This is a genomic window from Streptomyces sp. NPDC057565 (genome assembly GCF_042801455.1).
GTDB classification, from domain to species: domain Bacteria; phylum Actinomycetota; class Actinomycetes; order Streptomycetales; family Streptomycetaceae; genus Streptomyces; species Streptomyces yanii.
Map to the genome: position 1 here is coordinate 1 of NZ_JBHVFU010000013.1, position 55,165 is coordinate 55,165.

The window sequence follows — 55,165 nt, forward strand, 5'->3', positions numbered from 1 at the left end:
GCCTGATCATCCCGCACCGCCGTGAACGTGACCAGGCCGAACTACCGGCCTGGAAAGAGGAACACAACGCCTCCCACCGCAAGATCCGCACCCGCGTTGAGCACGCCTTCACACGCATGAAGACGTGGAAGATCCTCCGCGACTGCCGCCTGAAGGACGAAGGCGTTCAACATCGCTCTGCCCCACGCAGACGTAGAGCATGTGACCATCGGCTCGTTCACCGTGCGTGTCACGGGAGTTGAGGGACAACTGCACTCCGGAGTACTCGGTGTCTCGTCAAGGTTGCGAAGGCGTGGCGGGCCAGGCTCCGAGATACCAGTGCAATGCGGCCGGGACGGTGCCTACTACGGCAGCGAACACTAACCCACGCCCCTAGCAAGGTGGGCGTGCGCCGGCAACCGACGTCGCCGGGCACACGCCTCGGTGGTTCAGCGGAATGTGGCTGCTAGCGCCCTGAGTGCCTCCACCAACTTCGTACTCGCCTTCCCCTTTCGTGCCGCATTGTCGAGCTGCGAAGTGACCGCACGGTTCGGCGCGGGCGATTGGGCAAGGCGCTCTGCCTGCGCGATGTGCTGCCGAACCTGTTCCGCGGCGGAGCTCGCGAGCTCCCCGACGGTCTCGGCGCGATCGACGTGCCAGGAGACGTTGGCGAACCCAACACCTACGGGCTCGAAGGCGATCGTGTAGGTCTGCCCCTTGGTCGTGTCAAACGAGATCTCGTTCGCGCCGTTGGCTTTTATGACCACGAGGTTGCCGTCCGCGTCCTTTACCGTAGTCTGCACGATGCCCAGGTAGTCACCGACGAACGTGCCGCCGTTGCGAGCCATCACCCGGAACTCCGTGGCGGCGCCATTTGCCCACTTCATGTCCAAGACGAAGTTTCCGCGCGCGACGAGGCCGTCGACGCTCCCGTCCTTCCACGCAATGGGGAGTGCCGGGAGGAACTGGGTGTAGCCGAGCTGGCTTTGCACTAGCATCTCGGTCATCCCTGCGGTCAGCCCGAAGTTGCCATCGATCTGGAACGGCGGGTGGGAGTCCAGCAGATTGTCCATCAGGCCGTTCCGGTTCCCGGCGAGCATCGCGCGCACCATGGAGTAGGTGTCCTCGGCGAGGCCGGTCCTGGCGTACATGTTGATCTTCATAGCCTTGGACCAACCCGTGCCGTTGAGGCTGCGCTGCTCGAGCGACTTGATGGCAGCATCCATCCACTCGGGCGTGTCCTTGCTGATCAGCGTGCCGGGGAAGAGCCCGACGAGCTGCGATGTGTGGCGGTGCACAGAGCCTTGGTTGGCGCTGCCACCAGCACCGAAGTTCCAGATGCCCACCTCGGGGAGATCGCCAGCCTGGGCCTTGCCGAGGGTGGTCTCCTCGAACCACTCCTTCACCTGACCCTGCTGCCCGATCAGGATCGGGTTGAGCTGCGACTGCTTGTCCTGCCACACCGCGCGCAGGTCCGCGTCGACCCCGAGTTTTTCGGAGGCCTCGATCGCCATGCGGTAGAGCTCCCACACCAGGGACTGGTCGTATGCGGTTCCGACGGCTGTCGGGCCCTGCTCGGCTGAGACGCTCGGCGCCACGGTAAGTCGCTTCTGGTACGGGCTGTACCAGAGGTACTCGTTCCAGAACGCGGCCATCTCCTTGAGCATGGGGTACGCGGTGTCGCGCAGGAAGGTCTCGTCGCCGGTGAAGAGGTAGTAGTCGTAGAGGTTCTGCATCACCCACGACGATCCGCCGATGTTCCAGCCGTACTCCTGCGAACCGATCGGCGCGGTGTGCCCGAACGGGTTCACCTGGGTGTTGATGAGAAATCCCTTGCCGGTCCCGAGCGGCGCGTGTGCGAAGTCCTCGGTCTCCACCGCTGCGGACCGCTCAGCCGTCAGTCGACCCGGAACCACGAGCGACTCGACGAACTCGTTGAACGGCACCTGGGTCTCGGCAAGGTTGCTGATCATCGTCGGCCAGTAGTTCATCTGGACGTTGACGTTGAAGTGGTAGTCCGCTCCCCAGAAGGCGCTCGCGCTGCCGATCATCCACAGACCGCAGAGGTTTGTGGGAAGGTCGCCGATCCGCGAGCCGGCGATGCTGAGGTAGCGACCGAACTGGTACGCCATCTGGTCGACTGCGAGATCGTAGGATCCTGCGCGGTAGTTCCTCATGAGCTGATCGGTGGGGATGTCGGGTATGGTCGCGCCTACGTCGAATTGCACGCGCGAGAAGAGCTCCTGGTAGTCGGCCAGGTGCCTATCGAGCAGGGCGCCGTATCCGCTGGCGATGGCGGAGTCCACGCGTTGCGTGAGTTTGCCGTGCGGGTCCTCGCCTCGGTACGTCGGGTAATCGTTCTTGTAGTTCGTGCCCGTCGAGTAGACGAGCGTGACGGTGTCGGCGGCGGTGACCGTCAGCGTGCGGCCATCGCCGCTCGAGACAGCTCCGCCCTCGTTCTGCAGCTTGAGCTGCATCTCGGCCCGCATCTGGTTGTCGCTCACCTGGCCGGCGAGGGTGATCCGCTTCTCGTTCGGATCCGCGGTGGCAGTGGTGGTCAGTCCGCTCGCCGCCGTCGTCGACATCGTGAAAGTGAGCTTGCCCGGCTCGGAGGCACTTAGGCGCACCACGGCGACCTGGTCAGGATGGCTCACGAAGTACTCACGCTGGTAGTGCACGCCGCCGTGGTCGAAGTTCACAGTCGAGACGGCGGTGCTCATGTCCAGGTCGCGAACGTAGTTCGATGCCGATGCGTCGGTGATGCCGGTGGCGCTGAAGTCCAGGTAGAGGTCACCGAAGTCCTGGTACATGCCCATTCCACCTGTGTCGCCGAACATCAGGCTGGTGAGTTGCGGGTTGGCGCCGCCGGCGCCGGTGGGCGGGAGGCCGAAGACGTTGGTGGCCTTGTTGTCGAGAGCGAGGCGGTAGTTGTTCAGTTGCTGAGGCGTGATCGCCGTCGCCTTGTTGCCACCGAGGTAGGTGCGCCCATTAGCAGGCCCGCCTCTCCACAGGGTCTTCTCATTGAAGTGGAGGCGGTCTCGCCCGGGGTTGCCGAATGCCATCAGGCCAGTCGTGCCGTTGCCCTGCACCAGCGCCTGGTTCTCCCAGTCAGACACCGGGGTGGTGTACCACATACGCAGGGGCTTGCCCTTGGAGTCTGCAAGTTGCGCGGTGACCGCCGTCTGGTTGAGGGGCGCCCCAAGAGCGCCGGGTGCCGTGATGGCGGAGGCCTGGCCCGCAGGGATGCCGCCAGTCAGCTGAGTGATCACAGGTGCAAGGGCGAAGGCACTGCCGAACTTGAGGATCCTTCGTCGCTGCGGTTGGAATTCATTCATCACGGTGAGATCTCCCGACTCATTCATCGGCTCTTTCACGGAGGGAGGGATAGCCGCGTCGCCGCGTATCGAGGGCGCGATCATCTTGACCGAAGGATAGATCGGATGTCTAGGGGTGTGCGTGGTGTTGTCAACTTGTCAGGTAGGGGCGCGCAGAGAATCAGAGCGTGGTGGTGAACCGGACCGTGTTCGGTGGGTGGGGCAGGTGGGGGACGCCTCGAACGATCTTGCTGGCCGGTTGGTGTGCATGGAAGAACGGACCTCTTGGCAGAGACGAGGTTGTCGACCAGCTCTGCATGGAGGCCCGTTGGCGCTGTCATGCCTGTAGGAGTGGGCCCGGTCAACCTCGGCGGTGCCGTGGAGCTTGGCCAGCGCGATGGCCTCGGTCATCTTCGGCCTCACCCGCCTGCCCCCCAGCGCGAACGACCCGCTCCGCGCCTTCCTGACCCACACGCAGCAGACCAGCACAAAAGACCCACCGGCGCCAGTAGCAAGCGCAGCTGCCTATAGACGCACCACCACGCACACGGGAAGGTCAAGATCATTCCCACACAACTACAAGACCACAGGCCAAACACCCGAACAACCAAACCGAACACACCACCAGGCCACGCCAGCCACACCCCGAAAACGACCGCTCTCCAGCTCCGAATCCCAACCAAAAGACGGGACACCAGACCAGAGCAGCCAAACCCCCTGAAGATCACTGCTCCGTCACAGCGGCGTGCCGAAGGCCTGCCGGTCCAGTCATCGACCGGCGCGCTGTCGGACGAACGGCGCGAGCAGCCCGAGGAAATCGACGCATCCTGGTGCCCGAGCTGGCCGGTCACGTGGCAACGGTGCTTCCACCTGACCCGTATCCACCTGGACACGGGCGAGACGCTGCCTACCAAGGCAGGCGCCATCCTGCGCCAGGGCGACGATCTCGGGCGATGGGTGACATCGGTGAGGCTCGCGTGGGACAAACTCACCACGGTGCAGCAGTGGATGTGCGAACACATCCTCGGCATCACACCCGCCAGCAAGGACGAGAAACCGAAACCACGCACCAGCCAGGCCGACAAGTGGGCAATGCACCTCGCCGCCGCGACCCAGTTCTACGAACGTGAAGGCCACCTTCGCATCCCCCGCAAACACACCGAAACCATCGTGACCGGCGGCGACGGCAAGGACCAGAAACAGCAGGAGCACTGGGAGCTCAGGCTCGGTGCCTGGATCGGCAACCAACGCAGCAGAGCCGCAACCCTGACCCCGGAACGGATCGAGCAACTCTCCCAGATCGGCATGCGCTGGGCCCAAGGGGCCCCTTCCGTGAAGTGCGCCTTGCACTGTTCGTCTTTCCGGCAGGATCGTGAGCGTTGTTGGTAATCCTGACGGGGGGCACGGCATGACCGACAAAGCCGTATGAATGCTACTTCTGTGCTTTGTCGTGGGAGGTGTCGCAGGCAAGATCGCCAGACGAACAAACCGCTCGCGGTCTTCTTTCTCGCCTCCGCGGCAGTGGGCATCTACGGCTGGTACTTCGAAAGCGAAGATAAAGGGGATAAGCGCCCGGCATTGACCATACTTGGCGAAATCGCTGCGGTCGTCGGGACGGCACTCGCCGTCATCGAGCCCATCAGGTGAGCCACTGGGCGCGCCCCTTCGTCAGACGATGCGTCGTCCGGCGACCCATTCAATACCCTAACGGCCGGACGGGCGCCGGTAAGACGTATCGGGCGCGCTCCTCCGGCTCCTCAAAGCGATTCTGGGGCGAGGAGCCGCCGCAGTGCCGTTGGTGTGTGGCCGAGGTAGTGGCGCATGGTCCGGGTGAGGTGGGCTTGGTCGGAGAAGCCCAGGTCGGCGGCGAGGGTGGCGAGGCTTTCCTCGCCGGCGTCCAGACGGTCGAGGGCGCGGCCGACTCGGACCCGGTTGCGGTAGCGGGTCAGGGAGACTCCCAGCTCGCGGGTGAAGGCGCGGCTCAGACGGTAGGGCGAGACGCCGAGGAGCTCTGCGAGCGGCAGCAGTCCCTCGGAGGCGGGGTGGGCCTCGCCGATCGCCTGCCGGGCCGCGGCGACGAGCGGCCCCTCGTCCCGGCCGGGGCGCACGCCGGTCGGGGCGGCTCCGTCGACGGCCTGTCCGACGGTGGCGGAGAGCAGTCCGAGGAGTTCCTCGGTCACCGCGTGGTCCACGTCGCCGGTGTGGGCGGACGCGAGGACGCGGCGGTGGGCCAGGTCGAGGCGGGCGTCCACGTACACGCTCTGCCGAGCCGGGCGGGCGTCCTCACCGGCCACGGCCCGCCACAGCGTGGGCGTCAGGCTGATCGAGGTGCACTCGTCGCCCCCGGCAGCCGGGTGCGCGAAACGCTCCTCCTCACCCGGCACGCCGAGATAGGCCGTCGTCGGGTCGACCTCGGCCGGGGCGCCGGCCACCTGCCTGCGGAACCGGCCGCGCCGCACGAGCACCACCCGGTAGTCCTCGCGCACCTCCGTCTGTGACCAGCGGGTGTGGTCGTCCCGGCAGCTGGCCGTGGTGATGCGGAAGTCGGGCCGGGTGGCGAGGACGGTGGTGGTGAGCACTCTTGAACGCTACGTCGGGGGTCTGACATCGGCCCTGCCGCAAGGATCTTCAAGACCGGGATGGGGCGTGGCAAGCAAGCTGAGCGGCGTCGCACGTCATCCCGTACCGCGCTCAAGGAGTCGCCGTCATGTCCGTTCTCGCGCAGATCAGCACCGTAGTCATCGATTGTGGTGACCCGGTTCGGCTCGCCGAGTTCTACAGCAAGGTCACCGGCTGGGAGATCACCCACAGCGGCGAGGACTTTGCCTCCCTGGCCGGCGGGGAGCAGCCCGGCCTGGCGTTCGTACGCATCGAGGGCTACCGGGCGCCGGGCTGGCCCGCCGATGCCAAGCACGCCCACCTCGACTTCACGGTCTCCGACCTGGAGGAGGCGGCCGGCCGGATCCTCGCCCTCGGAGCGTCGAGGCCCGCGTTCCAGCCCGGCAAGGACCAGTGGGTCGTCCTTACCGATCCCGAGGGGCATCCGTTCTGCCTCACCACCGGTGCCTGACACATCCCCCGACAGGAGTAAGGACACATGGCTCACATCCACAAGGAATTCCTGATCGACAACTCCCCGGAAAACGTCTGGGAGGCCCTGCGTGAGGTCGGAGCCGTGCACCAGCGCCTGGTGCCGGGCTTCGTCACGGACACCCGCATGGAGGCGGACACCAGGATCGTGACCTTCGCGAACGGTGTGGTCGTGCACGAGCTGATCGTCGACATCGATGATGCGGCCCGCCGGGTGGCCTACGCGGTGGTCGGCGGCTCGATGGCGCCGAAGCACCATCACGCCTCGATGCAGGTCCTCGCCGACACCGAGGGGCGCAGCCGTTTCGTCTGGACGATCGACATGACGCCCGATGAACTCGCCGTCCCTATCGACGAGATGGCCGAGCAGGGCGCGCGCATCATGCGGGAGACGCTGAAGGCCACCCCGGTCCCGACGGACAGGTAGGGCCCTCGCACCGGGGGCCGGACCGAGGGGTTCTCGGTCCGGCCCCCGGATGGGAGGCCGACAAGCAGCTCCACAGCACCTACCGGTCCGGCAAGGCCGACAGCCCCGGCTACACGCAGGAGCAGGCCGCCGAAGTGCGCCGGTTCCAGGCGGAGCTGCTCCGGCTGAGCACCGTGGTGGCGACGCACCCGTACTGGGCGACCCTCGACAGTGGTGTGGTGGCGGCGCGGATGGCGCTCAAGCACGCCCACGAAACTGCCGGGGACGAGGCGGCGTAGCCGTGTCCGACCCCGGGTCGATATCCCGCCTCGACAAGCTCCGGGCTCTTCAGGACTGGCTGGACTGGCAGTTGCGTCAGACTCGGGGCCGGATCCAGCAGCTCGAAGCCCAAGAACGCCAGGACCAAGAACGGCAGGGCCAGCAGCGGCGGGCGCCGCAGCGGCAGCACGGCAGAGAACAGGGGAAGGCGCCGGCCGGGAAACGGGAGAGCGGGAAAGGGCGCCCGCGTGCCTTCCCGGACTGGGGCATCACCGACGTCGGTGTCGGCACTCTGCGGTCCGAGGTCCACCGTGGGGACTGTTTCGCCGCCGGAGAGCAGCTGCGGGCCATCAGCCGGGAGCAGGCCCTCGCCGCCCTCGCTGACGGAATTCAGGCCTGCGAGGTGTGCCGGCCGGACACCGCACTTGGCGCGCCATGATCAGCGCCTGGTCGCAGCATAAAGGCATGGAACTCCCGATCAACGTGGCGCTGGCCCGTGCCATTGCGGTGCTGCCGCAGGGGCCGGGCTGGTGATACGAGCCGAAATTATGGACAGGGTTCGGATTTGTCCGTTGTCCAGCAGGGTGTGGCGAGGACGTCTTGGGGTTTCAGGGCTCGGTACGTGGGTGACCGAACAGGCCGCGCCTGCGTGAGGATCCGGGTGACATCGAGGACCAGGGTGGCGGCAGGTGTTCTAGAGCCCGGCGCCAGGCCGGTGCGTGGCCGGTGGTGGGTGGATCCGGAATGGTGAGAGCGAGCGGAGCGGTCATGGGCATGTGTCGTCGGTTTTGACGACGGCCAGGCTGATCTGGGTAGTGATGCTGTACTGACCGAGTGCTGGTTGCTGGAAGCACACCGTCCCTGTGGTGGCGATCCAGGGGGTGCGGTCGCGGTGCAGGGCGTCCTGTGTGGTGATGCGGTTGAACCCGGCTGCTTGAGCTCGGGTTTGTACGTTGTGAAAGGTCAGGTGCCGTAAGTCGGGTAGCTCGCTGGTCTGTTGCTTGGTGTAGTTCGACAGCCAGACCAGGGCGACGATTGCGGCGAGGATGAGGACTGGGCCTTTGCGCATGAGGTTCTCCCGACGGCGGTGCGCTGGCTGTGTAATGCGAGGCGCCCGCACCGTGGATGGGTGCGGGCGCCTGATGCGGCCTGGTCAGCGGTGGGCGCTGTAGGCGGGGTCCTTTGCCGCCGGCTTGCCCGTGGGCTGGGCGGGGCGGGCGAGTTTCTCGCCTTCGATGTCGACGTGCGGGAGGATCTTGTCGATCCACTTCGGCAGGGCCCAGGCGCGTCGGTCGAGGAGGACCAGGACTGCGGGGACGATCGTCATGCGGACGACGAAGGCGTCGAAGAGGACCGCGATGGCGAGTCCGAAGCCGAGCGCCTTGATCATGGCTTCGTTGGCGCCGATGAAGCCGGCGAAGACGAACGTCATGATCAGTGCGGCGACGGTGACGACCCGGCCGCTGTGTTTGAAACCATCGGTGATGGCCTGGCGGGGTTCGGCTCCGTGGACGTAGGCCTCGCGGATGCGGCTGACGAGGAAAACCTGGTAGTCCATGGCGAGACCGAAGACGATGCCGACGGTGAGGATCGGCATCAGGCTCATGATCGGTCCGGTGACTTGGAGCCCGAAGAGGTCCTTGAGCCAGCCCCACTGGAATACGGCGACAAGCGCGCCGAAGGAGGCGAGGACCGACAGCAGGAAGCCGAGGGCGGCCTTGAGCGGGACCAGGATGGAGCGGAAGACGAGGACGAGGATGAGGAACGCCAGGCCGACGACGAGCGCAAGGTAAGGGAAGATCGCGCTGGTGAACTTGGCGGAGACGTCGATGTTCAGGGCGGTGGTGCCGGTCACCAGAGCTTCGGCGCCGCCGGTGTTGTCCGGGTTGTGGGTGACTTCACGGATGTCGTGGACGAGGTTCTTGGTGCTGTCGCCGGCCGGGGCGCTCGTGGGGATGACGGTGAGGATGGCCGTGTCGCCGTCCGGGTTGAAGGCGGCCGGGGTGACGGTCGCGACGCCCTCCATGCCCTTGATCTGATCGCCCAGCTCACCGGCCGCGGTCTTGGCCGTGGCCGGATTGTCGTCGCTCACGACGAGGGTGAGAGGGCCGTTGAAGCCGGGACCGAAGGAGTCGGCCAGCATGTCGTAGGCCTTGCGCTGGGTGGTGGAGGCCGGCTGCGATCCGTCGTCGGGCAGCCCGAGTTCCAGCTTGGTGGCGGGCAGGGCCACAACCACCAGCCCGAGTACAGCGACGAGGAGAACCTTCAGCGGACGGCGCAGGATGAAGGCCGCCCACCGCTCGCTCAATGGCCGCTTGACGTGCGTCTCCTGCACGGCAGGTGACGTCTGCTGCTTGCGCGCGGCACGGCCGCGGGCACGCTCGGGCGCGAAGCCGAGCAGGGCCGGAACCAGGGTGATCGCGACCAGGACGGCGATGGTCACTGCACCGGCCGCGGCCAGGCCCATGGCCGTGAGGAGCGGCAGATTAACGACGGCGAGGCCGGCCAGCGCGATGACGACGGTCAGGCCGGCGAAGACCACGGCGGAGCCTGCGGTGCCGTTGGCACGGGCCGCTGCCTCCCGTGCGTCGTAACCGTCGGCGCGCTCCGAGCGGTAGCGGGAGACGATGAACAGCGCGTAGTCGATGCCGACCGCGATGCCGAGCATGGAGGCCAGCGCGGAGGTGCTGCTGCTGAGGTCGAGGGTGGCGGCCAGGGCGGTGACGGCGCTGGTGGTGATGCCGACGCCGATCAGAGCGGTCAGCAGCGGCATGCCGGCCGCGGCCAGCGACCCGAAGGTGATGACCAGGATGAGGGCGGCCAGGACGAAGCCGATGGCCTCGCTGGACATGCTGGCCTCGGCAGGAGCGAGCGCACTGCCGGACGCCTCCACGGTCAGGCCCTGGTCCCGGCCCTCGTCGAGGGCCTGATCGAGGCGGTCGTGGTCGGTGCCGGTCAGGTCACCGGGCTTGGCCTTGTAGGTGACCTGGGCGTAGCCGGTGGACTGGTCGGCACTGATCGTCTTGGCCTGGAAGGGGTCGGTGACCTGGGCGATCTGCGACGACGAACCCTGCACGTCCTTCAGCAGCTGGGCGACTTCGGCCTGGTGGGAGCTGCTGGTGAGTTTCTCTCCGTCCGGTGCCTGGATGACGATGCGGGCGCTGGCACCTTCGGCATTGGCCGCGGGGAACTTCTTGCCGAGCAGGTCGAACGCCTTCTGCGCCTCGGTGCCGGGCAGGGTGATGCTCGAGTTGGCGTTGCCGCTGCTGCCCGCCGCCGCAGCGCCCACGGCGCCGAGCAGGACGACCCAGAGCAGCAGGACCAGCCGGCGGCGCTTGAAGGCGCCGCGGCCGACCCGGTGCAGGAACGTGGCCATGAGAAAGAGACTCCGAACGTGAGAAGGAGAGATGAGCAGAGGAAGAACCCCAACACCGGCCGGTGATGGGGCGGGGACCATCGGGCCGCTCGCCCAGGTCCCCGCCCTGCGCGCCGGGCGCCGTCCCCACAGGCCGCGGCGCGCGCTCCGGCCGCCGAGTCCGTGTCGAGGGCCGAAGACGTTGGACGGGCGCCGGGCCTCGGCGGCCGGGCCCAGCGCCGTGCTTCTATCCTCAGCCCCCGCCCTGGCCTGCGACGTCAGCCTCAAGCAGGGTCTGTGACACGTCCTGTCGGCCGATCGGCCGACAGCCTTCGGCCAGCTCGGGTTCCTACGCTGACAGGTGTGGACTCAACACTTCCGTTTTCGCCGGGGACGCGGCGCCTCATCTCCGTGGCCGCGCTCGTCGTACTGACCCTGACCTGGTTCGCCGACTTCGCGGTGCTCTTCATGCAGCACCCGTCAGATGCGACAGCCTCGGGCACGGCCGTCACCAGCTGGATCCCCGTGTTCATCACCGGACCACTGGCCGCCCTGGCACTCCCGGACAACCGCTGGATGCCCTCCCTCACCCAGCGCGCCGTGCTGGTGGCAGCCATGTCCATCGCCCTCAGCTGCGTCTGCCTCTTCGCCCCGCAGTACTGGCCCGGCTGGGGATTCCTGGAGACCCTGGCCCTACTGCTCCTGGTCATCCGGGTGCTCGCCCAGATCCAGCCCGCCAGCACAGCGGCCTGGACCATCGCCCCGCTCATCGTGGCGATCTTGCTGCTGCCGCTGCGCGACCGCACCAAGGACACCTTCGTCGCAGGCACCTACGTCCTGACCATGGTGCTCGCCGTCTGCGTGATCCTCGGCTCCGCCCTGCGTGCGCAGGAGGCCCGCCGACAACGCGCCGTGCACGACGTACGCCAAGCCGAGCGGCTCGCGCTCGCCCGCGACCTGCACGACCTGGTCGCCCACCACATGACCGGCATCATCGTGCAGGCCAACGCGGCCCGCACCATCCACGCCACCGCTCCCGAGAAGGTCGAACCGATCCTGGAATCGATCGCCCAGGCCGGCACCGAAACCCTCGAGTCCATGCGCCGTCTCGTCCGGGTCCTGCGTGAGGACAACCACGCCGCCCTACGGCCGGGCGACCTCCTGGCCGAACTCGGCGAACTGACCGCCGACTTCACCCGCCACAACCCCGACAGCCCACCCATCCGCCTGGAGGTCAGCGCGGCCGCCCGCAGCACACGCTTCAGCCCCGAGGTCGAGACCTCCGTCTACCGGGTGGTACAGGAAGCCCTCACCAACATCCACCGTCACGCACCCGGACAACGCGCGACGGTCCGCATGGACGCCGACCCCGACTGGCTTCACGTCACCGTCACCAACACCACCGCCCAGCACCAGCCCGCCAACCCCGCCGGAGGACGCGGCGGCCTTGGCCTCATCGGCCTGCAAGAACGCATCGAGGCGCTCGACGGAACCTTCCAGGCAGGCCCCGCCGGCCCCGGCCTGTGGCACGTCACCGCACGGCTGCCTCGCCCCCCGGCCCATGCCGTCAGCTGAACGGCGTCCACGGGCCGCCCGCGGTCACGGCCGGGACGTGACCAGACCGCACTCCCAGGCCCACGCCGCCACCTCGACCCGGTTACGGACCCCCAGCTTGGTCTGGATCCGGCCCAGGTACGTCTTCACCGACGACAGCGACAGAAACAGCTCTTCGCAGATCTCCTGATTGGTGCGCCCGATCGCCACCAGCCGCACGATCTCCACCTCACGGCCGCTGAGCCCCGCCGCATCCACCTCGGCCCGCCCGCCGTCCCCCGCCGGCCCGTGGCCGAACTGACGCAGGAGGCGAACCGTCACCGCGGGCGACACCAGCGCGTCTCCCCGTGAGGCGGCTCGCACCGCCTCCACGAGCAGCGCGGGCGTAGCGTCCTTGAGCAGGAAGCCGCACGCACCAAAGCGCAGTGCATCGCGTACGTAGTCGTCCTGGTCGAACGTCGTGATCACCACGATGTTCAGTCGTGATTCGGCTTGCTCCGCGGCGAGCGTGCGGGTGACCTCCAGACCGTCCATGCGCGGCATTCGCACATCGACCAGCACCACATGCGGGCGCAGCCGCCGTGCCAGATCAATGCACTCGACACCGTCACCGGCCACGCCCACCACCCGGATTCCCGGCTGGGCATCCAGAATCATCTCGAACCCGGCGCGCACCAGCTCCTGGTCGTCCGCGATCACTACGTCGATCAAGCTCTCAGCCACAGCCGGTTCCTATCACAGACCTCCGCTACCACCGGTGGACGGGATCCGGGGCGAGCCCTCTCTCAAATACGGTCTGCCACGTCCTGATGCCTGGTGCGCGGAGGGCCGTGCAAACAGGTGTGGTGCATGGAGGAGTCGGGGGGTGGCTAGAGCGGCAGGCCGAGCAAGATCGGGCCGAGGCCGGACGGTAGATGGCGCACGGCCAGTGCTACGGCTTCGTGCGGCGTGGTGAACACGCCGAGGTTCGGAGTGATGAAGCCGTTTCCCACCCCGTACGTGCCGTCGCCGCCCGCGGTCAGGCACGGGCTGCCGAGAGTCAGGCGCGGGCGGGTGGTGATCGAGAAGCGCAGCGCCCAGTGGCTCGTGAACGGGTAGAGGGCGCGCAGGGCCGGCTCTGCGTACGCCGCCTCGATCAGGGCTTGGTACTGCTCCTGCCAGGAGTACTCCAGTTCACGTGCCTGCTGGAGCATGCTCTGCCACTCGGATTCCACCAGACGCACGGGATCGAGATCGGGCACCTCGAAGCGGCCGGTCAGGTGCACGAACGGTGCCGCCCGGCGGATGTCTCCGAGAGACTCTCCGTCGTGCCAGGCCCGGGCCGCCCTGGCGACCTGGGCCAGGTCGTCCGTCTCACCGTTGATGAGGCATGAGCCCTGGAACGGCTCCTCGCCGCGGATCGACCACCGCCGCTCGTGTTCCCATGCGCTGATCTGCAGCGGCTCGCGGTGCGGCAGGGTGCTCGCAACGCTCTCGTGGAGCAGCGAACCGGAGCCGGGCGACTCGACGGGAACGGAGTCGAGGCAGCCTTCCGCCGCGAGCCGGAGCGCTACGGCGAGACTGCCGCAGGCCGCAACGTCGGGATATAGGACGGCAGGGTCAGGAGATATGGACACAGCTCCTGATTGTGCCCGACCCGCGAATCCGGGCGGGAAGCAGCCGCTGGCCAACTATCGATCGACATGGCCATGTATCGATCGACATCACATTACTGCTGATGTCGTCTCTCCGACGTCGTACGGAGCACCTACCCAGAGCAGCACGACTTCCCCTGCAGCTGGCACGGATCACTGCAGTTGTCCGCAACTCTGCGTAAGTTGATCGCTCTCTGATGGCGGCTCGCCAACTATCGCGAACTGTGACTGAGCACGACACCTGGCCTGGTTGGACAACTTCAATGCACAGCACCAGCCCGCTCGCCCGGCGCGAGGTGGTTCACCACCGCGCGCGCAGCACGCCATCGCCGTCGGGCAGGGCGGCGCAGAACAGCGGGTGGCGTTCGTCGACATAGAGGGACAGGGCGCGGGCTGCCCGTGCGCCGGCCACGTGGACGGAGAGCTCCTGGTAGTGAGTGTCGTCGACGATCGCGTGGCTGATCCTGCCGTCCTGGGTCTCCCAGACGAATTCCACGGGTCCGTCCTCGGGCAGTGCGGCAAGGACGGCGCCGACGTCGGGGGTCAGGTCGGGCCAGACGGTCAGCAGGGCGCGCGGGATGAGTCCGGCGCGGACCGCGTCGAGGTTCTCCGCCGTGAGGCGGTGCCAGCGGGAGGCACCGCGTACGTGTTCTTCCTCTAGGAGCGCGGTCTGTCGCGAGGCCAGCGTCGTGCGCACGCGCGCCCAGAAGTCCTCGTCGGCCGGCTCCGTCATTTCCGCCTCGTCGAACTCCGCCGCGTAGGGCGAGGCCGTCAGCGGTTCCGGGAAGAGGCCGAGTTCCCGCGTCCGGGCGACGGCGTCGGGACAGGGTCGGTCGCTGCCCACGTACACGTACTGGTCCCACCCGACATGCACGGTGAACACGTCCCCCGTCTCCAGCCGGCACCAGGCGCCCTCGTCGCGGAGCATGGCCCGGACAAGCTCCAGAGCCACCGGAAGGGAGACCTCGGCCCCGTCGTGGTAGCCGGTCAGGTCGGGCGGGAAGAGCCCGTCCAGGCCGTGTCCCTCAGCCGGCGGTTCCACGCCGAAGTGGGCGAGGCCGGTGACCGCGGGCTCGCGGATCTCCAACCGGTCGATGCCCGAAGCCTCCGCGAACGCGGCGATCGCCGCCAGGTAGGCGGATTCGACTGGCCCGTGGTCGCTGACCGTGTCCTCGGCGCCGGTGTAGTGACCGTGCTCGTCGCGGTCGGCCGGGTCGTACTTGGTGATCCGGTGAACGAAGGCCGGCGGCACGCTGCTCACTGCTCGTCGTCGCCGGAGTGGAGCACGGCCGCCGCGATCTCCCGCACGCGGTCCAGGGTGATACCCGTGCGCTGTTCAACGGCGAGGGGGTGGTCGGTGGGCTCCAGCTCGACGAAGGGGCGTTCACTGACCGGGCGGGTGTGGACGTGCGTCTTCAGATAGAGGGTCGTGGTCGGGTAGACCGGCAGGTCGGTGGTGAGCCAGCCGAAGTACGGCTTCTCGGCCTCGCGGCCGGGGGTCTCCCACAGATCGGCGGCCCGGGAGAAGTTCTCTCGGCTGAGCGAGACCCAGACGCCCCAGGAGAACACCTCGTCGCTGCCGATGACTGGTATCTCGATCAGGCCCTTGACGAAGTAGTGCTGCCCGCGGACCACGCACTGGTCCGCGGAAAGCAGGCAGTCATCGGCACCAGCAAGGGACGGATCCCACACGGCCGGGGCTTCGGCCGTGTAGTTCATGGGCAGCTCAGAGTGCTGGGCGCCGCAGCACGTGCAGGTGAATCCGAGATCACTGGGCATGGTGCTGGAGCCTAGTGACGGGCTCCGGTACCACCTCGGGCGGGGGCCCCTCCCGTCCGCTGCCTGGCGGGCCATTTACTGAGGCGGAGCCGCCCCGGTGATCCCAGACCCTAACGGCCGACAGTGCTCCAGTCAGCGGGGGCTGGCGGCACCGAGCGGCCTGCGGCATGCTCGCGAAGGCGCCGGGTCAGTTCCGGCAGGTCGGAGGCCGGAAAGCTCACCTGGAGCAGCTGCAGGCGGAACCGTGACGGGATGTCCTCCTTGAACATCGCCGCGTCCATTGGCTTGATCGTCACGTCCCATGCGTCCGGGGCCGCCCAGTGCGTCATCCTCACGTAGAACGCGTCCCGCGGGCCGGCGTTCGCCACGGCGGAGAGGAAGGCGAGTCCGCTGTCGACCGGGAAGTCGATGAGCATCCATCCACGCCGGGATTCCACCCACTCCGCCATGTGCGGCAGCTTCTCTGGCCAGTCCGCGTTGCTCTCTGCAAGATCCTGACAGCAGGTGAAGGTGTCGAACCCGCACTCCCAGATCGCCTGGATCGTGGGTGCGAGCTGTTCGTCAATCTGGGCGTGGCGGCCACCCACCCGGACGAGAACGGCGGGGTGCGTGCCTTCGTAAGACGTCATCGCAGGAGCATAGAAGCGGGGTACGACAGAGAGGCAGGGGGAAGCCTTTCAGGCCACTGAGAGGCGCTCACCCGGGCCAGTCAGACGGTCACCGGCCAACCAACGCGCTTACTGTAATGGCCCTCCAGCAATACATCCAGCGGGAAGGGAAGCCCGTCGTCGCAAGACAGCACGTCGAAGAACTCCCCGACGGCACGACGGTGCGACTCGGCATCTTCCTCAGCAACCAGAAAACCCGACACGGCGAGCTCGACACCGAACAGCTCCGCGCACTCGCCAGGTTGGGAGTGGAGTGGGCGGTGTAGCAGCGCAGCAGGGCGGTGAAGCCGGACACGTCATACCGACCGGCAACCAACTGACCTGCATCATCACCAAAAGCATCAGCCCCAGACCGGCATACATGTCACCACTCGAATCGCCAACCACAACAAGCCGAACAGAACAAACCCCATACCTGACGCACTGACATCACACTGCCGAACCACCACCGGCAAAACCCCGCAGATCATCAGGGCGAGTGGTGGGTTGAGGTAACCGTGCAGGCGAGGCCTTCCAGGAAGTCCACAGGTACGGAGCCAGAGTTGGATGTACTCATCGACGAGTGCTGCTCCGCCCGGATCTAGCTCGCACTTGTTCCCCTTGAGAAACTGCTGGCCGAGGTGCCGCTGCCGCGCACTGAGCGAGAGCCTTTCGCAGCCAGCGTTACCGGTGTTCTCAGCCGCACTGACAGTCCGAACCAGTAAAAATGGTCCTGGACCACTCCCCTGAGAAACCGAGGTGACCGTGCCCCTGACGTGCCCGATCGACCGAGAACTGACGGGGAACCACGGTGATCGACGGACAGCGCACATGAGTACGGCCCCGATCGATTGAATCCGCCTCACCTGGTCAGGGGCCGTTCATCTGCGGTGGGTGTGGGATTTGAACCCACGGTGACATCGCTGCCACGACGGTTTTCAGAATCGCTGAGCCTGAATCGGCCATCGAGACTCCACCAACCCATGCCTGCGGCCGTCGGGTGCCAGGACATCCTCGCTATACGACCACTGATGGCCTATGTTGAACGTGTTCAAATGCTGCGGGGTGCGAGTCGCACAAAGGAGTGCTGATGACCATGACCCACGCGACGGCCGGCCCTGGCATGCGCCGGGTGCTGGCTCGGATGGGGCGGTGCGTCCTGTCGTACGTCCTGCTGGACATGGCCGTCTGGATCGTCATCGCGCTGGTGGTCCCGGACTCGTCCTTCCTCGGTAGCATGCGGGTCGGCCTGCTGATGCTGGCCTTCACCGGCATTCCCACCGTGCTCCTGGCAATCGTGGCCGGACTGGCCCATCAGCACATGGAGGTCACCCTCTTCCGGTGCCTGCTGGCCTTCCCCATGGTGCTCTTTGCGTTTCCGCTCATCGGGGCGGCCACGGCCGAGCCGCTGGTGCTCCAGGTGATGGCCCAGGTGGCCTTCGCCGTGTGGCTGATGCCTGCGCCGCTCGTCCCGGAGAACTGGGTGGGCTTGCCCGAGTAACGGGGCGCGCAACCAACAAGACATCTTCAGAAGCGTTGAGTCGTGGTGCCCTGCGTGCCCGATCAGACAATAAGTGGCGGGGGCAACGTGGTTGATCAGAACTGGGACGACGACACCGACTATCACCAGGCCGTGGGGCGGGCGTGGGCCATGGTGGCGGTCGCCTCGTGTTGCTCGTTGGTGGTTGTCGGGCTCGTTGTCCTCGCCGTCTTCGGCGTGGGCATCTTCGTGGCTCTCGCGAACGCTCTCAGCGGATAGCCCGCTGCGGTACAGCAGCGAAGTAAAGCAATCACAGCAACCGCCCCCAGTCGGCCGCATGCCTCTAGGCCCGAGTGTGACCGGCTGATGGTGTGTCAGGGAGTGCTGGGGCCGGGTGGCAGTTTCGAGTCAGGCCGCGGTGGGCATGGCGGCGGCACTGGTACAGCAGCGTGGTCTTGTTCGCGTCCTGGGTGGTGTCGACCTGGTCCAGGGCGGTGTAGTGGGTGGTCGTGGTGCCCGAGTCCGGGTCGGTGGCCGTGACCTGCCGGCCGAACAGGTCGTAGGTGTAGGACCACTGGGCGTTGTCCGAGCCGGTGACCAACGAGGGTTTGCCGTCCGGGGTGTATTGGGTGCTGACGTGGGTGCAGGTGGCGCCCAGGGTTGCGCCGTAGTCGAGGTCGTCGGGCTGGGTGAAGGCGTAGGTGCGCGTCTCGGTGGTGCGGCCCAGCGCGTCGGTCAGGGTGCGGGTGGCGGTGCCGCCGGTCACCGCGGTGGTGGCCGTGGAGTCGCCGGTGTAGCTGGTGGTCGTGGACCACTTCTGGACGCCGAAGACCAGCAGGCGGCCTTCTTCGGCGTGCTCAGCACACACGCGGGGTAGCTGACCAGGCCCAGCCGGGTGGACCAGTTGCCGCCCGCCGCGGAGGTGAACGAGCTGTAGTCAACGCTCATTTGCGCGCTGCCGGCCTGGGAGGCGGTGGCGGTGGCGGTGGCGATCAGCAGCACACCGGTGATCCCGGCCTTGCGCGCCGCGTCCTGGCCCAGAATGTGGACTGTCGCCGTGCCCGTGGCGGCGGGCTTCGCGGTGTGGGAGGTCTTGCCCGGCTTTGCCGGCGCCACCCGCGCGACAGCGTCAGCGGCGGCCTTGCCAGTGAGGGCTTGCGAGATCTCCGAGGGCCAGATGCGTCCACACCCCGGGCACGGCCGGATCCTTGGACACCACCCGCTGATACGACCACGTCCCCGACTTCGGGGCATCCGTATCCACCGCCCTGAAGGACCACTTGCCCAACGACTGCTCGTATCCCAGCAGGAACGGGCTGCGGTTGACACCGTTCTGCCCCAGCACGGTGGCGTTACGGGTCGTTGGGTCCATCCGCACCCAGGCAGCCAGCGTGCAGGAGGGCCGGGACGGCCCCGATGCCTTGCGATCGACGGAATGTCGCAGAGCCCGGGCAGGCCGGGAATCCACCGGGACCGGCACCCCGTCACGGAGCGGGCGGGGACCTCCAGGGCGCCTCCCGTTCCAGCTGTGCCGCCAGGGCGAGCAGCACACCCTCGCCGCCGAGGGGTGCGGCGAACTGGACGCCGAGCGGCAGCCCCTCGCCGTCGTGGCCGAAGGGGACGGACATGGCCGGCATCCCGGTCACGTTGTACACGCTGGTGAAGGCGGAATGGACGGACGCGTGCCGGTAGATCGATTCCGGGTGCGTGGTGTCGAGGGTGCCGAGCAGCGGGGTGGGCTGTGCGAGGGCCGGGCTGAGCAGGACGTCGAACCGGTCGAACGCCGCGCCGACCTCCCAGCCGATCTCCTGCGCGCGGCGCAGTGCCCGGCTGACGTCGGCGGCGGGCAGGGCGCGGTAGGTGTCGTAGAGGACTCGGGTGAACGGCTCGATGTCGTCGCCGGCCAGGGGCCTGGAGAGCTGGGCGAGCCGGGCGTCGATCTGGGCGACGAGGTCGGCGCCCATCAGGGCTCCGGAGGTGCGGCCGACGTCGCCGGGGCGGTATCGGGCGGTGGCCTCGACGACGTCGTGGCCGAGCCGTTCGCACAGCAGGGCGGCGGCGCGTGCGGCTCCGGCACAGTCGGGGTGGACGTCGGGGCCGTCCGGGAGTGCGGTGATCAGGCCGATACGCAGTCGCCCGGGGTCGCGGCGGGCCAGTTCGGCGAAGGGGGCGGCCGGGGCGGGGGCGGCATACGCGTCCCCGGGCATGGGGCCGGCGACGACGTCGAGGAGCAGGGCGCTGTCCCGGACGGTCGTGGTGACGGCGTGGTGTCCTGAGACCAGGCCCGACAGAGTGGTGGGGCGGGGCGCGGGCGAGACGCGTCCGCGGCTGGGCTTGAGGCCGAACAGTCCGCAGGCGGCGGCCGGGATGCGGATCGAGCCGCCGCCGTCGCTGGCGTGCGCGACCGGGACCATTCCGGCCGCCACCGCGGCAGCCGAGCCGCCGCTGGAGCCGCCCGGTGAGTGGGCGGTGTTCCAGGGATTGCGGGTGGGGCCGAAGAGGACCGGTTCTGTGGAGGCGTTGAGGCCCAGTTCAGGGGTGTTGGTAGTGCCGAGGACGACGGCCCCGGCGCGCCGGTAGCGGGCCACCAGTTCACTGTCGTGGTCGGCGGTCGCGTCGGTGAAGAGACGGCAGCCGCCCGTCGCCGGCAGCCCTTCCACCTCGGTGCCGAGATCCTTGACCAGCATGGGCACGCCATGCAGCGGGCCGTCCGGCAGACCGGCCGCCACCTCGGCGAGCGCGGCCTCGAACCGGGTGTGGATCACCGCGTTGAGGCGTGGGTTGTGTTTCTCGATGCGCGCGATCGCCTGCTCGGTGACGGTACGGGCGTCGGTCTCGCCGTTCCTCACCGCTGCGGCCGTGGCGACGGCGTCCGGGCCCCTCACGCCACGTACCCGGCAGGCTTGCCCCACGTCTCACGGCGGGTGGTGCCACGGTCGACCAAGACGCAGCGGGTCCCGGTGAAGTTGGTCGGCATGCACTTGTTGCAGTGGATGCACAGGGACGGGGTGGTGGCGTCCTTGCGCAGGCGGTTGACCAGATCGGGCTCGCGCAGCAGGGACCGGGCCATGGCCACGTACTCGAAGCCCTCACGCATCGCGAGGTCCATGACCGGCTTGCCGGTGATGCCGCCGAGCAGGATCATCGGCAGCTTCACGGCGGCCCGGATCTGCCGGGCATCCTCCAGGAGGTAGGCATCCCGGTAGGGGTAGCTGCGCAGGAACCGCTTGCCGACCAGCTTCACCCCGAGCTTGATCGGCTGCGGCATGATCGCGGAGAAGTCGTCGAGCGGGGCGTCGCCCTTGAAGAGGTACATCGGGTTGAGCAGGGAGCTGCCGGCGGTCATCTCCAGGGCATCGACGGTGCCGTCCTGTTCGAGCCACTGCGTGACGGGGATGGACTCGTCGAGCCAGAAGCCGCCCGGGACCCCGTCGTCCATGTTCATCTTGGCGATGACGGCGATCCGACCGCCGACCGCGTCGTGGACGGCCCGCATGATCTCCCGGGCGAACCTGGCCCGGTTCTCCAGGCTGCCGCCGTACGCGTCGGTGCGGTGGTTGACCTTGGGGCTGAGGAAGGAACTGGCCAGGTAGTTGTGGCCGAGGTGGACCTCGACGGCGTCGAAGCCCGCGTCGATCGCGCGGCGTGCGGCCTCGGCGTGGGCCTCGGTGATGCGCTTGATGTCGGCGACGGAAGCCTCCTGCGCCCAGCTGATGGTGGTGGCGTGGAAGTGCTTGGACGGGGAGAGTGCCGGGGCGCCGTTGCCCTTGGGGTTGGCGACGGGTCCGCCGTGGCCGATCTGCGCGGAGACCGCGGCTCCCTCGGCGTGCACGGCGTCGGTGAGTACGCGGAGTCCAGGCATCGCCTCGTCGGTCCAGTGGATCTGGTGCCGGTCGGTCCGCCCTTCCTTCGAGACGGCGCAGTAGGCGACGGTCGTCATGCCGACGCCGCCACGCGCGTAGGCGACGTGGAAGTCGACGAGATCCTTGGTCACCAGGGACTTGTGGCTGAGCCCTTCGTAGGTCGCCGCCTTGATGATGCGGTTGCGGAGCTTGAGCGGGCCCAGCTGGGCGGGAGCCAGGACATCGGGCGTCTCGGTGGTGGTCACGAGTGGTTCCTCCTCGGTTGTACGTGGTGACAGGCGACCCGGTGGCCGGGCCGGATGTCCCTGAGCGGTGGCTCCTCCTCGGAGCACCGATCGGTGGCCAGCGGGCAGCGGGTGCGGAAGCGGCAGCCCGACGGCGGGTTCAGGGGCGACGGGAGTTCGGCAGCCGCGCCGACGGCGGCCGGTTCCTCGACGGCGCCGGGGCCGCGCTGGGCCTCGGGGAGCGAGGCGAGCAGCAGCCGCGTGTAGGGGTGGACGGCTTCGTCCTGCATCCCGTCGGATGGCAGTACCTCGCAGACCTTGCCGAGGTACATCACCATGACGCGGTCGCTGATGTTCTTCACCACGGACACGTCGTGGGCGATGAAGACCATGCTCAGTCCGCGCCGCTGCGTCGCCGTCTCAAGGAGGTTGAGGATCTGCGCCTGCACGGATACGTCGAGGCTGGAGACGGGTTCGTCACAGATCAGCACCTCGGGGTCCAGGAGCAGGGCGCGGGCGATGCAGACCCGCTGGCACTGGCCGCCGGAGAGTTCGTGCGGCCTGCGGTCGCGTACGGTCGCCGGGTCGAGGCCGACGTCGCGCAGGGCGGCGTCGATCCGGGTGTCCTTGTCGCGGGAGTCGTCGCCGCTCCCCCAGATCGACAGGCCCTCCCACACCAGGTCCTTGACCTTGCGGCGCGGGTTCAGGGCGGAGACCGGGTCCTGCATGATGATCTGCATCCGGGCGCGGGCCCGGCGCAGTTCCCCGGGGGCGAGGCCGGTGAGGGTCACCTCGCCGAGGCGTACGGTGCCCGAGTCCGGGGGCGGCAGCTGGATCAGGGAGCGGCCGACGGTGGACTTGCCGCAGCCGGACTCACCGAGAATGCCCAGGGTTTCGCCCGCCGCGACGTCCAGGCCGACACCGGAGACGGCGTGTACCTTGCGGCCGCCGCCGGCCGGGAACTCCACGACGAGATTCTCCGCGCTCAGCGCGGGCGACTGCGGGTCCCGTGCGGTGGCGGTGGTGCGGGTGGTCGTCATACGGCGGCCTCCTCGACGGCGCCCAGGGGGTGGTGGCAGGCGACGAGGCCGCCCGCGTCGCGGTCACCGGCGTATCCGGTGAGCGGGGGCGAGTCGGTGCCGCAGCGATCGGTGGCCGCGCCGCAGCGCGGGGCGAACCGGCAGCCGGGGGGCGGGTGGAGCAGGTTGGGTGGGCGGCCCTCGATGGTGGGGAGCAGGGTGTGCGGGGGCAGGTCGAGGCGCGGGATGGAGGAGATCAGGGCGCTGCTGTACGGGTGCCGGGGGCGTTCGAACACGGCCGCGGTGGGCGCGTACTCGACAAGGCGGCCCGCGTACATCACCGCGACCCGGTCCGTGCGGCCGGCAACGGTGGCGAGGTCGTGGCTGATCAGGATGGTCGCCATCCGCAGGTCCCGGGCCAGCGACTGGAGGAGGTCCAGGATCTGCTTCTGCACGGTCACGTCGAGCGCGGTGGTCGGTTCGTCGGCGATGAGCAGGCGCGGGCCGCAGGCCAGGGCCATGGCGATGACGACGCGCTGGCGCATGCCGCCGGAGAGTTCGTGCGGGTACTGGGCGGCCCGCCGGGCGGGTTCGGGGATGCCGACCTGCCGGAGCAGGTCGACGGCCCTTTCCCGGGCCTCGGCGCGGCTCAGGCCGAGGTGGGCGCGGACGCTCTCGGACAGGTGCGTTCCGACCTTCTTCACCGGGTTCAGCGAAGTCATCGGGTCCTGGAAGACCATGGCGACCTCGGTGCCCCACAGGGATCGGCGGCCCGACGGGGTGAGTGCGTGGACGTCCTTGCCACCGAGCAGGACGGTGCCGGAGACGGTGGTGCCGGGGCCGTCGGTGATCAGACCCATGAGGGTGCGTCCGAGCACCGACTTGCCCGAGCCGGACTCGCCGACGATGCCGAGGGTCTCGCCCTCGGACAGCGACAGGCTGACACCGTCGACGGCCTGCACGGGCCCGTGTGGTGTGTGGAAGGCGGTACGAACGCCGGTGGCGGTCAGCAGCTCGGGCTCTTCGGGGCCGGCGGCCGCTCCCGGGTCGTCGGTCAGCGGTATGGTGGTCACAGTTTCACGCTCCGGGAGTCCCATCGCCCGCGAGCCTTCTCGCCGACGATGTTGAAGGCGAAGACGGTGAGGAAGAGGAACGCACCGGGTACGAGCACGATGTGCGGGTGGTCCTCGAAGACCCGCCCCTCCCCCTCCGCGATCATGTTTCCCCAGGTGGGTTCGGGTGGCTGGATGCCGAGTCCGAGGAAGCTGAGCGAGGCCTCGGCAACGATGAGGACCGAGATCATCACGACCGCCAGGGACAGCAGCGGCAGCAGGACGTTGGGCAGCAGTTCGCGCAGCAGGATCCGGGAGCGGGTGGCGCCCATGGCGCGGGCCGCGACGACGAACTCCCGGTTGGCGTAGGCCATCGTGGTGGCGCGGGCGAGCCGCACCATGCCCGGGATGGTGAGCAGGGCCAGTGAGAGGGCGACGTTGCGCAGATGCGGCTCCAGCACCGTGGCGAGCGCGATGAGCAGGATCAGCGGGGGCACCGCGAGCAGCGAGTTGGTGGCGATGCCCACCGCACGGTCGACGCCCTTGCGGAAGTAGCCGGCCACCATGCCGATCGCACCGCCGACGACGGTGCCTACGGCGACCGCGGACAGCGAGATGATCAGCGAGGACCGGGCGCCGTAGAGGGACCGGGCGAGCAGGTCGAGGCCGAAGGCGTTCGTGCCGAGGGGGTTGTCCCCGGTGAACGTCGGGGTGGCGAAGACCGGTTCGAGGACGGTGCTCGCAACGTCGCGGTCCTCTCCGATCGGCAGCCACGGGGCGAGGAGGATCGCGAGGCCGAGCAGGATGAGCCAGCCCGTGCCGAACCAGAACACCAGGTCGAAGCCGGGTCCTGCCCAGCGCTTGCCGAGCCGGGAGGCTCCGGCGAACGTCAGGCCGAGGCCGAGTAGGGCGAGGGCCGCCTTGGCGGGCGTCACGAGTTGGGGTGTCGTCGCGCCGAACCCCAGCACGACGAGGCCGACGACGGTGAGGGTCACGGCGGTGAGCAGGGGCGGCGGGATGGCGGTCCGCGTGCGCGGAACGATGTCAGGCATGGACACGTCGCGTCCTCGGGTCGAGGTAGCCGTAGGAGAAGTCGATGGCGGCGTTGATCACCACGTAGATCACGGCGATGGTGAGCACGGCGCCCTGAACCATCGGGTAGTCGCCCTGGCCTGCGGCGTTGACGACGAGGGTTCCCATGCCGGGCAGCCCGAAGAGGTACTCGACGACGACGGTGCTGCCGATGAGCCGGCCGAGGCTGAGGCCCAGCAGGGTGACCAGGGAGAACGAGGAGGGGCGCAGGGCGTCGGTGAACAGGATGCGCAGCGGGTTCATGCCCTTGGCACGGGCGGCGAGAATGTAGTCCTCCCGCAGGGTCACGATCAGGTCGCCGCGAAGTACCCGGGTGAACATGGCCAGTTCGGCGAGTGCCACGGTCAGCGCCGGCAGGAAGGCATGGTGCAGGTTGCCCAGCAGGTCACCGTCGCCGAGCCGGATCCATTCGGAACGCGGGAACCAGCCCGCCGAGTTGACCAGGAGCAGGATCAGCAGGAGCCCGGCCAGGAAGCTGGGCACGGACAGCACCCCGAAGGTGCCGGCGCCGATGATCCGGTCGGCGGCCGAATTCTCCCGGTACGCCGACCACATGGCCAGCGGTACGGCGATCAGCAGGGCGATGAGCAGCCCCAGGGCGGCGATCTCGAAGCTGACGGGCAGCGCGGACAGCACCCGGTCGGTGACATCGCTCTGCGGCGGTACGACGGACTGGCCGAAGTCCCCGGTGAGGACACCGCCCAGCCAGTCGAGGTAGCGGGTGACCAGCGACTGGTCGAGGCCGAGTTCCGTGCGGAGCTCGGCGTACTCGGCCGGCGACCGGCCGGCGCCCAGGATGTCGACGGCGGGGTCGCCGGGCAGCAGGACCACCAGGGAGAAGACCCCCATGCTCGCGATGAGGAGCACGCCCACCAGTTCCAGGACCTTGAGGGCCGGTCGGCGCAGCGCAGCGGGACTCATGGGTTCCTCCAGTTCTGCCCGGTGGCGGCACACGGGTCTACGGGATGCGCATCGCGGTGCGGTGAAGCTACTGGCGGGCGGGCCGGCCGGCCCAGGGCGGTGACCCGGTGAGCGGGAGCCCGCCGGGTACCGCGGCGGGCGGCCGGCCCTCGGGACGTCACTTGCTGATCCACGCCTCATCGAAGAGGGTCATGTACTCGTCGGTGGGCACGACACCGTGCACGTTCTTGGCCCAGGCGGTGAAGGCCGCGCTCGCACCCAGGTTCACCAGGGGGACGTCCTCGTTGAAGAGGGTCTGCACCTCGTCGAGGATCTTCTGGGTCCCGGCGTCGCTGTCCGCGGCCTGGAGCCGGACCAGCAGGGCGTCCATCTTCGGGTTGGCGTACCCGCCGGGGTTGCCGTAGCTCGTGGAGTTCAGGACGCTCTGGAGGCGGTGGTACGGGTCGCTCTCGGAGATGCTTGCCGCACCTCGGCTGATGTCGAAGTCGTGCTCCACGTACGTCTTCGACGTCCGGTCGGCGATCGAGGAAACCATGTCGAGTCTCACGGTGAAGCCGACCCGTTCCAGCATCGCCTTGGTGACAACGCCCTTGGCCCTGGCGACGGGGTCGGTGCCGTCCATGTAGGTGACCGTGCCGTCGTAGCCGTCCTTCTTGGCCTCGGCGAGCAGCTTCTTCGCCTGGTCGAGGTCGACGCCGAGGGGCTTCACCTCGGAGTGCAGGCGCGATTCCGGCGGGAAGATCTCCTTGCCGGGCAGGCCCTTGCCGTTGTAGGCGCGTTCGGTTTCGAGCTCCGGGTCGAGGGCCAGGGCCATCGCCTTGCGGACGCGCAGGTCGGCGCCGGGCCGGCCCTTGCGGGTGTTGATGACGACCATGTTGCCGAGACCGGTGAGGGTCAGTTCCCCGGGGTGGCCCGCCTTCACGGCTTCGTCGACGACGTCGGGGCTGCGCATGTACGTCAAATCGGCGGTGCCGTCTTCGAGCGACTCCAGTTTGGTGCGGTCGGACTGCGGCCAGGTGAAGCGGAGCGCGTCGAGGTGGGGCCTGCCCTTGAAGTAGCTCTTGTTGGCCTTGAGGACCATCTCCTCCTGGGGGGCGTACTTGTCCAGGACGAAGGGGCCCGCCCCGATGGGCTTGAACGTCTTCCCGGCGTACGCGGCGGGGGCGACGATCATGCCGGGTGCCTGGGCGAGCATCGCGGGGAACGTCGCCCAGGGGTTTCGGAGAGTGAAGACGACGGTGGAGTCGTCGGTGGCCTCGGCCTTCGCCAGGTTCGGGGCGAGCAGAGCGGTGTCGGCGCCCTTGTTCTTCTGGTACCAGGCGATGGAAGCGGTCACGGCGTCCGCGTCGAGCGCGGTGCCGTCGGAGAACTTCACCCCGTCGCGGAGCTTCAGCGTCCAGGTCTTCAGGTCGTCGCTGCTGTGCAGTGACTCGGCGAGCTGGGGTTCGTACTTCTTGGCTGCGGTGTCGTACCGCATCAGTACGTCGTAGACGGCGGCGAGCGCGGAGCCGCCGGAGGCTCCGGTGGCATAGGTGACGGCGGGGCTGAGGCTGCGCGCCTCGGCGTAGTCGGCGATGCGCAGGGTGCCGCCGTCGACCGGCGTACCGCCGTCGGGCTGTTCGCCGACCAGGCCGAAGGTGTAGCGGCCGCGTTCGGTCTTCTGCGTCTTTGCGCCATCGGTCTTGTCGGCGTCGGACGATACGCACGCGGAGGTGAGCATCGCCGCGACGGCCAGGGTGGCGGCGAGGCGGACTCGCGGCCGTGGTGCTCGCTTCATTTCTTCCTCCAGAAGCCCGGGCCGGTCGGGCCGGTGCCGGAAGGCGGGAAAGACGGGTGCCGGAAGGCAGGTGACACCCGGGCAGGAGGCCCGGGGCCGGAGCAGGTGGGGGGACGCTACGGCCGACGAAATCCGGCCGACGTGACGCATCCCACTCACCGGGAGCCGTGTGCCGCCTTGTCCGCACGCCTGTCGTCACCGTTGTCGCCGGGTCACCGCCGTGAAACGGTGTCCCAGTGACCGGAATCAGCCATGAGAAGAGGGACCGGCACTGCTGACACTGACCTCGACCGCGATCCCAGTGGAGTTCGAGACGCACCAGGAGTCACCTGATGTCCAGCGATACGGATCACCGCTCGGCCGCTCCCGCCGGAGCGGCGGAGATCATCGGCCGGCTCATCGGCCCGGGCGGCCGTTTCGAGCTGTCCGAAGCCGAAGTGCTGGGGGCCCGGCTGCCGGTGTTCACCCACCGGCAGCGGGCCCTGCACGAGGTGCTGCACACGTCCGTCGCCCATGCCGACCGTGACTACATCGTCACCGCGGACCGGCGGATCACCTTCGCCGAGCACGCCGCCCAGGTCGCCTCGCTGGCACAGGTGCTGCGGGAGGAGTACGGCATCGCCCAGGGCGACCGGGTGGCCATCGCCGCCGCCAACTCCCCCGAGTGGATCCAGACCTTCTGGGCCACCGTGTCGATCGGCGCGGCGGCGGTCGGATTCAACGCCTGGTGGTCGGCGCGGGAGATGGCGCAGGGCATCGACAACGCGGAGCCTTCGCTGGTGGTGGCCGATGCCAGGCAGGCGGCGAAGCTGGCCGGCTGCGCGGTACCGGTGCTGTCCGTGGAGGACGACATCACCCGCTTCGTCGCGGCCCACCCCGAGGCGCCGCTGCCGTCCGCGGACGTCGCCGAGGACGACCCGGCCGTCATCCTCTACACCTCGGGCACCTCGGGCCGCCCGAAGGGGGCGGTGCACACGCATCGCAACCTGCTGGCCGTGATCGAGTACCACCGTCTCAACGACGCGCTGCTCCAGGAGTTCGGCGACCCGCTGCCCCCGCTGGATCGCGTCTACCTGCTGACGCTGCCGCTGTTCCACATCGCGAGCCTGCACAACCTGGCCGTGCCGCGGCTCGCCACCGGCAGCCGGATCGCCCTGCACCAGGGCGCGTTCGACGTGGACGCCGTCCTGGGCATGGTCGAGCGCGAACGGGTCACCAACTGGGGCGCGGTGCCGACCATGGCCCACCGGATGCTCGAACACGGCGGGGCCCACCGGTACGACACGTCCTCGCTGACGGCGTTCGCGCTGGCCTCCGCCCCGTCCTCGACCGCGTTCAAGGAGCGGCTGCGGCAGAACCTGCCGTTCGCGAAGGACTCGCTGGTGGACAGCTACGGGCTGACCGAGACCTGTACGGCTGTGGCCGCGGCGAGCCCGCAGGAGCTGGCGGCCGCGCCCGGCACGCTCGGGCGGCCCGTCACCGGCGTACGGCTGGAGATACGGGACCCCGCCGGCGAGGTGCTCGGCGAGGGCGAAGAGGGCGAGGTCTGGGTCCGCAGCCAGTTCAACATGCTGGGGTACTGGCGCGATCCGGATGCCACCGCCGGTGCCGTCGACGCGGACCGCTGGCTGCGCACCGGTGATCTGGGGCAGTTGCGCGAGGGCCGGCTGTATCTCAGCAGCCGTCGTTCGGACCTGATCATTCGCGGCGGCGAGAACGTCTATCCGGCCGAGATCGAGACGGTGCTCGTGGAGCACCCGGACGTCCGTGAGTGCCTGGTGCTGGGGGTGCCGCATCCCGACCTCGGCCAGGAGGTCGCCGCGGTCGTGGTGCTCGCGGCGGGCTCGACGGTCACCGAGGAGGAGCTGCGGGAGTACGCGGCGGCCGAACTGGCGTACTTCAAGGTGCCCAAGCAGTGGCGGCTGACCACCGAGGCGCTGCCGCGCAACGCGACCGGCAAGGTGATCCGGACCAAGGTGCGCGTCTGACACCCGTTCCCCCGGCGCACGAGCGAAGGTGCCCCGGCCGCATGACGCGACCGGGGCACCTCTTGCGACGGCTCAAAAGTCGGCGGGCCCGCGCAGGGTCGCCTCGGCCCCTCCGTCGACGTACACCACCTGCCCGGTGATGTGGCTGTTTCCCTCGGAGGCCAGGAACAGCACGGCCCGTGCGACGTCCTCGGGCTCCAGATAACCGTTGAGCGGCATGGGGACCGCCGCGTCCATGACCTTCTTCATCTCCGGGTCGTCGAAGAGCCCCGCGCTCATCGGGGTGAGGACGATGCCGGGCGCGACGACGTTCACGGGGATCCCGGCGTCGGCCCAGCCCTCGGAGACCGCGGTGCGCCGCGCCCACTGCGCGAGCGCTGCCTTGGACGAGGGGTACAGCTGCCGGGCGCGGCCGTCGGCCACGGCGCGTTCGGCATGTTCCAGGGCCGTGGCTTCGTCGCCTGCCAGACAGGCGGCGACGACCTCCGGGTCGTGGGGCTGCGTACCGGAGATCGAACCGATGGCCACGACCCGTGACCGCTCGGCCGCGGCGAGGGCCGGGCGCAGCGCCGTCACGAACTCGGTGGTGCCGAAGTAGTTGACGGTCACCATCGCGGTTCCCGGTACGGAGGTTCCGGCGCAGGTGACGACCGCGTCCACGACTCCGCCGGCCGCCTCGGTGGCCGCAGCCGCGGCTGCGGCACGACCGCCCGGTGTGGACAGGTCGGCCTCCACCTCGCCTCCGTGGAGGTCCACGCCGATCACTCGGTCTCCCTGGGCTCGGAACAAGGCGGTGAGGGCGGCACCGATCCCGGAACCGGATCCGGTGACGACGACGTTGCGCGGCATGAGTACTCCTCGGGTGGGTCGGTGCTGCTGGCGCGTGAGGGCCGGTCCCGTCGGCTCGGCACCCCTGCGCGGAGCAGCCGGCCACGGGAAGCGGCCCTCGTGGGCACCGTAGAAGCTTCGGCCCGAGCCCGCGCCCGCCATCCCACTGACCGGACGGCGGGCGCGGGCTCGACCGGGACCGCGGGTGCGGCAGGGCCTCAGGCGCGTCGCTCGGCCAGGACCGGGCCGAGGAGGAGACGGCAGGCCAGCCGGATGCCGTCCTGCGCCGCCTCTGCCGAGGAGCGCTCGTACAGGACGGTGGTGAGCAGGCCGTACCAGGCCTGCTCCAGGATGCGGACCACTCGCCGGTCCTGGCCGCAGGGGGTGGACACCCCTGCCATGCGCAGGATCAGGTCCACGATGATCTCGTCCGTGCGGCGGGCCTGACTGCCGTCGCCGACGTGGGAGACGTTGGTGGACTGGAGCATCGCCAGGGCCAGCAGCGGCTGTTCGAGGAGCTGCCGGCTCGCCTCGGTGAGCAGTTCGCTCACCGCTTCCACCGGCCCTGCGCCCGGCGGGGGCAGCGGAGTGCCGGCATCGAGGCGGCACACCTGGTCGTGCAGGACGGCGGCGAACAGGTGGGTCTTGGACGGGAAGTAGCGGTACAGGGTGGCGATCGCGACACCGGACCGCCGGGCCACGTCCTGCATCTGCATGCCTTCGAGACCGTGTACGGCTCCGAGGTGCGCCGCGGCCCGCAGCATGCGGGCGTAGCGCCGGCGCTGCTTGGGTGAGCTGGGGTGCGCGGGAGTTCTCTCGCAGTTCGTTCGGGGCACGGTGCTGACGTCCTTCCGCCGGCCGCCGATGTTCTCGCGCGCCGCACGGGCCCGGTGGGCGTCGTTCCGTTGAGTGGGACCCGGCCGGAAGCCGTGGTCCGGGGCGCTTCCCGCCCACCGGGACGCGGCCTGCGCGAGCCGGGGCGGGGGATTTGGATGGCCGCTTCACGTTCCGTCCCATCCCGTTCTGCCCCAGAGAGGTGCCCCCATGCGGCTCGGCATCAACAGTCCCGTCGTCACGGCCGTCCCCGGCGTCCATTCCCCGTGGGAGCGCACTGCCGGCATCGAGGAGCTGGGGGCGGTCGCCGAGGCGGCTGACCGGCTCGGCTTCGATCATCTGTCCTGTTCGGAACATGTGGCGGTGCCCGCGGAGATCGCCGGGCAGCGCGGCGGCACCTACTGGGACCCGCTGTCCACCTTCGGCTACCTGGCGGCCCGGACCCACCGGATCCGGTTCGTCACCCAGGTCCTGGTGCTCGGTTACCACCATCCGCTGGAGATCGCGAAGCGCTACGGCACGCTGGACCTCATCTCGGGCGGGCGGGTCGTCCTGGGCCTCGGGGTGGGCAGTCTGGAGGAGGAGTTCCAGTTGCTCGGCGCTGCTTTCGAGGGCCGGGGCGCGATCGCCGACGACGCCCTCGGGGCCCTGCGGGCGTCCCTGTCCCGCCGCGAACCCGCGTACCACGGTGAGCACTTCGACTACGAGGGGCTCGTGGTGGAGCCGCACGCCGTGCAGGACCGGGTGCCGTTGTGGATCGGTGGCCGCACCCCGCGTTCGCTGCGCCGGGCGGTGGCGTACGGGGACGGCTGGGTGCCGTTCGGGCTGCCGCTCGACCGGCTGAGCGAGATGGTCGGCGCGGCCTCGCTGCCGGAGGGCTTCGAGGTGGTGCTGAGTGCGGGCCGCCCGCTCGACCCGTCGGGCGATCCGGACGCCGCGTCCGAGGCGTTGCGGAAGGTGTCCGAGGCCGGAGCCACACTGGTCAGCGTGTCGCTGAACGCCACAGGGGCGAGCCATTACGTCGACCAGCTGGAGGCACTCGCCGCGATCGCGGGCCTGACGAAGAGTGTGGAGGCACGGGCATGAGGGACCGGCTCGCCGCGATCGAGGCGCGGCTCAGGATGCTGGAGGACGAGCGCGACATCGCGCGCACGATGGCCTCGTACGGGCCGCTGGTGGACGGAGGCGACGCGGACAGCGTCGCCGCGCTCTGGGCGCCGGACGGGGTGTACGACATCGACGAGATCTTCCTCGCGGGCCGGGAGCGGGTTCGTGAGATGGTCCGCTCCCCCGCACACCAGGGCTGGATCCGCCAGGGGTGCGCACATGTCGTGGGCCCGCCGCACATCACGGTGAACGGCGACGAGGCCGTGGCGGTGTGCCACTCGCTGATGGTGGTGCACGAGTCGGGCCGGTACGTGGTGCGCCGGGCGACGGCCAACCACTGGCGGCTACGCCGCTTGCCGTCGGGGTGGGAGGTCGTGACCCGGACCAATCGCATCCTGGACGGCCGCACGGAGTCCCCCGCGCTGCTGGTGGCCGGGGTGCGGGGCGAGCCCGCCGGCGCCTGAATTCCCCTGCCCGCACGGAGTGGTGACGACACATCACCACCCCGTGTCGCGGCATGTCAGGAGGCGCCGTACACCGGCTGCGACGTCTCTGCAGCGGCCAGCAGACCGGTCACCGCCTCTCCGGCCTCGGCCGGGGTCCAGCGGGCGCCCTTGTCGGCGGTGGGGCCCGGCCGCCAGCCCTCCATCACGGTGATCCGTCCGGCCTCGGTCTCGAAGACCTGGCCGCTCACCCCGGCGGATGCGGCGGAGCCCAGCCAGACGACGAGCGGCGACACGTTCTCCGGGGCCATCGCGTCGAAGGCCCCCTCCCCGGGGGCCGCCATCGTCTCGGCGAACGTCGCCTCGGTCATCCGGGTCCGGGCGGCCGGGGCGATCGCGTTGACCTGAATTCCGTAGCGGCCCATCTCGGCGGCGGCCACCAGGGTCAGGCCGACGATGCCCGCCTTGGCGGCTGCGTAGTTGCCCTGGCCGACGCTGCCCAGCAGCCCGGCCCCGGAACTGGTGTTGACGACCCGGGCCGCCGGTGTCCGGCCGGCCTTCGACTCGGCACGCCAGTACGCCGCCGCGTGCTTGAGCGGCAGGAAGTGCCCCTTGAGGTGGACGCGCATCACCGCGTCCCAGTCGTCCTCGTCCAGGTTGACCAGCATCCGGTCGCGGAGGAATCCGGCGTTGTTGACGAGCGTGTCGAGCCGGCCGAAGGAGTCGAGTGCGGTGGCGACGAGAGAGGCCGCGCCCTCGGAGGTGGCGATGTCACCGTTGTGGGCGACAGCCTCGCCCCCGGCCGCGCGGATCTCCATGACGACCTGCTGGGCGGGCCCGGTGCCCGAGCCGGAGCCGTCGAGCCCCACTCCCAGGTCATTGACGACGACCTTCGCGCCTTCGGCGGCGAGGGCCAGGGCATGGGCGCGGCCGAGTCCACGGCCGGCGCCGGTGACGACGGCGACGCGTCCGGCACACAGAGCGGTCGGTGAGGTCATGACGAGGGTCCTTTCGGTGGGCGACAGGCATTGAGCGATGTGCGATAGGCGAGGCACGGGAACAGGGCGCCGGTACCGCTGAGTGGCATGACACCCTCCCGCGGCGTCCGTATCGCTGCTACCTTTTGGGCCTAACAAACGTTTGGTGGAAAGGTAGCTGATCTGCTCATGGGTGTCTCCACCTCCGTCCCACGCGAGGGCGTCGCCGTCGTCACCGTGGACTTCCCTCCGGTCAACGCCCTGCCCGTACAGGGCTGGTACGACCTGGCCACGGCGGTACGCGCCGCCGGGGTCGACCCGGACATCCGCTGCGTGGTGCTCGCCGCCGAGGGGCGCGGCTTCAACGCGGGCGTGGACATCAAGGAGATGCAGCGCGCCGACGGACCCGAAGCGCTGATCGGCGCCAACCGGGGCTGCTTCGAGGCGTTCGCGGCGGTCTACGAGTGCGAGGTCCCGGTGGTCGCCGCCGTGCACGGCTTCTGCCTGGGCGGCGGGATCGGCCTGGTGGGCAACGCGGACGTGATCGTTGCGGCCGACGACGCGTCCTTCGGCCTGCCGGAGCTCGACCGCGGCGCGCTCGGCGCGGCCACGCACCTGGCCCGGCTGGTCCCGCAGCACCTGATGCGGTCCCTGTACTACACCTCACGCACCGTGTCGGCCGAGGAACTGCACCGGCACGGCTCGGTGTTCAGTGTCGTGCCGCGCGAGCAGCTCGCGGGGGCCGCCCTGGAGCTCGCCGGAGAGATCGCCGCCAAGAACGGCTATCTGATCCGGCTGGCCAAGGCCGCCATCAACGGCATCGACCCCGTCGACGTACGCCGCAGCTACCGCTTCGAGCAGGGCTTCACTTTCGAGGCCAACCTCAGTGGCATCGCCGACCGTGTGCGCGACACCTTCGGCACGGACAAGGAGCAGCAGACGTGACACAGGACAAGACGATGACGGCCGACGACGTCGTCGGCCGACTGGAGAGCGGCATGACGGTCGGCATCGGCGGCTGGGGCTCGCGCCGCAAGCCGATGGCCCTGGTCCGGGCGTTGCTGCGCTCGGACATCACCGACCTGACCGTGGTGTCGTACGGCGGCCCCGACGTGGGCCTGCTGGCGGCGGCGGGGAAGATCCGCAAGCTGGTCGCCGCCTTCGGGACGCTCGACTCGATACCGCTGGAGCCGCACTTCACGGCGGCCCGGCAGCGCGGTGCCTTCGAGATGGTCGAGATGGACGAGGCGATGATGATGTGGGGCCTGACGGCGGGCGCGCAGCGGCTGCCGTTCATGCCGGTGCGCGCCGGTCTGGGCTCCGACCTGATGAAGGTCAACCCCGCTCTGCGTACGGTCACTTCACCCTACGAGGACGGGGAGAAGCTGGTCGCGGCTCCGGCATTGCGGCTGGATGCGGCACTGGTCCATCTCAACCGCTCCGACGTGCAGGGCAACGGCCAGTACCTGGGCCCCGACCCGTACTTCGACGACCTGTTCTGCGAGGCCGCCGACCAGGCCTACGTCTCCTGCGAGCGAATCGTAGAAACGGCGGACCTGCTGAAGGAGCACGGGCCGCAGACGCTGCTGGTCAAGCGGATGTTCGTGGACGGCGTCGTCGAGACGCCGAACGGCGCGCACTTCACTTCCTGCGTCCCCGACCACGACCGGGACGAGGCCTTCCAGCGCGCCTACGTCCGGGCCGCCCGCGACCCCGAGGCCTGGCCCGCCTTCGTCGAACGGTTCCTGTCCGGGGACGAAGCCGCCTACCAGGCCACCGTCACCGCGTTCCACCAGGAGGAAGCATGAGCGGCACCGAGAGCACCGGCATCCCGACGGCGAGCCGCGCCGAGTACTGCGTGGTGGCCTGCGCGGAGGCCTGGCGTGGCGCGGGCGAGATCCTCGCCAGCCCCATGGGCACCGTCCCGGTCATCGGCGCACGCCTGGCGCGGCTGACCTTCTCCCCCGAACTGCTGCTGACCGACGGGGAGGCGCTGCTCATGGGCGACACCCCCGCGGTGGGGGCGAGGCCGGGGAGCATCGAGGGCTGGCTGCCGTTCCGCCAGCACCTGACACTCACCGCCACCGGCCGCCGGCACGTGATGATGGGCGCCAGTCAGATCGACCGGCACGGCAACCAGAACATCTCCTGCATCGGTGACTGGGCCAGGCCCACGCGCCAGCTGCTCGGAGTGCGGGGCGCCCCGGTCAACACCCTCAACAACCCGACGAGTTACTGGGTACCCAAGCACTCGGCACGGGTGTTCGTCGAGCACGTCGACATGGTCAGCGGAGTCGGTTACGACCGGGCGGAGGCGGCCGGCCCCTCCGCGACCCGCTACCACCGCATCCCCGAAGTCGTCAGCAATCTGGGTGTGTTCGACTTCGAGACCCCCGACCGCACGATGCGGCTGCGTTCCCTGCACCCCGGCGTGAGCCTCGAAGGGGTCATCGGGGCCACCGGGTTCGCCCTCACCGTCCCCGACGAGGTGCCGTTCACCCGGGAGCCGACGGAGGCCGAGCTCCGACTGATCCGCGAGGTCATCGACCCCAAGGGGCTCCGCGAGCGCGAGGTCCCGGCATGACCGGGCCCGTACCGTTTCCGACCGCGCTCACCGAGCTGACCGGAGTGCGGTACCCGATCGTGCAGACGGGGATGGGATGGGTCGCCGGCCCCCGGCTGGTGTCGGCCTCCGCCAACGCGGGGGCGCTCGGCATCCTGGCCTCCGCGACGATGACCGTCGAGCAGCTCCGCGCAGCGGTCCGCGAGGTCAAGTCCCGTACGGACGCGCCGTTCGGCGTCAACCTGCGGGCGGACGCGGGCGATGCGGGCGAACGGGTACGGATCATCATCGACGAGGGCGTACGGGTGGCGTCCTTCGCGCTCGCCCCCTCCAAGAACCTGATCGCCCGGCTCAAGGACGCCGGCGTCGTCGTCATCCCCTCCATCGGCGCCCGCCGGCACGCGGAGAAGGTCGCCGCGTGGGGAGCCGACGCGGTCATGGTCCAGGGCGGCGAGGGCGGCGGCCACACGGGCGATGTGGCCACCACCGTGCTGCTCCCCCAGGTGGTGGACGCCGTCGGTATCCCGGTGATCGCGGCGGGCGGCTTCCACGACGGCCGCGGTCTCGTCGCCGCACTCGCCTACGGGGCGGCCGGCATCGGCATGGGCACCCGCTTCCTGCTCACCTCCGACAGCACCGTCCCCGACGCGGTGAAGGCGAAGTACCTGGCCGCCACCGTCAAGGACGTCACGGTCACCACACAGGTGGACGGCCTGCCGCACCGCATGCTGCGTACCGCCATGGTCGACTCGCTGGAGCGCTCCGGCCGCGCCACCTCTCTGCTGCGGGCTGTGCGGCACGCCTCGGCTTTCCGGAAGGAGTCCGGTGCGAGTTGGCCCCAGCTGGTCCGCGACGGACTGGCAATGAAACACGGCAAGGAACTGACCTGGAGTCAGGTGCTACTGGCCGCCAACACACCGATGCTGCTGAAGGCCTCGCTGGTCGAGGGGCGCACGGACATCGGGGTGATGGCCTCGGGGCAGGTGGCGGGTCTGATCGAGGATCTGCCGTCCTGCTCGGAACTGGTCGAGCGGATCATGGACGAGGCACGGACGGCACTCAAGACCCTGCCGGGGGCGGGCTGACCCGGGGGCACGCACAGGCGAACGCCCCCTGGGCTTCAGGCCCAGGGGGCGAACGGCGGCCGGGCGGGTGCGGGGCCGAGGGTGGTGGTGCCCGGTTCGGCGCGGTGCCCGAGGCCGGTCCGGTAGGCGTTCAGTGCCGCTTCCGTCCGGCCCTCGCTGCGCGGCAGGTCTCCGAGCAGCCGGCAGATGTCGGCGAGGTCTCCGGGGGCTCCCGTCTGTTCGAGCAGGGAGAGCGCGGTGGCGTAGTGCAGTTCGGCCTCCTCCGCGCCACCTGCCTCCTCGGCGATCAGCCCGAAAAGCCGGTGGGCGCCGCCGGCGTGCAACGCACCGCGGCCCGGCTTGAGTCCGGCGAGCAGGCTTTCCAACAGCTCCGCGGCCTCCGTCGACTTCCCGCGATTCTATTAAAGATCAGACGCCTGATGCCTAGGGAGCAGGTCTTGGTCCCGGTGGCCCGCCCTGTTACGGGCCACCGGGTGACGGTCTCCTGACCCGGCGTCTCAGAGCCGTTCGATGATCGTCACGTTGGCCTGGCCGCCGCCCTCGCACATGGTCTGGAGGCCGTAGCGGCCGCCAGTGCGCTCCAGTTCGTGCAGCAGGGTGGTCATCAGCTTGGCGCCGGTGGCGCCGAGCGGGTGGCCGAGCGCGATGGCGCCGCCGTTGACGTTGACCTTGTCCGGGTCGGCGCCGGTCTCCTTCAGCCAGGCGAGGACGACCGGGGCGAACGCCTCGTTGATCTCGACCAGGTCCATGTCTCCGATGGACATCCCGGCCTTCTTCAGCGCGTACGCCGTCGCCGGCATGGGGGCGGACAGCATCCGGATCGGATCCTCGCCGCGCACGGAGAGGTGGTGGATGCGGGCGCGGGGAGTGAGGCCGTGATCGGCGACGGCCCGTTCGGAGGCGATGAGCAGGGCCGAGGCACCGTCGGAGACCTGCGAGGAGACACCGGCGGTCAGCCGGCCGCCCTCGACGACGGGCTTGAGGCCGGCCATCTTCTCCAGCGAGGTATCGCGGCGCGGGCCCTCGTCCACGGCGACGTCGCCGTAGGCGACGGTCTCACGGGTGAACCGGCCCTCGTCGATGGCGCGCAGGGCCCGCTGGTGGGAGCGGAGCGCGAAGTGCTCCATGTCCTCGCGGGTGATGCCCCACTTCTCCGCGATGAGTTCGGCACCGTGGAACTGGTTGACGGGGGCGTCGCCGTAGCGGGCGCGCCAGCCCTCGGAGCCGGCGTACGGGCCGTCGGTCAGCCCCAGGGGTTCGGCGGCCTGGCGGCTGGCGTAGGCGATGGGAATCATCGACATGTTCTGCGTGCCGCCCGCGACGACCAGGTCCTGGGTGCCGGACATGACGCCCTGGGCGGCGAAGTGGACGGCCTGCTGGGAGGAGCCGCACTGCCGGTCGACGGTGGTGCCGGGCACCTCCTCGGGGAGGCCCGCGGCGAGCCAGGCGGTGCGGGCGATGTCCCCGGCCTGCGGGCCGACGGTGTCCAGGCAGCCGAAGACGACGTCCTCCACCGCGGCCGGGTCGATCCCGCTGCGCTCGACCAGCGCCTTGATGACATGGGCCCCGAGGTCGGCGGGGTGCACGGCGGACAGTCCGCCTCTGCGCCGGCCGACCGGGGTGCGTACCGCTTCGACGATGTAGGCCTCGGCCATGACTGCTCCTCGGTAAGGGATGTGATGATTAGTCAGTTGTGCGTGGTGATGCCCGCGAGGACCATCGACAGGTACTGGCGGGCGATCTCCTCCGGGCTATGGGTGCCGCCGGGGCGGTACCAGGAGGCGGCCACCCAGACGGTGTCGCGGACGAAGCGGTAGACCAGCCGGACGTCCAGGTCGCTGCGGAAGGCCTGCTCGGCCACGCCGCGCTCCAGCGTGCGCAGCCAGGCGTTCTCGAACTTCAGCTGGGAGTCGGCGAGATAGGCGAAGCGTGGCTGGGCGGAGAGGTGCCTGGACTCCCGCTGGTAGATGGCCACCGCCGGTCCGTGCCGGTCTATCTGCCGGAAGGACTGGGTGACGAGGGCCCCGATGGCCTCCCGCGGGCCCAGTCCGGCGGCCAGGACCGTGTCGTAGCCCGTCCAGAGTTCGCCGAGGAAGGCCGAGAGGATCTCGTCGAGCATCGACTCCTTGGAGTCGAAGTGGTAGTAGAGGCTGCCCGCGAGCATCCCCGCCTCGTCCGCGATGCGGCGGACGGTGGTGGCGTTGTAGCCCTGGGCGGCGAACACCTCGGCTGCGGTCGCCAGAAGCTCGGCACGCCGTTCGGCATTGGCGGGTCCGGTGATCGCCTTCACGCCCTCTGGCTGCTGACGGAGACGGTCTCCCCCGTCATGTACGAGGAGTAGTCGCCGGCCAGGAAGACGATGACGTTGGCGATCTCCCAGGGCTCGGCGTACCGGCCGAAGGCCTCGCGTTCGGTGAGCTCGGCCAGGAGTTCCGGGGTGGTGACCTTGACCAGGTGCGGGTGCATGGCCAGGCTCGGGGCGACCGCGTTGACGCGTACGCCGAAGTCGGCCGCCTCCAGGGCGGCACACCGGGTGAGGGCCATGACACCGGCCTTGGCTGCGGCGTAGTGGGCCTGGCCGCGCTGGGCGCGCCAGCCGATGACGGAGGCGTTGTTGACGACGACTCCGCCGGTGCCACGGTCCTTGAAGTGGCGCAGGGCGGTGCGGGTGCAGCGGAAGGTGCCGTTCAGGGTGACGTCCAGGACGTTGGACCACTGGTCGTCGCTCATGTCGACGAGGTCCGCGGTGCCGCCGAGGCCTGCGTTGTTGACGACGATGTCCAGGCCGCCGTGGCGTTCGACGGCGAGTGCGAACAGGGCGTCGACCTGCTGCTGGTCGGTGACGTCACAGGGCAGTGCGGCGACGTTGTCCGCACCGAACTCCTCCGCGAGGGCGGCGGCGCTCTCCTTCAGGCGGCGTTCATGGGCGTCGCCGATGACGATCCGGGCGCCCTCCTCCAGGAACTTGCGGGCGGTCGCTCCGCCGATGCCGGCGCCTGCTGCCGCGGTGATCACCGCGGTGCGTCCGACGAGGAGGGAATGGCCCGGTACGTAGGGCGGCTGCGAGGTCACGGGCGGATCTCCTTGGGCAGGCCGAGGACACGCTCGGCGATGATGTTGCGCTGGATCTCGTTGGATCCGGCGTAGATGGTGTCGGAGCGGGAGAAGAGGAACAGCCGCTGCCAGTCATCGAGTTCGTAGGGCGCCTGGGGGGCGGTCATGCCGCCGGCACCCAGGATGCTCATGGCGAGCTCGCCGAGTTCCCGGTGCCAAGTGGCCCAGAAGATCTTCCCGATGGATGCCTCGGGACCGGGTGCGCCGGCCGCCACGCCGTCGAGCATGCGCAGGGCGTTGCACCGGATGGTCTCCAGCCCCGTCCAGGCGCGGGCGAGCCGGTCGCGGATCAGCGGGTCGTCGGCGGCGCCGTTGCGCCGGGCCAGGTCGATCAGGGTTTCCAGCTCGCGCCGGAAGCCAACCTGCTGGCCGAGGGTGGAGACGCCGCGTTCGAAGCCGAGGGTGGCCATGGCCACCCGCCAGCCGTCGCCGGGTTCACCGACGAGGTGTGCGGCGCGCGTGCGAGCGCCGTCGAAGAAGACCTCGTTGAATTCGGAGGTGCCCGTCAGCTGCTGGATCGGCCGGATCTCCACGCCGGGCTGGTCGAGCGGGACGAGCAGATAGGACAGGCCGGAGTGGCGGGTGGAGCCGGCCTCGGTGCGGGCGACGACGAAGCACCACTGGGCGTCGTGGGCGAGTGACGTCCAGATCTTCTGCCCGGTGACCACCCAGTCCTCGCCGTCCCGCTCGGCCCTGGTCCGTACGTTCGCCAGGTCGGAGCCGGCGTCCGGCTCGCTGTATCCCTGGCACCACAGTTCCTCGACGGCGACGATCGGCGGCAGGAAGCGGGCCCGCTGCTCGGGTGTGCCGAACGCCACCAGGGTCGGGCCGAGCAGCTGCTCCCCGATGTGGTTGACGCGGGCGGGGGCGTCGGCCAGGGCGTACTCCTCATGGAAGGCGACCTGCTGCTCAATGGTCGCGCCCCGTCCTCCGTACTCCTCGGGCCAGCCCACGCAGGTCCAGCCTTCGGCTGCCATGTGCCGTTCCCAGGCCAGCCGTTCGGCGAAGGCCTCGTGCTCACGTCCGGGTCCGCCGCGGCCGCGAAGGCCCGCGAAGGCACCGGTGAGATTGGCGGCCAGCCAGCCGCGGATCTCGGTGCGGAACTCCTCGACGCTGCTCATGGGGGTACGTTAATCTACCAAACACTTGTTAGGGAAGGAGGGGCCGATGTCCGCTGCCCATGACGAACCGGTGCACTACGAGAGGCGGGGCCCGGTCGCGACGGTGACCATGAACCGGCCCGATTACCGCAACGCGCAGAACTCCGCGATGACCTACGCCCTGGACCGGGCGTTCTACCGCGCGGCCGACGACAGCGAGGTGAAGACCGTCGTCCTGGCCGGGGCGGGCAAGCACTTCTCCGCCGGCCATGACATCGGAACCCCCGAGCGGGACGCCCATCTACCGTTCGAGCGCCGGGCGGGAATGTGGTGGGACCACTCGGACAAGGAGGGCGCGGAGAGCCGATTCGCCCGCGAGTCCGAGGTGTATCTGGGGATGTGCCGCCGCTGGCGGGAGCTGCCCAAGCCGGTCATCGCGTCCGTGCAGGGCGCGTGTGTGGCGGGTGGTCTGATGCTCGCCTGGGTGTGCGACCTGATCGTGGCCTCGGAGGACGCCTTCTTCGCCGACCCCGTGGTCCGCATGGGTATTCCCGGAGTCGAGTACTTCGCCCACCCGTGGGTGATGCCGCCGCGGATCGCCAAGGAGTTCCTCTACACCGGCGACCGGATGAGCGCGCAGCGCGCGTACGAGGTCGGCATGGTCAACCGGGTCGTCCCCCGGGAGGAACTGGCCGCACAGACCGAGCAGTTGGCCCAGCGCATCGCGGAGATGCCGCGCATGGGACTGGCGCTGACGAAGCGTGCTGTCAACCAGGCCGAGGACCTGCAGGGCATGCACACCGGTATGGACTCGGTGTTCGGCCTGCACCACCTGGCGCACGCTCACAACGCCGAGACCGCACCGGACGCGCTGGGCGGCATGGACATCCGGGCGATGAAGGAGGCGGGCGCCTGATGGACCTCGATTTCGACGCGGCCGACGAGGCGTTCCGTACCGAGGTACGCGACTGGCTGGCCGCTCACGTCCCGGCCACCCCCTTGCCGTCCCTGGAGACCGCCGAGGGCTTCGCCGCCCACCGGGAGTGGGAGGCGGCCCTGTCGGCCGACCGCTGGTCGGTGGTGTCCTGGCCCGAGGAGTTCGGCGGGCGCGGGAGTTCCCTGCTGCACTGGATGGTCTTCGAGGAGGAGTACTACGCGGCCGGGGCACCCGGCCGGGTCAGTCAGAACGGCATCAGTCTGCTGGCCCCGACCCTCTTCGAGCACGGCACCGCCGAGCAGCGGGCCCGGGTCCTGCCCGCGATGGCACGCGGTGAGGTCATCTGGGCGCAGGCCTGGTCCGAGCCGGAGTCCGGCTCCGATCTGGCCTCGCTGAAGTCGACGGCCGTACGGACCGAGGGCGGCTGGCTGATCAGCGGCCAGAAGACGTGGTCCTCCCGGGCAGCCTTCGCCGACCGGGCCTTCGGCCTGTTCCGCAGCGACCCGGACGCGGACCGGCCGCACCGGGGGCTCACGTATTTGATGTTCCCGCTGGACACCGAGGGCGTCACCGTGCGGCCCATCGGGCGGCTCGACGGGAAGCCCGCCTTCGCCGAACTCTTCCTGGACGAGGTCTTCGTACCGGACGAGGACGTCATCGGCGAGCCCGGCAAGGGCTGGCGGGTCGCGATGAGCACCACCGGCAACGAGCGCGGGCTCACCCTGCGCAGTCCTGGTCGCTTCACCGCCGCCGCGGACCGGCTGACCGCCCTGTGGCGCGAGTACGGCGACCCGGCGGACACGGCGCTGCGGGACCGGGTCGCCGACGCGGTGATCGGGGCCCGTGCCTACCGGCTGTTCTCCTACGCGGGCGTCTCCCAGGTCCTGCACGGCGACGGTGGGCCCCCCGGGCCCACCTCCAGCCTCAACAAGATCTACTGGTCCGAGCTGGACATCGCGCTGCACGAGACGGCGCTCGACCTGCTCGGTCCGTACGGCGAACTCGCCGACCACGCCACGGAATCACCGGACCACGGCAGTTGGTCCGAGGGATACACCTTCTCGCTGGCCGGTCCCGTCTACGCGGGCACCAACGAGATCCAGCGCGACATCATCGCCGAGCGGCTGCTCGGCCTGCCGAAGGGACGCCGCTGATGCGTTTCCTCCTGGACGCCGAGCAGCGGGAGTTCACCCGCTCCCTCGACGGTCTGCTCACCTCCTGCGACACCCCGGCCGCGATACGGTCCTGGGCGGCCGGCGACCACGGGCCGGGGCGGGCCGTCTGGGCGCGGCTGGCCGAGGCAGGGGTGTTCGCACTCGCCGTGCCGGAGAAGCACGAGGGGTTCGGCCCGCTGCCCCTCGAACTCACCCTCGCCTTCGAGGCACTGGGGCGGCACGCCGTCCCCGGGCCGCTGGTCGAGACGGTTGCCGCGGCGGCCCTGCTGGACCGGCTCGGCGACAGCGGTATCGCCGCCGACAGGCTGCCCGGCATCGCCTCGGGCACATCGGTCGCCTCGCTCTGCCTGACCTCTCTCGGCCCGTACGCCCTGGACGCCGACGCCGCCGACACGGTGTTCGTGGCCGACGGCGACACCGTGCGCGTCGCCGCCGGGTCGGGGCCCGTACAGCACTCGGCCGACCCCGCGCGGCGGCTTTCACGGCCGTCGGGCGGGGCGGTCCTCGCCCAGGGGCCCGAGGTGGCGGCCGCCGCAGGGTACGCGGCCGGTGTGGCCGCGCTCGCCACGGCCGCCCAGGCACTGGGGGTCGGCCGCACCCTGCTGGCCCGTACCGTCGAATACGTCACGCAGCGCACCCAGTTCGGGGTGGCGATCGGCTCCTTCCAGGCGGTCAAGCACCGGCTGGCCGACACCCTGCTGGCCCTGGAGTTCGCCGGCCCGCTGGTGCACGGCGCCGCGCTGGCGCTCGCCGCGGGAGACGGCGGGGCGGGCCGCGACATCGCCGCGGCCAAGGTCACGGCGGGCGAGGCCGCATACGCGGCGGCGCGCACGGCCCTCCAGCTCCACGGCGCCGTGGGCTACACCGACGAACTCGACCTGTCACTGTGGATCCGCAAGGCCCGTCCTCTGCGCGATGCGTGGGGCACCCCGGCCGCATGCCGGGCCCGTGTCCTGGCCACCTGACCGCACGCCCGAAGGGAGCAGCCCGATGAGACTGACGCAGGAACAGGAAGAGCTGCGATCGGCCGTACGGTCGTTGCTGGCGCAGTATCAAGACAAGGACGCCTGGTCGCCGTTGACGACACAGATCGGTGCGGCTGGTCTTGCCGTGCCTGAGAAGTACGGCGGGGCGGGCGGCGGCGCCCGCGACGTCCACGTGCTGATGGAGGAGCTGGGCCGGAGCCTGAGCCCGCTGCCGTGCCTGGGCTCCGCGGTGCTCACGGTGGGGGCATTGCTGGCCTCCGGTGACAACGAGGCGTGCGGACGGCTGCTGCCGGGGCTCGCCGAGGGCGCCTCCGTGGGCACCCTGGCCTGGGCCGAGCAGGGTTCCTGGGACCAGGAGGCGATACGCGCCGAAGCCGTGCCGGGCCCCGGTGGCAGCCGGCTGATCACCGGGACCAAGGAGCATGTGCTGGACCGGTCGGGCGTCGACGGCGTCGACGTTCTGGTCGTCGCGGCCCGTACGGCACGCGGGGTGTCGCTCTTCGAAGTGGCGCCCGACGCCGCCGGGGTGCGCCGGGAGCCCGTCGTGACCATGGACGAGACCCGGGCCCAGGCGCGGTGGGTGCTGGACGGCGCCGAGGGACGCCTGCTGGGCGTGGAGGGCGACGGCGGACGGTACCTGGAGCATGTGCGCGATCTGGCGTGCACGGCACTCGCCGCAGAGCAGGTGGGCGCGGCCGAGCGCTGTCTGGAGCTCACCGTCGAATACGCCAGGAACCGGGTGCAGTTCGGGCGGCCCATCGGCTCGTTCCAGGCGGTCAAGCACCGGCTGGCCGACGCCTACGTCCTGGTGGAGTCGGCGCGTTCGGCGGCGCTCGGTGCCGCGTTCGCCGCCGACGAGGACCCGGGGGCGCTGCCGCGGGCCGCCGCTGTGGCGAAGTCCGTCTGCTCCGAGGCGTTCTCGGCGGTGGCCGGCGAGACGATCCAGCTCCACGGCGGGATCGGGATCACCTGGGAGCACGACGCGCACCGCTACTTCAAGCGGGCGCACGGGGCGGGCGAGCTGTTCGGGCCGCCCGCCCACCACCGGGCGCGGCTCGCCGCCGGGCTCGGCCTGGCCGCCCGATGAGCGGGTTCCGGCAGACGGAGAGAGGCGTACGGCACATGGACATCGGCAGCCCGTTCGACTTCACGGGGCGTGTGGTGCTGGTCACCGGCGGCACCAAGGGAATCGGTGCCGCCGTCGCCGGGGCGTTCCTGGGTGCCGGCGCGGATGTGGTGGTCTGCGGCCGCAACACCCCGGACACCCTGCCGGCGGCCGGGGGTCGGGAGGCGGTCTTCGTCCCGGCCGATGTGCGCGATCCGGCGGCGGCGTCCTCCTTGGTGGACGCCGCGGTGGAGCGGTTCGGCCGGCTCGATGTGGTCGTCAACAACGCGGGCGGTTCCCCGGACGCGGATGCGGCCACCGTCTCGCCGCGTTTCGTGGAGAAGATCGTCGCGCTCAACCTGCTCGCGCCGTTCTACGTGGCGCAGGCGGCCCACCGTGTGATGCGGGCCCAGGACGGTGGTGGGTCGGTCATCAACATCGGCAGTGTCTCCGGCCAGGACCCGCAGCCGGGCACCGCTGCCTACACCGCGGCCAAGGCCGGGCTGCTGGCCCTCACCAAGGCGCTCGCCCTGGAGTGGGCACCGGCAGTCCGGGTCAACCACATCACCACGGGGCTGATCCGGACCGAGAGCGCGGCGTCGGTCTATGGTGCGGACGGCGGAGCGGCGGTGGCGGGCGTCATCCCGATGGCGCGGATGGCGGTGCCGGAGGACGTCGCCCACGCCTGTCTGTTCCTCGCGGGCGGCCTGTCCGGATACGTCAACGGGGCGGACCTCGCGGTGCACGGCGGCGGGGAGTTCCCCGCCCGCTATCTGGCGGCGAAATCGGGCGGCGGGACGGGGTGAGCACCGCGGGAGACGGCGGTCCCTGACGATCGGTGACCGTCCGGCCTCGGGTTATCCCCACCCCGCATCCGCCAGCAGCCGCCATGGTCCGTCGCCTCGATGTGCGCAGCGGCAGCCTGGACCGTATCGGCAAGGGCCGCGTCGCCATCGACAGGACGCTCGCCACGTCCGCGAAGGCCGGGGTCGGTGACAGGCTGCCGATGTACCTCCCGGACGGCACCCGGACCAGCCCCGAGGTCGTCGCCGTGTACGGCCGCGGGCTCGGCCTCGCTGCCGTGACCATGGACCGCGCGTCGCTGGCCGGCCACGTCACCTCCGGCTTCGACACGACGCTGCTGGTACGCGGCGGGGAGGCGGAGGCCCTCGCCCCGCTGGGCACGGTCACCGACGCATCCGGCTACGCGGTCGAGCAGACCACCGACCGCGAGCTCAACGCCTGGGCCAACTACACGATGGCCGGGGTCCCGGGCGGCTTCGCCGCCGTGGCTGCCGCCAACACCCTCGTGATGATCGTTCTCGACCGCCGCCGCGAGCTCGGCATGCTCCGCCTCGTCGGCGCCACCAGGCGGCAGGTGATGGACATGCTGCGCTGGGAGGGCCTGCTGGTGGCGGCGTCCGGCATCGTCCTGGGCACGGCTATCGCCGCGGCCACCCTGGTCCCGATGATGCGCGGCCTGACCGGCGAGGCCCCGTACGTACCCCCGCTCGCGTACGGGTCCTTCGCTGCGGCCGTGGTGGGCCTCACCCTGCTCGCCGTCACCCTCCCCGCGCGGGCGGCGCTCCGCGCCCGCGCGTGACAGCGGCCCTGCGGCGGCGCGGTCAGACCAGGTTGTCCTCGACCGTCAGGCCGAAGGCTCCGCGGCCGTACATGGCGAGGGCGCGTTCCACGTCGTTGGCGACGTGGACGCTGCCCGCGTGGGCGTCGCGCCAGGCGCGTTCGACGGGGTTGCCGCGCCGCAGCGCGTTGCCGCCGGCCGTCTTGAAGAGCAGATCGATCGCGGCGACGGCCCGTTCGGTACCCCGGACCTGGTCGCGCCGGGTGCGCAGCCTCAGTTCCATGGGTATCTCCCGCCCGGCGGCGGCAAGTTCGGACAGCTCGCGCAGGTTTCGGTCCATCTGGAGCACGGTCGCGTCGATGTCGGAGGCGGCGCGGGCGATGGCTACCTGGGCGAACGGGTCGTCGGTGAAGCTGCCGCCGCCCAGGCTGAGCCGCGCCCTCTCCTTCATCCGCGACACGTACGACGCGTAGCCGCCGGAGACGGCCCCGATCACCGGCGCGGTGACGGCGCTGGTGAAGATCGCGCCGAACGGCAGCCGGTACAACGGCCCCCGGTTGACCTGCTGCCCCGGTACCTTCAGCTGCGCCTGTTCGTAGTTGCGGAGCACCCGGTGGGCGGGCACGAAGGCCGTCTCGACGACGACGTCGTTGCTGGCGGTGCCGCGGAGCCCGACCACGTCCCACATGTCTTCGATGCGGTAGTCGGACCGGGGCACCAGGACAGTGAGGAAGTCCACGGGCCGTCCCTGCGCCCCTACGACGAGGGCTCCGAGCAGAGCCCACGAGGCGTGCTCGCAGCCCGAGGAGAAGCTCCATCGGCCGGCCAGCTCGTAGCCACCGTCGACGGGGGTGAGCCGGCCCACGGGGGCGTACGACGAGGAGATACGTGTGTCCCGGTCCTCGCCCCACACATCCCGCTGCGCCCGCTCGGGGAACAGGCCCAGCTGCCAGGGGTGGACGCCCAGGACGGACGCCACCCAGCCCGTGGAGCAGCACACCGCGGAGATCTCCCGCACCACCTCGTAGAAGTCGACCGGATCGCTCTCCAGGCCGCCGAACCGGGTCGGCTGGAGCATCCGGAACACACCCGCCCCGGCCAGCTCACGGATCGTGGCGTCCGGGATGCGCCGCGCTTCGTCCGTGGCGACGGCCCGCTTCTCGATGGCCGGCAGCAGGGCGCGTACCGATTCCAGAACCTCGTTGCCCACAGTCCGTCCTCCATACCTTTGTCGCCCGGTGAGGCGTGTCGGTCAGACCGTCCGCAGGACGGTCTTGTCCACCTTTCCGGTGGCGTTGCGCGGAAGGGTCCCGAGGACCACGACCTCGCGGGGGACCTTGAAGTTGGCGAGCCGGTCGCGGCAGTGGCCGATGAGCTCGTCCGGCTCCGTCCCGGTGCCGGGGCGGAGCGTCACGTACGCGCGTCCCACCTCGCCGAGGCGCGCGTCCGGGATCCCGACCACGGCGGCCTCGGCGACGGCGTCATGACCGGCGAGCACCTGCTCGATCTCGGCCGGATAGACGTTGAACCCGCCGACCACGAACATCTCCTTCGAGCGTCCGGTGATCACGAGGTTGCCGCGGGCGTCGAGGTGGCCGATGTCGCCGGTGTCCAGCCAGCCGTCGGCGTCGACGGCCGCCGCGGTGGCCTCCGGGTCGTCGAGGTAGCCGTGCATCACGTGGTAGCCGCGTACCAGGATCCGGCCGTCCTGTCCGGCCGGCAGCGGGCGCCGGTCGTCGTCGGCGACGCGTACCTCAGTGCCGTCGATGGGACGGCCCGCGGTCAGGGCCACGGTCTCGGCGTCGTCTTCCGCCGAGCACACGGTGACCGTGCCGCAGGTCTCGGTCAGTCCGTAGGCGGTGAGCACCTCGGGGAAGAGCTCGCCGCGCATGCGCCGTACGAGGGCGACCGGTACGACGGCCGCACCGGTCACCGCCAGCCGCAGCGACGACAGGTCGAAGAGGTCCCGGCCGGGCGCGTCGAGCAGTTCCGTGTAGATCGTGGGCGGGCCCGGCAGTACGGTGATCCGCTCGGCCTCGACGGCGCGCAGGGCCCGGTCCACGTCGAACACCGGCTGCAGCACCATCGTGGCGCCCCGCAGCAGGCAGGCCAGTACACCGGCCTTGTAGCCGAAGCAGTGGAACAGCGGGTTGATGACGAGGTAGCGGTCGTCGCCGGTGACCCCGGTCCGGCCGCTCCAGGCCCAGTACGTGGCGAGGTTCTGCCGGTGCGTGGTCAGAGCGCCCTTGGGGCGGCCGGTCGTGCCCGAGGTGAAGAGCAGGTCGGAGGGATCGTCGGGGTGCACGGTGGCGGCACGGGCCGCAGCCTCGGCGTCCGGCAGGTCCGCCCCGTGCCGGAGGAACTCCTCCCAGGGCAGGGTGCCGGCCGGGGTGGTGGCATCGAGGGTCACCACCCGTTCCAGTGCGGCCGGCTGGGGTTCCGCCGCTCCTTCGTCGCCGGTGGTCAGCATGGACAGGTAGTCCTTGCCCAGGAAGCCGTTCTCGACGAACAGCAGCCGCGCGGAGCTGCGTTGCAGGAGCAGGCGCGCCTCGGCACCCTTGTAGCGGGTGTTGACGGGGACCAGCACCGCGCCGGCCGACGTGGCGGCGAGCGCGGCGACGATCCAGCGGTGGCTGTTGGGCGCCCAGACGGCGATCCGGTCGCCGGGCCGGATGCCGAGCGCGATCAGCGATTTCGCGGCCGCCCGTACCAGGTTGCGCAACTGCCCCCAGGTCAGCCGTACGTCACCGTCCACGACCGCTTCCCGGCCGGGGTGCCGGTTCTCGGCCAGATCGAGAGCGCCGGGGATCGTGAGGGGGTGTTCGGTTTCGCTCATCTGCTCTCCGGGAGGGGACGGACGGCGCGCGCACTGCGGGCGACGGTCGGATACTGACGCAATGTCAGGATCGTGGGCGACGTTTGGTTGCTGACACGACATCAGGAAGAGGGCGGCAGCATCTTCCTGGAGGCCTCGTCGGCGGCGAGAGCAAGTTCGGCGCGGGGGAACCCACTGCGCTTCTCCGCGACCCCGGCATTGCCTCCGGCGACCAGAACGGGCCCGTCGGCGAGGTGTTCCAGGCCTTCCCTGGCGACGTCGTCCGGCTCGGCCACGCGCAGGCCGGGCAGATCCATGCGCAGCCCGGCACGCTCCATGGCGGGCGTCCGGGTGACTCCGAGAACGAGTTCCAGGACGTGCACACCGTGCGGCCGCAGTTCCAGCCACAGGCCCTCGGCGAAGACCCGGCTGAAGGCCTTGGCCGCCGAGTAGACGCTGATCTGCGCCTGGCCCAGGTATCCGGAGAGCGAGCCGACCAGCATGATGCCGCCCCGGCCCCGTTCCTTCATCAGGGCCCCGAAGTGGTGGGTGAGGGCGAGTTGCGCGGTGATGTTGAGGTCCAGGACTCCCTGGACACGGGTCAGGTCGCCGGAGACGAACTCGTGGCCGTAGCTGTTGGCTCCGGCGTTGAAGATCAGCAGACCGACCTCGAGGCCGTCGGTGACCGCACGGACGGATTCCAGGGCCGCGGGGTCGAGCAGGTCGAGTTCGAGGGTGCGGACCTCGACGCCCTTGGCGCGCACCTTTTCGGCGGTCTCGTTCAGGGGGCCGGGCTTGCGGGCGATGAGGACCAGGTTGATCCCGGCGTCCGCGAGCCGGTCGGCGAACGAGGCGCCGACTCCCTCGGACCCTCCGGCGACGACCGCCCACGGTCCGTAAAGGTGCTTGTCGATCATGGAGTACCTCTCTTGTACCGGTCGGCGCGGTGCCGCGACCGTAAAGCGCTCTTCCGGGGCAGCGCCCCGGGCGTCCCACTGGCCGGGACGCCCGGGGATGCTCCGGGTCAGGTGGCGTCGGAGGGCTGCCCGGCCATGTGCCGGACGGCCAGGGAGGCGAAGACCATGGCGGTGCCGATGGGAACGCCCGGGCCGGGATAGACGCGTCCGGTGAAGGACGCGCTGGTGTTCCCCGCGGCGTACAGGCCGTTCAGCGGGCGGCCCTGCGTGTCCAGGACGCGGGCGTCCACGTCCGTGCGCAGACCGCCCTTGGTACCGAGGTCCCCGAGGACCAGCCGGGCCGCGTAGTACGGCGGCCGGTCGACGGGGACCAGGCAGGGGTTGGGCCCCGGGGCGTTCCTGGTGTCCGCGAAGAACAGGTCGTAGGGGTCCTCGCCGCGGTGGTGGTCCTCGTCCGTGCCGTCGGCCGCGAAGCCGTTGAAACGTCCGACGGTGTCCGTCAGCGCTTCTGCCGGTACGCCGATGAGAGCGGCAAGCTCCGGCAGCGAGTCGCCCGCACCCAGGTGCCGGCCGCCAGGTGTTCCGCGGGGTCGGTGGAGGGCACTGTGATGGCGGGCAGGGCGCCGCCCTCACGGGAGTCGAAGATCAGGTAGGTGGGCGCGCTCGCGCCCACCACGGCGGCGATGGCACGGCCCATGCGGTCGTACGGCAGTGACTCGTTGGCGAACCTCCGCCCCGAGCCGTCCACGATCAGGCCGCCGCGCAGACCGAGAGTGAACGCGGCCGATCCGTCGGGGAGTTCGGTCCCGGGGCACCACCATGCCTCGTCCATGAGTCCGGTGGCGGCACCGGCTTCGACGACGGCGCGCAGCAGTTCCCCGGTGTTGGTCCCGCGGGGTGCCATGCTCCATGCGGCACTGCCCGGCACCCGGTGCTCGGCGCGCAGGGCGTCATCGCCCTCGAAGCCGCCCGCGGCCAGCAGCACACCCCGCCCGGCGCGGATCCGGACGGTGCCGTCCGGCGTCCGTGCTTCGACGCCGGTGACCCGGCCGTCCTCGGTGACCAGTCCGGTGACGTGGTGCTCGGTGCGGACCCGCGCGTTCCCGGTGCGGGTGGCGGCCAGCAGCAGGCGGCCGATCAGGGCGCGGCCCGCGGTCAGCGGTGCGCCGGCCCGGTGGCCCCGGCCCGCCCGGTCCCGGTCGATGACCGGGCGTACCAGGGGCAGCAGGTCGCCGAGCAGCTCCGGCGCCAGGTCGAGCGGCACGAAGGAGCGGCCGGCGTCCATGCGTCCGGGGGCGGCCACGTAGTCGGGGAAGGCGCGCCACTCGAACTCGACGGCGGGGTCGTCCTCCAGCCGGGCGACGAGGTCGGGGGCGTGACGCAGGAAGGCGTCCCGGCGCTCCGCCTCGGTGTCGCCGGTGAGGGCCCGCAGATAGGCGTCGGCCGCTTCGGTGGAGTCACCGAGGCCGGCCCGTTCCTGAACCTGGGTGCCGGGCAGCCAGCAGGCGGCCCCGGAGTAGGCGGAGGTGCCGCCGAGCAGCGCCGTCCGTTCCAGTACGACGGTGTCGAGGCCGTCCCCGGCGGCCACCAGGGCCCCGGTCATCGCTCCCGCGCCGGACCCGACGACGATCACGTCGTGGGTGGCGTCCCAGCCCTGGCCGTCCCGCATGAGGTGCCCCTTCTGCCGCTCGGTGGTGTGCGGCCTCAGCAGACCCCGTCCGGCGTGGCACCGGTGGGGACTGTCCCGCTGACCGGTACGGCGGGGGGAACGGCACCTGACGCGTGGCCGGGCCCGGCGTATTGTCTGTGCAGCCGTAGAGACCACCGAGCTCCGGGAGGGAGCGCGTGCCAAGAATCGCCGAGGCCAGGCCCGGGGCCGAGCCCACTTCGCCCCGGCAGCGCGCCCGCCGTCAGAGCATCCTGAAGGTGGCGGCCGACATCGCCGCCTCGACGGGTCTCGAGCGGGTGCAGATGCAGGAGGTCGCGAAGTCCGCGGGGGTCGCCATCGCCACCCTGTACCGGTACTTCCCGTCGAAGACCCACCTGTTCACCGCGTTGATGGCCGACCAGATCGAGGGATTCGCGGCCCGGGTGCCCGAGCGTCCTGCGGACACCTCGCCCGAGGACGCCGTGTTCGAGACGCTGGGCAGCGCGACGCGGAATCTGCTGCGCAGGCCGGCCCTCGCCACGGCGATGATCCAGTCGGCGAACGCGGCCCGCGCCTCGACCGTCCCGGACCTGGCGCGGATCGACTCGGGGTTCATCGATCTGCTGCTGCGGGCCTGGGGTGTGGAGGAGCCCACGGATCACCACATCACCCGTCTGCGGCTGCTGATCCTGCTCTGGTACGGCGTGCTGCAGTCGCGGCTGAACGAGCGGCTCACTCCGCAGGAGGCCGACGCCGACCTGCGGATGGCGTGCCACCTCCTGCTCGCCCCCGGGCCTGACGCCGGCTGACCCCGGCGGTGCCCGCCGGGGTGGGCCCGTCGTTCACCCGGCCTGCTGGGTCCCTGTCGTGTCGAGTCCGGCAACGCTGTAGGCGGCGTACGTCCGGTGCGGGTCGCGGCCGCGGAAGTACCCCGTCAGCTGCTCGTCGAGCTCGGCCGGGGTGAAGGTGCCGTCCGCGGCGGTGAACTTCTGTTCCACGGACGGCGGGGCGAGCAGCGCGACCATGTCGCCGTAGACGACGAAGACCTGGCCGTTGATCTCGTCGGCGGCCGGTGAGGCCAGGTGTCCGACCAGGGTGGCGACGCGCTCGGGGGCCATGATGTCGAGACCGCCGGGCGGGGTCGCGCCCTCGCCGAAGGCGTCGGCGGTCATCGCGGTGCGGGCCCGCGGGCAGATCGCGTTGGCGCGTACGCCGTAGCGGGTCAGACCCTGTGAGGTGGCCAGGGTCAGCGCGGTGATGCCGGCCTTGGCTGCGGAGTAGTTCGGCTGGCCGGGGGCGCCGAACAGGTAGGCCTCGGACGAGGTGTTGATCACGCGGCCGTAGACCGGGGCGCCGGACGCCTTGCTTGCCGCGCGCCAGTGCACGGCTGCGGCACGGGAGACTCCGGCGTGCCCCTTGAGGTGGATCCGGATGACGTCGTCCCAGTCGGACTCGGTGAGATTGAACAGCATCTTGTCGCGGAGGACGCCCGCGTTGTTGACGACGATGTCCAGGCTGCCGAAGGTCTCGACGGCGGCCTGCACCAGCCGGTCGCCCATGGACCACTCGCCGACGTCACCGGTCACCGCGACGGCTCCCGTACCGAGGGCCTTGATCTCGGCGGCCACGTCTTCGGCCGACGGGCCGACATCGTTCACCACCACATTGGCGCCGAGCGCCGCGAGTGCCAGCGCCTCGGCGCGGCCGAGCCCCGCTCCCGCACCGGTGACGACGGCGGTGCGACCCTCCAGGGTCTTCGCCGAGGGGGTGTGCGTCGCGCTCATGCTGCCTCATTCCGTGTTCCGTCGATCCGCTGGATACGCGGGCGCACCCCGGAGGTTGCCACCAGGGTGCGCCACATCCACGAAACTAGTATTTATTTCAGTTCTTGGCCGGGTGGTGTCCCGTTGAGTGGACGAAGCCGACGGAGACGGACCCGAGACCTTCGAAGTCGGCCCGGTACGTCTCCCCCGGCCGTACGTCGACGGCCTTGGTGCACGACCCCGGCAGGATCACGTGTCCCGCCTCCAGCCGCACCCCGAAGGACGCGACCTTGCGGGCCAGCCATGCGACGGCCTCGGTGGGGTCACCGAGCACCGCACTGGTGTTGCCCCGGGCGATCTCCTCACCGTCCCGGTACAGGACGGCGTCGATATCGGCCGGGTTCAGTCCGCCCGGCCGCACCCGGGCCGAGCCGAGGATCACTCCGGCGGACGACGCGTTGTCCGCGATGGTGTCGGCGAGCCCGATCCTCCAGTCCTTGATCCGGCTGTCGATGAGTTCGAGGCTCGGGGCGATGTACTCGGTGGCCGCTAGGACGTCCTCAGTGGTGCACCCCTCCCCCGGCAGGCTCCGGCCGAGTACGTAGCCGATCTCGACCTCGATCCGGGGGTAGCAGTAGCGGTCCGCCTCGACCGGGGTCCCCTCAGGCAGCACCATGTCGGAGAGCAGATGACCGTAGTCCGGCTCGTCGACGCCCATCATCTGCTGCATGAC

The 55,165-nt window shown here is 70.1% G+C and carries 55 protein-coding genes, 1 tRNA gene and 2 pseudogenes (1 of these 58 cut by a window edge); 24 read left to right on the top strand and 34 right to left on the bottom strand.

What is annotated here, in order from left to right:
- The coding region (locus ACFU8W_RS23225; protein ID WP_384040271.1) for a transposase family protein at nt 1–242 on the top strand (242 nt) is incomplete at its 5' end.
- 186 nt (nt 243–428) lie between these two features.
- On the opposite strand, the gene ACFU8W_RS23230 is transcribed toward ACFU8W_RS23225, so the two are convergent.
- A complete protein-coding gene (locus tag ACFU8W_RS23230) occupies nt 429–3,398 on the bottom strand; it encodes a glycoside hydrolase N-terminal domain-containing protein (RefSeq protein ID WP_384040274.1) in 2,970 nt (989 codons plus the stop codon).
- An 861-nt stretch (nt 3,399–4,259) separates the two neighbouring features.
- Here ACFU8W_RS23230 and ACFU8W_RS23235 point away from each other — a divergent pair.
- Nucleotides 4,260–4,682, top strand: a complete 423-nt coding sequence (locus ACFU8W_RS23235) for a helicase associated domain-containing protein (RefSeq protein ID WP_384040277.1) — start codon at nt 4,260–4,262, stop codon at nt 4,680–4,682.
- Between the two features lie 368 nt (nt 4,683–5,050).
- Here ACFU8W_RS23235 and ACFU8W_RS23240 read toward each other — a convergent pair whose 3' ends face one another.
- Complete coding sequence (locus ACFU8W_RS23240; protein ID WP_384040280.1) at nt 5,051–5,872, bottom strand: helix-turn-helix domain-containing protein; 822 nt, start codon at nt 5,870–5,872, stop codon at nt 5,051–5,053.
- A gap of 128 nt (nt 5,873–6,000) precedes the next feature.
- On the opposite strand from ACFU8W_RS23240, the gene ACFU8W_RS23245 reads away from it, so the two are divergent.
- From ACFU8W_RS23245 to ACFU8W_RS23260, 4 genes are all read left to right on the top strand, one after another.
- Nucleotides 6,001–6,363: a VOC family protein gene (locus ACFU8W_RS23245; protein ID WP_384040283.1), complete on the top strand. Its 363-nt coding sequence runs from the start codon at nt 6,001–6,003 to the stop codon at nt 6,361–6,363.
- 27 nt (nt 6,364–6,390) lie between these two features.
- Nucleotides 6,391–6,810 carry an SRPBCC family protein gene (locus ACFU8W_RS23250; RefSeq protein ID WP_384040285.1) on the top strand — a complete coding sequence of 140 codons (420 nt, stop codon included), beginning with the start codon at nt 6,391–6,393 and terminating at the stop codon, nt 6,808–6,810.
- Nucleotides 6,811–6,944: 134 nt separating this feature from the next.
- Nucleotides 6,945–7,088 carry a hypothetical protein gene (locus ACFU8W_RS23255; RefSeq protein ID WP_384040288.1) on the top strand — a complete coding sequence of 48 codons (144 nt, stop codon included), beginning with the start codon at nt 6,945–6,947 and terminating at the stop codon, nt 7,086–7,088.
- Between the two features lie 2 nt (nt 7,089–7,090).
- Nucleotides 7,091–7,507 carry a DUF6233 domain-containing protein gene (locus ACFU8W_RS23260; RefSeq protein ID WP_384040291.1) on the top strand — a complete coding sequence of 139 codons (417 nt, stop codon included), beginning with the start codon at nt 7,091–7,093 and terminating at the stop codon, nt 7,505–7,507.
- A gap of 327 nt (nt 7,508–7,834) precedes the next feature.
- Here ACFU8W_RS23260 and ACFU8W_RS23265 read toward each other — a convergent pair whose 3' ends face one another.
- The gene (locus ACFU8W_RS23265) at nt 7,835–8,137 is read right to left on the bottom strand and encodes a hypothetical protein (RefSeq protein ID WP_384040294.1); all 303 of its coding nucleotides are present in this window, start codon (nt 8,135–8,137) and stop codon (nt 7,835–7,837) included.
- A gap of 84 nt (nt 8,138–8,221) precedes the next feature.
- Complete coding sequence (locus ACFU8W_RS23270; protein ID WP_384040297.1) at nt 8,222–10,444, bottom strand: MMPL family transporter; 2,223 nt, start codon at nt 10,442–10,444, stop codon at nt 8,222–8,224.
- A gap of 342 nt (nt 10,445–10,786) precedes the next feature.
- Between ACFU8W_RS23270 and ACFU8W_RS23275 the strand changes: the two genes are divergently transcribed.
- Nucleotides 10,787–11,998, top strand: a complete 1,212-nt coding sequence (locus ACFU8W_RS23275; RefSeq protein WP_384040300.1) for a sensor histidine kinase — start codon at nt 10,787–10,789, stop codon at nt 11,996–11,998.
- Between the two features lie 24 nt (nt 11,999–12,022).
- On the opposite strand, the gene ACFU8W_RS23280 is transcribed toward ACFU8W_RS23275, so the two are convergent.
- The 5 genes from ACFU8W_RS23280 to ACFU8W_RS23300 form a co-directional block, all read right to left on the bottom strand.
- A complete protein-coding gene (locus ACFU8W_RS23280; protein ID WP_384040303.1) occupies nt 12,023–12,676 on the bottom strand; it encodes a response regulator in 654 nt (217 codons plus the stop codon).
- A 170-nt stretch (nt 12,677–12,846) separates the two neighbouring features.
- On the bottom strand, nt 12,847–13,593 hold the full coding sequence (locus ACFU8W_RS23285) for a DUF6193 family natural product biosynthesis protein (RefSeq protein ID WP_384040306.1): 747 nt from the start codon (nt 13,591–13,593) through the stop codon (nt 12,847–12,849).
- A gap of 319 nt (nt 13,594–13,912) precedes the next feature.
- Complete coding sequence (locus tag ACFU8W_RS23290; RefSeq protein WP_384040309.1) at nt 13,913–14,872, bottom strand: RNA-binding protein; 960 nt, start codon at nt 14,870–14,872, stop codon at nt 13,913–13,915.
- The gene (locus tag ACFU8W_RS23295) at nt 14,869–15,330 is read right to left on the bottom strand and encodes a DUF2199 domain-containing protein (protein WP_384040741.1); all 462 of its coding nucleotides are present in this window, start codon (nt 15,328–15,330) and stop codon (nt 14,869–14,871) included. Before ACFU8W_RS23295 ends, ACFU8W_RS23290 begins: the two co-directional genes overlap by 4 nt.
- A gap of 170 nt (nt 15,331–15,500) precedes the next feature.
- On the bottom strand, nt 15,501–16,019 hold the full coding sequence (locus ACFU8W_RS23300) for a hypothetical protein (protein ID WP_384040311.1): 519 nt from the start codon (nt 16,017–16,019) through the stop codon (nt 15,501–15,503).
- A gap of 116 nt (nt 16,020–16,135) precedes the next feature.
- Between ACFU8W_RS23300 and ACFU8W_RS23305 the strand changes: the two genes are divergently transcribed.
- Complete coding sequence (locus ACFU8W_RS23305; protein WP_384040314.1) at nt 16,136–16,324, top strand: helicase associated domain-containing protein; 189 nt, start codon at nt 16,136–16,138, stop codon at nt 16,322–16,324.
- Nucleotides 16,325–16,925: 601 nt separating this feature from the next.
- Here ACFU8W_RS23305 and ACFU8W_RS23310 read toward each other — a convergent pair.
- Nucleotides 16,926–17,019, bottom strand: a tRNA-OTHER gene (locus ACFU8W_RS23310).
- 108 nt (nt 17,020–17,127) lie between these two features.
- On the opposite strand from ACFU8W_RS23310, the gene ACFU8W_RS23315 reads away from it, so the two are divergent.
- Together ACFU8W_RS23315 and ACFU8W_RS23320 are read left to right on the top strand one after the other, a co-directional pair.
- Nucleotides 17,128–17,538: a hypothetical protein gene (locus ACFU8W_RS23315; protein ID WP_384040316.1), complete on the top strand. Its 411-nt coding sequence runs from the start codon at nt 17,128–17,130 to the stop codon at nt 17,536–17,538.
- A 54-nt stretch (nt 17,539–17,592) separates the two neighbouring features.
- Nucleotides 17,593–17,796 carry a hypothetical protein gene (locus ACFU8W_RS23320; protein WP_384040319.1) on the top strand — a complete coding sequence of 68 codons (204 nt, stop codon included), beginning with the start codon at nt 17,593–17,595 and terminating at the stop codon, nt 17,794–17,796.
- Nucleotides 17,797–17,860: 64 nt separating this feature from the next.
- Here the strand turns inward: ACFU8W_RS23320 and ACFU8W_RS23325 are convergent, their stop codons facing one another.
- The 9 genes from ACFU8W_RS23325 to ACFU8W_RS23365 all read right to left on the bottom strand — a co-directional run bounded on the left by ACFU8W_RS23325 (nt 17,861) and on the right by ACFU8W_RS23365 (nt 27,465).
- Complete coding sequence (locus ACFU8W_RS23325; protein WP_384040322.1) at nt 17,861–18,385, bottom strand: hypothetical protein; 525 nt, start codon at nt 18,383–18,385, stop codon at nt 17,861–17,863.
- Nucleotides 18,386–18,646: 261 nt separating this feature from the next.
- Nucleotides 18,647–19,069, bottom strand: a complete 423-nt coding sequence (locus ACFU8W_RS23330; RefSeq protein ID WP_384040325.1) for a LamG-like jellyroll fold domain-containing protein — start codon at nt 19,067–19,069, stop codon at nt 18,647–18,649.
- Nucleotides 19,002–20,402 (bottom strand): amidase, encoded by a 1,401-nt coding sequence (locus ACFU8W_RS23335; RefSeq protein ID WP_384040328.1) that lies wholly within the window; start codon nt 20,400–20,402, stop codon nt 19,002–19,004. The genes ACFU8W_RS23330 and ACFU8W_RS23335 overlap by 68 nt, the downstream gene beginning before the upstream one ends.
- Nucleotides 20,399–21,625: an NADH:flavin oxidoreductase gene (locus tag ACFU8W_RS23340; RefSeq protein ID WP_384040331.1), complete on the bottom strand. Its 1,227-nt coding sequence runs from the start codon at nt 21,623–21,625 to the stop codon at nt 20,399–20,401. Before ACFU8W_RS23340 ends, ACFU8W_RS23335 begins: the two co-directional genes overlap by 4 nt.
- Nucleotides 21,622–22,644, bottom strand: a complete 1,023-nt coding sequence (locus ACFU8W_RS23345; RefSeq protein WP_384040334.1) for an ABC transporter ATP-binding protein — start codon at nt 22,642–22,644, stop codon at nt 21,622–21,624. The genes ACFU8W_RS23340 and ACFU8W_RS23345 overlap by 4 nt, the downstream gene beginning before the upstream one ends.
- Nucleotides 22,641–23,696, bottom strand: a complete 1,056-nt coding sequence (locus tag ACFU8W_RS23350) for an ABC transporter ATP-binding protein (protein ID WP_384040337.1) — start codon at nt 23,694–23,696, stop codon at nt 22,641–22,643. Before ACFU8W_RS23350 ends, ACFU8W_RS23345 begins: the two co-directional genes overlap by 4 nt.
- Nucleotides 23,693–24,727 (bottom strand): ABC transporter permease, encoded by a 1,035-nt coding sequence (locus tag ACFU8W_RS23355; RefSeq protein ID WP_384040340.1) that lies wholly within the window; start codon nt 24,725–24,727, stop codon nt 23,693–23,695. Before ACFU8W_RS23355 ends, ACFU8W_RS23350 begins: the two co-directional genes overlap by 4 nt.
- Complete coding sequence (locus tag ACFU8W_RS23360) at nt 24,720–25,688, bottom strand: ABC transporter permease (RefSeq protein WP_384040343.1); 969 nt, start codon at nt 25,686–25,688, stop codon at nt 24,720–24,722. Before ACFU8W_RS23360 ends, ACFU8W_RS23355 begins: the two co-directional genes overlap by 8 nt.
- Before the next feature lie 157 nt (nt 25,689–25,845).
- Nucleotides 25,846–27,465 (bottom strand): ABC transporter substrate-binding protein, encoded by a 1,620-nt coding sequence (locus ACFU8W_RS23365; RefSeq protein ID WP_384040346.1) that lies wholly within the window; start codon nt 27,463–27,465, stop codon nt 25,846–25,848.
- A 332-nt stretch (nt 27,466–27,797) separates the two neighbouring features.
- On the opposite strand from ACFU8W_RS23365, the gene ACFU8W_RS23370 reads away from it, so the two are divergent.
- Nucleotides 27,798–29,453 carry a class I adenylate-forming enzyme family protein gene (locus tag ACFU8W_RS23370; RefSeq protein WP_384040349.1) on the top strand — a complete coding sequence of 552 codons (1,656 nt, stop codon included), beginning with the start codon at nt 27,798–27,800 and terminating at the stop codon, nt 29,451–29,453.
- Nucleotides 29,454–29,525: 72 nt separating this feature from the next.
- Here ACFU8W_RS23370 and ACFU8W_RS23375 read toward each other — a convergent pair whose 3' ends face one another.
- Entirely contained in the window at nt 29,526–30,302 is a 777-nt protein-coding gene (locus tag ACFU8W_RS23375; protein ID WP_384040352.1) for an SDR family oxidoreductase, read from the bottom strand.
- A gap of 197 nt (nt 30,303–30,499) precedes the next feature.
- A complete protein-coding gene (locus ACFU8W_RS23380) occupies nt 30,500–31,117 on the bottom strand; it encodes a TetR family transcriptional regulator (RefSeq protein WP_384040355.1) in 618 nt (205 codons plus the stop codon).
- A 208-nt stretch (nt 31,118–31,325) separates the two neighbouring features.
- On the opposite strand from ACFU8W_RS23380, the gene ACFU8W_RS23385 reads away from it, so the two are divergent.
- Both ACFU8W_RS23385 and ACFU8W_RS23390 read left to right on the top strand, forming a co-directional pair.
- On the top strand, nt 31,326–32,201 hold the full coding sequence (locus tag ACFU8W_RS23385; RefSeq protein WP_384040358.1) for an LLM class F420-dependent oxidoreductase: 876 nt from the start codon (nt 31,326–31,328) through the stop codon (nt 32,199–32,201).
- Nucleotides 32,198–32,686 (top strand): nuclear transport factor 2 family protein, encoded by a 489-nt coding sequence (locus ACFU8W_RS23390; RefSeq protein WP_384040361.1) that lies wholly within the window; start codon nt 32,198–32,200, stop codon nt 32,684–32,686. The genes ACFU8W_RS23385 and ACFU8W_RS23390 overlap by 4 nt, the downstream gene beginning before the upstream one ends.
- 56 nt (nt 32,687–32,742) lie before the next feature.
- Here ACFU8W_RS23390 and ACFU8W_RS23395 read toward each other — a convergent pair whose 3' ends face one another.
- On the bottom strand, nt 32,743–33,663 hold the full coding sequence (locus tag ACFU8W_RS23395; RefSeq protein ID WP_384040364.1) for an SDR family oxidoreductase: 921 nt from the start codon (nt 33,661–33,663) through the stop codon (nt 32,743–32,745).
- Between the two features lie 168 nt (nt 33,664–33,831).
- Here ACFU8W_RS23395 and ACFU8W_RS23400 point away from each other — a divergent pair, with 168 nt between their 5' ends.
- The 4 genes from ACFU8W_RS23400 to ACFU8W_RS23415 are packed head-to-tail and all read left to right on the top strand — an operon-like array spanning nt 33,832 to nt 37,290.
- Entirely contained in the window at nt 33,832–34,587 is a 756-nt protein-coding gene (locus ACFU8W_RS23400) for an enoyl-CoA hydratase family protein (RefSeq protein ID WP_384040367.1), read from the top strand.
- Between the two features lie 14 nt (nt 34,588–34,601).
- Entirely contained in the window at nt 34,602–35,450 is an 849-nt protein-coding gene (locus ACFU8W_RS23405) for a CoA transferase subunit A (RefSeq protein ID WP_384040744.1), read from the top strand.
- Entirely contained in the window at nt 35,447–36,226 is a 780-nt protein-coding gene (locus ACFU8W_RS23410) for a CoA-transferase subunit beta (protein ID WP_384040370.1), read from the top strand. Before ACFU8W_RS23405 ends, ACFU8W_RS23410 begins: the two co-directional genes overlap by 4 nt.
- On the top strand, nt 36,223–37,290 hold the full coding sequence (locus tag ACFU8W_RS23415) for an NAD(P)H-dependent flavin oxidoreductase (protein WP_384040372.1): 1,068 nt from the start codon (nt 36,223–36,225) through the stop codon (nt 37,288–37,290). The genes ACFU8W_RS23410 and ACFU8W_RS23415 overlap by 4 nt, the downstream gene beginning before the upstream one ends.
- A gap of 35 nt (nt 37,291–37,325) precedes the next feature.
- Here the strand turns inward: ACFU8W_RS23415 and ACFU8W_RS23420 are convergent.
- From ACFU8W_RS23420 to ACFU8W_RS23440, 5 genes and pseudogenes are all read right to left on the bottom strand, one after another.
- A pseudogene (locus ACFU8W_RS23420) lies at nt 37,326–37,685 on the bottom strand (transcriptional regulator); the annotation flags it as partial.
- A 102-nt stretch (nt 37,686–37,787) separates the two neighbouring features.
- The gene (locus ACFU8W_RS23425; RefSeq protein ID WP_384040375.1) at nt 37,788–38,945 is read right to left on the bottom strand and encodes an acetyl-CoA C-acetyltransferase; all 1,158 of its coding nucleotides are present in this window, start codon (nt 38,943–38,945) and stop codon (nt 37,788–37,790) included.
- 32 nt (nt 38,946–38,977) lie between these two features.
- A complete protein-coding gene (locus ACFU8W_RS23430; RefSeq protein WP_384040377.1) occupies nt 38,978–39,580 on the bottom strand; it encodes a TetR/AcrR family transcriptional regulator in 603 nt (200 codons plus the stop codon).
- Nucleotides 39,577–40,362, bottom strand: a complete 786-nt coding sequence (locus ACFU8W_RS23435) for an SDR family oxidoreductase (protein ID WP_384040380.1) — start codon at nt 40,360–40,362, stop codon at nt 39,577–39,579. The genes ACFU8W_RS23430 and ACFU8W_RS23435 overlap by 4 nt, the downstream gene beginning before the upstream one ends.
- Nucleotides 40,359–41,525, bottom strand: coding sequence for an acyl-CoA dehydrogenase family protein (locus ACFU8W_RS23440; protein ID WP_384040383.1), 1,167 nt, complete (start codon nt 41,523–41,525; stop codon nt 40,359–40,361). The genes ACFU8W_RS23435 and ACFU8W_RS23440 overlap by 4 nt, the downstream gene beginning before the upstream one ends.
- Nucleotides 41,526–41,571: 46 nt before the next feature.
- Between ACFU8W_RS23440 and ACFU8W_RS23445 the strand changes: the two genes are divergently transcribed.
- The 6 genes and pseudogenes from ACFU8W_RS23445 to ACFU8W_RS23470 form a co-directional block, all read left to right on the top strand.
- A complete protein-coding gene (locus tag ACFU8W_RS23445) occupies nt 41,572–42,420 on the top strand; it encodes an enoyl-CoA hydratase (protein ID WP_384040385.1) in 849 nt (282 codons plus the stop codon).
- A complete protein-coding gene (locus ACFU8W_RS23450) occupies nt 42,420–43,595 on the top strand; it encodes an acyl-CoA dehydrogenase family protein (protein WP_384040388.1) in 1,176 nt (391 codons plus the stop codon). The genes ACFU8W_RS23445 and ACFU8W_RS23450 overlap by 1 nt, the downstream gene beginning before the upstream one ends.
- Complete coding sequence (locus tag ACFU8W_RS23455; RefSeq protein WP_384040390.1) at nt 43,595–44,581, top strand: acyl-CoA dehydrogenase family protein; 987 nt, start codon at nt 43,595–43,597, stop codon at nt 44,579–44,581. The genes ACFU8W_RS23450 and ACFU8W_RS23455 overlap by 1 nt, the downstream gene beginning before the upstream one ends.
- A 25-nt stretch (nt 44,582–44,606) precedes the next feature.
- A complete protein-coding gene (locus tag ACFU8W_RS23460; protein ID WP_384040393.1) occupies nt 44,607–45,689 on the top strand; it encodes an acyl-CoA dehydrogenase family protein in 1,083 nt (360 codons plus the stop codon).
- Between the two features lie 35 nt (nt 45,690–45,724).
- Nucleotides 45,725–46,513 (top strand): SDR family oxidoreductase, encoded by a 789-nt coding sequence (locus ACFU8W_RS23465; RefSeq protein ID WP_384040396.1) that lies wholly within the window; start codon nt 45,725–45,727, stop codon nt 46,511–46,513.
- 80 nt (nt 46,514–46,593) lie between these two features.
- Nucleotides 46,594–47,310: pseudogene (locus tag ACFU8W_RS23470) on the top strand (ABC transporter permease); the annotation flags it as partial.
- A gap of 22 nt (nt 47,311–47,332) precedes the next feature.
- Here the strand turns inward: ACFU8W_RS23470 and hsaA are convergent.
- From hsaA to ACFU8W_RS23495, 5 genes are all read right to left on the bottom strand, one after another.
- Complete coding sequence (hsaA, locus tag ACFU8W_RS23475) at nt 47,333–48,499, bottom strand: 3-hydroxy-9,10-secoandrosta-1,3,5(10)-triene-9,17-dione monooxygenase oxygenase subunit (RefSeq protein WP_384040399.1); 1,167 nt, start codon at nt 48,497–48,499, stop codon at nt 47,333–47,335.
- A 42-nt stretch (nt 48,500–48,541) separates the two neighbouring features.
- Nucleotides 48,542–50,125, bottom strand: coding sequence for a FadD3 family acyl-CoA ligase (locus tag ACFU8W_RS23480; protein ID WP_384040402.1), 1,584 nt, complete (start codon nt 50,123–50,125; stop codon nt 48,542–48,544).
- 101 nt (nt 50,126–50,226) lie between these two features.
- Nucleotides 50,227–51,021 carry an SDR family NAD(P)-dependent oxidoreductase gene (locus ACFU8W_RS23485; protein WP_384040405.1) on the bottom strand — a complete coding sequence of 265 codons (795 nt, stop codon included), beginning with the start codon at nt 51,019–51,021 and terminating at the stop codon, nt 50,227–50,229.
- Nucleotides 51,022–51,128: 107 nt separating this feature from the next.
- Nucleotides 51,129–51,584: an FAD-binding protein gene (locus ACFU8W_RS23490; protein WP_384040747.1), complete on the bottom strand. Its 456-nt coding sequence runs from the start codon at nt 51,582–51,584 to the stop codon at nt 51,129–51,131.
- Entirely contained in the window at nt 51,521–52,690 is a 1,170-nt protein-coding gene (locus tag ACFU8W_RS23495) for an FAD-dependent oxidoreductase (RefSeq protein WP_384040408.1), read from the bottom strand. The genes ACFU8W_RS23490 and ACFU8W_RS23495 overlap by 64 nt, the downstream gene beginning before the upstream one ends.
- Nucleotides 52,691–52,866: 176 nt before the next feature.
- Between ACFU8W_RS23495 and ACFU8W_RS23500 the strand changes: the two genes are divergently transcribed.
- Nucleotides 52,867–53,478, top strand: coding sequence for a TetR family transcriptional regulator (locus ACFU8W_RS23500; protein WP_384040411.1), 612 nt, complete (start codon nt 52,867–52,869; stop codon nt 53,476–53,478).
- Between the two features lie 33 nt (nt 53,479–53,511).
- On the opposite strand, the gene ACFU8W_RS23505 is transcribed toward ACFU8W_RS23500, so the two are convergent.
- Together ACFU8W_RS23505 and ACFU8W_RS23510 are read right to left on the bottom strand one after the other, a co-directional pair.
- Nucleotides 53,512–54,453: a 3-oxoacyl-ACP reductase gene (locus ACFU8W_RS23505; RefSeq protein WP_384040413.1), complete on the bottom strand. Its 942-nt coding sequence runs from the start codon at nt 54,451–54,453 to the stop codon at nt 53,512–53,514.
- Nucleotides 54,454–54,550: 97 nt separating this feature from the next.
- On the bottom strand, nt 54,551–55,165 hold the 3' portion of the coding sequence (locus ACFU8W_RS23510; protein ID WP_384040416.1) for a 2-keto-4-pentenoate hydratase. It continues 201 nt past the right edge of the window; the window shows 615 of its 816 coding nt (coding positions 202–816); its start codon lies beyond the right edge, outside the window — the gene reads right to left on this strand; it ends in the stop codon at nt 54,551–54,553.

Excerpts from the sequence above, each read along its gene's own strand:
- ACFU8W_RS23480 (WP_384040402.1), bottom strand. The coding sequence starts at position 50,125 with ATGAGCGAAACCGAACACCCCCTCACGATCCCCGGCGCTCTCGATCTG.
- ACFU8W_RS23450 (WP_384040388.1), top strand. The coding sequence starts at position 42,420 with ATGGACCTCGATTTCGACGCGGCCGACGAGGCGTTCCGTACCGAGGTA.
- ACFU8W_RS23385 (WP_384040358.1), top strand. The coding sequence starts at position 31,326 with ATGCGGCTCGGCATCAACAGTCCCGTCGTCACGGCCGTCCCCGGCGTC.
- ACFU8W_RS23230 (WP_384040274.1), bottom strand. The coding sequence starts at position 3,398 with ATGATCGCGCCCTCGATACGCGGCGACGCGGCTATCCCTCCCTCCGTG.
- ACFU8W_RS23495 (WP_384040408.1), bottom strand. The coding sequence starts at position 52,690 with ATGCGGGACGGCCAGGGCTGGGACGCCACCCACGACGTGATCGTCGTC.
- ACFU8W_RS23315 (WP_384040316.1), top strand. The coding sequence starts at position 17,128 with ATGACCATGACCCACGCGACGGCCGGCCCTGGCATGCGCCGGGTGCTG.
- ACFU8W_RS23295 (WP_384040741.1), bottom strand. The coding sequence starts at position 15,330 with ATGAACTACACGGCCGAAGCCCCGGCCGTGTGGGATCCGTCCCTTGCT.
- ACFU8W_RS23405 (WP_384040744.1), top strand. The coding sequence starts at position 34,602 with ATGACGGCCGACGACGTCGTCGGCCGACTGGAGAGCGGCATGACGGTC.
- ACFU8W_RS23355 (WP_384040340.1), bottom strand. The coding sequence starts at position 24,727 with ATGCCTGACATCGTTCCGCGCACGCGGACCGCCATCCCGCCGCCCCTG.
- ACFU8W_RS23390 (WP_384040361.1), top strand. The coding sequence starts at position 32,198 with ATGAGGGACCGGCTCGCCGCGATCGAGGCGCGGCTCAGGATGCTGGAG.
- ACFU8W_RS23300 (WP_384040311.1), bottom strand. The coding sequence starts at position 16,019 with ATGACGTCTTACGAAGGCACGCACCCCGCCGTTCTCGTCCGGGTGGGT.
- ACFU8W_RS23425 (WP_384040375.1), bottom strand. The coding sequence starts at position 38,945 with ATGGCCGAGGCCTACATCGTCGAAGCGGTACGCACCCCGGTCGGCCGG.
- ACFU8W_RS23345 (WP_384040334.1), bottom strand. The coding sequence starts at position 22,644 with ATGACGACCACCCGCACCACCGCCACCGCACGGGACCCGCAGTCGCCC.
- ACFU8W_RS23305 (WP_384040314.1), top strand. The coding sequence starts at position 16,136 with ATGGCCCTCCAGCAATACATCCAGCGGGAAGGGAAGCCCGTCGTCGCA.
- ACFU8W_RS23370 (WP_384040349.1), top strand. The coding sequence starts at position 27,798 with ATGTCCAGCGATACGGATCACCGCTCGGCCGCTCCCGCCGGAGCGGCG.
- ACFU8W_RS23270 (WP_384040297.1), bottom strand. The coding sequence starts at position 10,444 with ATGGCCACGTTCCTGCACCGGGTCGGCCGCGGCGCCTTCAAGCGCCGC.
- ACFU8W_RS23485 (WP_384040405.1), bottom strand. The coding sequence starts at position 51,021 with ATGATCGACAAGCACCTTTACGGACCGTGGGCGGTCGTCGCCGGAGGG.
- ACFU8W_RS23415 (WP_384040372.1), top strand. The coding sequence starts at position 36,223 with ATGACCGGGCCCGTACCGTTTCCGACCGCGCTCACCGAGCTGACCGGA.
- ACFU8W_RS23410 (WP_384040370.1), top strand. The coding sequence starts at position 35,447 with ATGAGCGGCACCGAGAGCACCGGCATCCCGACGGCGAGCCGCGCCGAG.
- ACFU8W_RS23265 (WP_384040294.1), bottom strand. The coding sequence starts at position 8,137 with ATGCGCAAAGGCCCAGTCCTCATCCTCGCCGCAATCGTCGCCCTGGTC.
- ACFU8W_RS23375 (WP_384040352.1), bottom strand. The coding sequence starts at position 30,302 with ATGCCGCGCAACGTCGTCGTCACCGGATCCGGTTCCGGGATCGGTGCC.
- ACFU8W_RS23395 (WP_384040364.1), bottom strand. The coding sequence starts at position 33,663 with ATGACCTCACCGACCGCTCTGTGTGCCGGACGCGTCGCCGTCGTCACC.
- ACFU8W_RS23460 (WP_384040393.1), top strand. The coding sequence starts at position 44,607 with ATGAGACTGACGCAGGAACAGGAAGAGCTGCGATCGGCCGTACGGTCG.
- ACFU8W_RS23505 (WP_384040413.1), bottom strand. The coding sequence starts at position 54,453 with ATGAGCGCGACGCACACCCCCTCGGCGAAGACCCTGGAGGGTCGCACC.
- ACFU8W_RS23250 (WP_384040285.1), top strand. The coding sequence starts at position 6,391 with ATGGCTCACATCCACAAGGAATTCCTGATCGACAACTCCCCGGAAAAC.
- ACFU8W_RS23445 (WP_384040385.1), top strand. The coding sequence starts at position 41,572 with ATGTCCGCTGCCCATGACGAACCGGTGCACTACGAGAGGCGGGGCCCG.
- ACFU8W_RS23455 (WP_384040390.1), top strand. The coding sequence starts at position 43,595 with ATGCGTTTCCTCCTGGACGCCGAGCAGCGGGAGTTCACCCGCTCCCTC.
- ACFU8W_RS23245 (WP_384040283.1), top strand. The coding sequence starts at position 6,001 with ATGTCCGTTCTCGCGCAGATCAGCACCGTAGTCATCGATTGTGGTGAC.
- ACFU8W_RS23400 (WP_384040367.1), top strand. The coding sequence starts at position 33,832 with ATGGGTGTCTCCACCTCCGTCCCACGCGAGGGCGTCGCCGTCGTCACC.
- ACFU8W_RS23360 (WP_384040343.1), bottom strand. The coding sequence starts at position 25,688 with ATGAGTCCCGCTGCGCTGCGCCGACCGGCCCTCAAGGTCCTGGAACTG.
- ACFU8W_RS23365 (WP_384040346.1), bottom strand. The coding sequence starts at position 27,465 with ATGAAGCGAGCACCACGGCCGCGAGTCCGCCTCGCCGCCACCCTGGCC.
- ACFU8W_RS23440 (WP_384040383.1), bottom strand. The coding sequence starts at position 41,525 with ATGAGCAGCGTCGAGGAGTTCCGCACCGAGATCCGCGGCTGGCTGGCC.
- ACFU8W_RS23465 (WP_384040396.1), top strand. The coding sequence starts at position 45,725 with ATGGACATCGGCAGCCCGTTCGACTTCACGGGGCGTGTGGTGCTGGTC.